The 55,998-nt window shown below is 56.2% G+C and carries 55 protein-coding genes and 1 pseudogene (1 of these 56 only partly in view); 34 read left to right on the top strand and 22 right to left on the bottom strand.

Translation table 11 applies throughout. The annotated features are described in order from the left end of the window. The 10 genes from RSK20926_RS18535 to RSK20926_RS18490 form a co-directional block, all read left to right on the top strand. On the top strand, positions 1 to 671 hold the 3' portion of the coding sequence (locus RSK20926_RS18535; protein WP_008209089.1) for a phosphate/phosphite/phosphonate ABC transporter substrate-binding protein. The gene continues 79 nt to the left of window position 1, outside the view; 671 of the gene's 750 nt are visible here — the last part of the coding sequence; its start codon lies off the left edge, out of view; it ends in the stop codon at positions 669 to 671. Between the two features lie 135 nt (positions 672 to 806). Next, positions 807 to 1,586 carry an ABC transporter ATP-binding protein gene (locus RSK20926_RS18530; RefSeq protein WP_008209088.1) on the top strand — a complete coding sequence of 260 codons (780 nt, stop codon included), beginning with the start codon at positions 807 to 809 and terminating at the stop codon, positions 1,584 to 1,586. Positions 1,587 to 1,664: 78 nt separating this feature from the next. Then, positions 1,665 to 2,372, top strand: coding sequence for a transporter substrate-binding domain-containing protein (locus RSK20926_RS18525; RefSeq protein ID WP_008209087.1), 708 nt, complete (start codon positions 1,665 to 1,667; stop codon positions 2,370 to 2,372). A gap of 123 nt (positions 2,373 to 2,495) precedes the next feature. Further along, positions 2,496 to 3,377: an ABC transporter permease gene (locus RSK20926_RS18520; RefSeq protein WP_083805820.1), complete on the top strand. Its 882-nt coding sequence runs from the start codon at positions 2,496 to 2,498 to the stop codon at positions 3,375 to 3,377. Beyond that, a complete protein-coding gene (locus RSK20926_RS18515) occupies positions 3,374 to 4,180 on the top strand; it encodes an ABC transporter permease (RefSeq protein WP_008209083.1) in 807 nt (268 codons plus the stop codon). Before RSK20926_RS18520 ends, RSK20926_RS18515 begins: the two co-directional genes overlap by 4 nt. A gap of 167 nt (positions 4,181 to 4,347) precedes the next feature. Then, positions 4,348 to 5,667 (top strand): glutamine synthetase family protein, encoded by a 1,320-nt coding sequence (locus tag RSK20926_RS18510; RefSeq protein ID WP_008209080.1) that lies wholly within the window; start codon positions 4,348 to 4,350, stop codon positions 5,665 to 5,667. 60 nt (positions 5,668 to 5,727) lie between these two features. Beyond that, the gene (locus RSK20926_RS18505) at positions 5,728 to 6,408 is read left to right on the top strand and encodes a type 1 glutamine amidotransferase (RefSeq protein ID WP_008209078.1); all 681 of its coding nucleotides are present in this window, start codon (positions 5,728 to 5,730) and stop codon (positions 6,406 to 6,408) included. Beyond that, a complete protein-coding gene (locus RSK20926_RS18500; RefSeq protein WP_008209076.1) occupies positions 6,408 to 7,766 on the top strand; it encodes a glutamine synthetase family protein in 1,359 nt (452 codons plus the stop codon). Before RSK20926_RS18505 ends, RSK20926_RS18500 begins: the two co-directional genes overlap by 1 nt. 116 nt (positions 7,767 to 7,882) lie before the next feature. After that, positions 7,883 to 9,187, top strand: coding sequence for an NAD(P)/FAD-dependent oxidoreductase (locus tag RSK20926_RS18495; protein ID WP_037255781.1), 1,305 nt, complete (start codon positions 7,883 to 7,885; stop codon positions 9,185 to 9,187). A 203-nt stretch (positions 9,188 to 9,390) separates the two neighbouring features. Continuing rightward, positions 9,391 to 10,599: a DegT/DnrJ/EryC1/StrS family aminotransferase gene (locus RSK20926_RS18490; RefSeq protein ID WP_008209070.1), complete on the top strand. Its 1,209-nt coding sequence runs from the start codon at positions 9,391 to 9,393 to the stop codon at positions 10,597 to 10,599. Positions 10,600 to 11,006: 407 nt separating this feature from the next. Here RSK20926_RS18490 and phaR read toward each other — a convergent pair whose 3' ends face one another. Continuing rightward, positions 11,007 to 11,570 carry a polyhydroxyalkanoate synthesis repressor PhaR gene (gene phaR / locus RSK20926_RS18485; RefSeq protein WP_008209069.1) on the bottom strand — a complete coding sequence of 188 codons (564 nt, stop codon included), beginning with the start codon at positions 11,568 to 11,570 and terminating at the stop codon, positions 11,007 to 11,009. A 160-nt stretch (positions 11,571 to 11,730) separates the two neighbouring features. Between phaR and RSK20926_RS18480 the strand changes: the two genes are divergently transcribed. Next, positions 11,731 to 12,603 (top strand): NAD-dependent epimerase/dehydratase family protein, encoded by an 873-nt coding sequence (locus RSK20926_RS18480; protein ID WP_008209067.1) that lies wholly within the window; start codon positions 11,731 to 11,733, stop codon positions 12,601 to 12,603. A 148-nt stretch (positions 12,604 to 12,751) separates the two neighbouring features. Here RSK20926_RS18480 and RSK20926_RS18475 read toward each other — a convergent pair whose 3' ends face one another. Both RSK20926_RS18475 and RSK20926_RS18470 read right to left on the bottom strand, forming a co-directional pair. Then, positions 12,752 to 13,195 (bottom strand): phasin family protein, encoded by a 444-nt coding sequence (locus tag RSK20926_RS18475; protein ID WP_037255742.1) that lies wholly within the window; start codon positions 13,193 to 13,195, stop codon positions 12,752 to 12,754. A 131-nt stretch (positions 13,196 to 13,326) separates the two neighbouring features. Next, positions 13,327 to 15,132, bottom strand: coding sequence for a PHA/PHB synthase family protein (locus RSK20926_RS18470; protein ID WP_008209064.1), 1,806 nt, complete (start codon positions 15,130 to 15,132; stop codon positions 13,327 to 13,329). 141 nt (positions 15,133 to 15,273) lie between these two features. Here RSK20926_RS18470 and phaZ point away from each other — a divergent pair, with 141 nt between their 5' ends. Together phaZ and RSK20926_RS18460 are read left to right on the top strand one after the other, a co-directional pair. Next, positions 15,274 to 16,560: a polyhydroxyalkanoate depolymerase gene (gene phaZ / locus RSK20926_RS18465; RefSeq protein ID WP_037255741.1), complete on the top strand. Its 1,287-nt coding sequence runs from the start codon at positions 15,274 to 15,276 to the stop codon at positions 16,558 to 16,560. Positions 16,561 to 16,563: 3 nt separating this feature from the next. Then, on the top strand, positions 16,564 to 17,136 hold the full coding sequence (locus RSK20926_RS18460; RefSeq protein WP_008209062.1) for a DUF6151 family protein: 573 nt from the start codon (positions 16,564 to 16,566) through the stop codon (positions 17,134 to 17,136). Positions 17,137 to 17,162: 26 nt separating this feature from the next. Here RSK20926_RS18460 and RSK20926_RS18455 read toward each other — a convergent pair whose 3' ends face one another. The 3 genes from RSK20926_RS18455 to RSK20926_RS18445 all read right to left on the bottom strand — a co-directional run bounded on the left by RSK20926_RS18455 (position 17,163) and on the right by RSK20926_RS18445 (position 19,338). Beyond that, positions 17,163 to 17,927: an alpha/beta fold hydrolase gene (locus tag RSK20926_RS18455; RefSeq protein ID WP_157133178.1), complete on the bottom strand. Its 765-nt coding sequence runs from the start codon at positions 17,925 to 17,927 to the stop codon at positions 17,163 to 17,165. 126 nt (positions 17,928 to 18,053) lie between these two features. Continuing rightward, positions 18,054 to 18,485 (bottom strand): VOC family protein, encoded by a 432-nt coding sequence (locus RSK20926_RS18450; protein ID WP_008209060.1) that lies wholly within the window; start codon positions 18,483 to 18,485, stop codon positions 18,054 to 18,056. Positions 18,486 to 18,576: 91 nt separating this feature from the next. After that, positions 18,577 to 19,338 (bottom strand): alpha/beta hydrolase, encoded by a 762-nt coding sequence (locus RSK20926_RS18445; protein WP_037255779.1) that lies wholly within the window; start codon positions 19,336 to 19,338, stop codon positions 18,577 to 18,579. A 174-nt stretch (positions 19,339 to 19,512) separates the two neighbouring features. Between RSK20926_RS18445 and RSK20926_RS18440 the strand changes: the two genes are divergently transcribed. Together RSK20926_RS18440 and RSK20926_RS18435 are read left to right on the top strand one after the other, a co-directional pair. After that, positions 19,513 to 20,511, top strand: a complete 999-nt coding sequence (locus RSK20926_RS18440; protein WP_037255738.1) for an Lnb N-terminal periplasmic domain-containing protein — start codon at positions 19,513 to 19,515, stop codon at positions 20,509 to 20,511. A 99-nt stretch (positions 20,512 to 20,610) separates the two neighbouring features. Continuing rightward, the gene (locus RSK20926_RS18435; RefSeq protein WP_008209055.1) at positions 20,611 to 21,168 is read left to right on the top strand and encodes a hypothetical protein; all 558 of its coding nucleotides are present in this window, start codon (positions 20,611 to 20,613) and stop codon (positions 21,166 to 21,168) included. 271 nt (positions 21,169 to 21,439) lie between these two features. Here the strand turns inward: RSK20926_RS18435 and RSK20926_RS18430 are convergent, their stop codons facing one another. Beyond that, positions 21,440 to 21,682, bottom strand: a complete 243-nt coding sequence (locus tag RSK20926_RS18430) for a hypothetical protein (protein ID WP_008209054.1) — start codon at positions 21,680 to 21,682, stop codon at positions 21,440 to 21,442. Positions 21,683 to 21,975: 293 nt separating this feature from the next. Between RSK20926_RS18430 and thrS the strand changes: the two genes are divergently transcribed. From thrS to RSK20926_RS18405, 5 genes are all read left to right on the top strand, one after another. Further along, positions 21,976 to 23,925, top strand: a complete 1,950-nt coding sequence (gene thrS, locus RSK20926_RS18425) for a threonine--tRNA ligase (protein WP_008209053.1) — start codon at positions 21,976 to 21,978, stop codon at positions 23,923 to 23,925. A gap of 442 nt (positions 23,926 to 24,367) precedes the next feature. After that, a complete protein-coding gene (locus RSK20926_RS18420) occupies positions 24,368 to 24,673 on the top strand; it encodes a BufA1 family periplasmic bufferin-type metallophore (RefSeq protein ID WP_008209051.1) in 306 nt (101 codons plus the stop codon). A gap of 98 nt (positions 24,674 to 24,771) precedes the next feature. Beyond that, positions 24,772 to 25,626 (top strand): MNIO family bufferin maturase, encoded by an 855-nt coding sequence (gene bufB, locus RSK20926_RS18415; protein ID WP_008209050.1) that lies wholly within the window; start codon positions 24,772 to 24,774, stop codon positions 25,624 to 25,626. After that, the gene (locus RSK20926_RS18410) at positions 25,623 to 26,378 is read left to right on the top strand and encodes an HvfC/BufC family peptide modification chaperone (RefSeq protein WP_008209049.1); all 756 of its coding nucleotides are present in this window, start codon (positions 25,623 to 25,625) and stop codon (positions 26,376 to 26,378) included. The genes bufB and RSK20926_RS18410 overlap by 4 nt, the downstream gene beginning before the upstream one ends. Positions 26,379 to 26,382: 4 nt before the next feature. After that, entirely contained in the window at positions 26,383 to 26,919 is a 537-nt protein-coding gene (locus tag RSK20926_RS18405) for a DoxX family protein (protein ID WP_008209048.1), read from the top strand. 148 nt (positions 26,920 to 27,067) lie between these two features. Here the strand turns inward: RSK20926_RS18405 and RSK20926_RS18400 are convergent, their stop codons facing one another. After that, positions 27,068 to 27,436: a hypothetical protein gene (locus RSK20926_RS18400; RefSeq protein ID WP_008209047.1), complete on the bottom strand. Its 369-nt coding sequence runs from the start codon at positions 27,434 to 27,436 to the stop codon at positions 27,068 to 27,070. 40 nt (positions 27,437 to 27,476) lie between these two features. Next, positions 27,477 to 27,794 (bottom strand): ArsC/Spx/MgsR family protein, encoded by a 318-nt coding sequence (locus RSK20926_RS18395; protein WP_008209046.1) that lies wholly within the window; start codon positions 27,792 to 27,794, stop codon positions 27,477 to 27,479. 204 nt (positions 27,795 to 27,998) lie between these two features. Between RSK20926_RS18395 and RSK20926_RS18390 the strand changes: the two genes are divergently transcribed. Next, a complete protein-coding gene (locus tag RSK20926_RS18390) occupies positions 27,999 to 28,205 on the top strand; it encodes a cold-shock protein (protein WP_008209045.1) in 207 nt (68 codons plus the stop codon). Between the two features lie 392 nt (positions 28,206 to 28,597). On the opposite strand, the gene RSK20926_RS18385 is transcribed toward RSK20926_RS18390, so the two are convergent. Beyond that, complete coding sequence (locus RSK20926_RS18385) at positions 28,598 to 29,080, bottom strand: dihydrofolate reductase (RefSeq protein ID WP_008209042.1); 483 nt, start codon at positions 29,078 to 29,080, stop codon at positions 28,598 to 28,600. A gap of 192 nt (positions 29,081 to 29,272) precedes the next feature. Next, complete coding sequence (locus tag RSK20926_RS18380) at positions 29,273 to 30,052, bottom strand: DeoR/GlpR family DNA-binding transcription regulator (RefSeq protein ID WP_037255778.1); 780 nt, start codon at positions 30,050 to 30,052, stop codon at positions 29,273 to 29,275. Between the two features lie 218 nt (positions 30,053 to 30,270). Here RSK20926_RS18380 and RSK20926_RS18375 point away from each other — a divergent pair, with 218 nt between their 5' ends. From RSK20926_RS18375 to RSK20926_RS18350, 6 genes are all read left to right on the top strand, one after another. After that, positions 30,271 to 31,218 carry an ABC transporter substrate-binding protein gene (locus RSK20926_RS18375; protein WP_008209040.1) on the top strand — a complete coding sequence of 316 codons (948 nt, stop codon included), beginning with the start codon at positions 30,271 to 30,273 and terminating at the stop codon, positions 31,216 to 31,218. A 100-nt stretch (positions 31,219 to 31,318) separates the two neighbouring features. Next, the gene (locus tag RSK20926_RS18370; protein ID WP_008209039.1) at positions 31,319 to 32,341 is read left to right on the top strand and encodes a quaternary amine ABC transporter ATP-binding protein; all 1,023 of its coding nucleotides are present in this window, start codon (positions 31,319 to 31,321) and stop codon (positions 32,339 to 32,341) included. Beyond that, positions 32,338 to 34,332, top strand: a complete 1,995-nt coding sequence (locus tag RSK20926_RS18365; protein ID WP_037255736.1) for an ABC transporter permease — start codon at positions 32,338 to 32,340, stop codon at positions 34,330 to 34,332. Before RSK20926_RS18370 ends, RSK20926_RS18365 begins: the two co-directional genes overlap by 4 nt. Positions 34,333 to 34,334: 2 nt before the next feature. After that, a complete protein-coding gene (locus tag RSK20926_RS18360; protein WP_008209037.1) occupies positions 34,335 to 35,216 on the top strand; it encodes a phosphotransferase in 882 nt (293 codons plus the stop codon). Positions 35,217 to 35,224: 8 nt separating this feature from the next. Continuing rightward, a complete protein-coding gene (locus tag RSK20926_RS18355; protein ID WP_008209036.1) occupies positions 35,225 to 37,672 on the top strand; it encodes a GcvT family protein in 2,448 nt (815 codons plus the stop codon). Positions 37,673 to 37,774: 102 nt separating this feature from the next. After that, on the top strand, positions 37,775 to 38,590 hold the full coding sequence (locus RSK20926_RS18350; protein WP_008209035.1) for an inositol monophosphatase family protein: 816 nt from the start codon (positions 37,775 to 37,777) through the stop codon (positions 38,588 to 38,590). A 23-nt stretch (positions 38,591 to 38,613) separates the two neighbouring features. On the opposite strand, the gene RSK20926_RS18345 is transcribed toward RSK20926_RS18350, so the two are convergent. Continuing rightward, positions 38,614 to 39,510 (bottom strand): thymidylate synthase, encoded by an 897-nt coding sequence (locus RSK20926_RS18345; protein ID WP_037255734.1) that lies wholly within the window; start codon positions 39,508 to 39,510, stop codon positions 38,614 to 38,616. A 348-nt stretch (positions 39,511 to 39,858) separates the two neighbouring features. Between RSK20926_RS18345 and RSK20926_RS18340 the strand changes: the two genes are divergently transcribed. Next, complete coding sequence (locus RSK20926_RS18340) at positions 39,859 to 40,287, top strand: VOC family protein (protein WP_037255773.1); 429 nt, start codon at positions 39,859 to 39,861, stop codon at positions 40,285 to 40,287. A 351-nt stretch (positions 40,288 to 40,638) separates the two neighbouring features. Here the strand turns inward: RSK20926_RS18340 and RSK20926_RS18335 are convergent, their stop codons facing one another. The 3 genes from RSK20926_RS18335 to RSK20926_RS18325 all read right to left on the bottom strand — a co-directional run bounded on the left by RSK20926_RS18335 (position 40,639) and on the right by RSK20926_RS18325 (position 41,920). After that, positions 40,639 to 41,136, bottom strand: coding sequence for a MarR family winged helix-turn-helix transcriptional regulator (locus RSK20926_RS18335; RefSeq protein ID WP_198136598.1), 498 nt, complete (start codon positions 41,134 to 41,136; stop codon positions 40,639 to 40,641). Positions 41,137 to 41,214: 78 nt separating this feature from the next. Beyond that, on the bottom strand, positions 41,215 to 41,469 hold the full coding sequence (locus RSK20926_RS18330) for a succinate dehydrogenase assembly factor 2 (RefSeq protein WP_008209031.1): 255 nt from the start codon (positions 41,467 to 41,469) through the stop codon (positions 41,215 to 41,217). A gap of 34 nt (positions 41,470 to 41,503) precedes the next feature. Beyond that, complete coding sequence (locus RSK20926_RS18325; RefSeq protein WP_008209029.1) at positions 41,504 to 41,920, bottom strand: helix-turn-helix domain-containing protein; 417 nt, start codon at positions 41,918 to 41,920, stop codon at positions 41,504 to 41,506. A gap of 99 nt (positions 41,921 to 42,019) precedes the next feature. Here RSK20926_RS18325 and RSK20926_RS18320 point away from each other — a divergent pair, with 99 nt between their 5' ends. Together RSK20926_RS18320 and RSK20926_RS18315 are read left to right on the top strand one after the other, a co-directional pair. Then, entirely contained in the window at positions 42,020 to 43,222 is a 1,203-nt protein-coding gene (locus tag RSK20926_RS18320) for a pyridoxal phosphate-dependent aminotransferase (protein WP_008209027.1), read from the top strand. A gap of 17 nt (positions 43,223 to 43,239) precedes the next feature. Continuing rightward, positions 43,240 to 43,656, top strand: a complete 417-nt coding sequence (locus RSK20926_RS18315; RefSeq protein WP_008209026.1) for a hypothetical protein — start codon at positions 43,240 to 43,242, stop codon at positions 43,654 to 43,656. Between the two features lie 115 nt (positions 43,657 to 43,771). Here the strand turns inward: RSK20926_RS18315 and RSK20926_RS18310 are convergent, their stop codons facing one another. Continuing rightward, positions 43,772 to 44,071, bottom strand: a complete 300-nt coding sequence (locus tag RSK20926_RS18310; protein ID WP_008209025.1) for a DUF4389 domain-containing protein — start codon at positions 44,069 to 44,071, stop codon at positions 43,772 to 43,774. Between the two features lie 164 nt (positions 44,072 to 44,235). Here RSK20926_RS18310 and RSK20926_RS18305 point away from each other — a divergent pair, with 164 nt between their 5' ends. Together RSK20926_RS18305 and RSK20926_RS18300 are read left to right on the top strand one after the other, a co-directional pair. Then, positions 44,236 to 45,747 carry an alkaline phosphatase D family protein gene (locus RSK20926_RS18305; RefSeq protein ID WP_008209024.1) on the top strand — a complete coding sequence of 504 codons (1,512 nt, stop codon included), beginning with the start codon at positions 44,236 to 44,238 and terminating at the stop codon, positions 45,745 to 45,747. Between the two features lie 59 nt (positions 45,748 to 45,806). Beyond that, positions 45,807 to 46,493 carry a M48 family metallopeptidase gene (locus RSK20926_RS18300; RefSeq protein ID WP_008209023.1) on the top strand — a complete coding sequence of 229 codons (687 nt, stop codon included), beginning with the start codon at positions 45,807 to 45,809 and terminating at the stop codon, positions 46,491 to 46,493. A gap of 21 nt (positions 46,494 to 46,514) precedes the next feature. Here the strand turns inward: RSK20926_RS18300 and RSK20926_RS18295 are convergent, their stop codons facing one another. The 6 genes and pseudogenes from RSK20926_RS18295 to RSK20926_RS22595 all read right to left on the bottom strand — a co-directional run. Then, positions 46,515 to 46,988, bottom strand: a complete 474-nt coding sequence (locus RSK20926_RS18295) for a hypothetical protein (protein WP_008209022.1) — start codon at positions 46,986 to 46,988, stop codon at positions 46,515 to 46,517. A 139-nt stretch (positions 46,989 to 47,127) separates the two neighbouring features. Continuing rightward, a complete protein-coding gene (locus RSK20926_RS18290) occupies positions 47,128 to 47,688 on the bottom strand; it encodes an RSP_2648 family PIN domain-containing protein (protein ID WP_008209021.1) in 561 nt (186 codons plus the stop codon). A 17-nt stretch (positions 47,689 to 47,705) separates the two neighbouring features. After that, positions 47,706 to 48,920: an RSP_2647 family RNA methyltransferase gene (locus tag RSK20926_RS18285; RefSeq protein WP_008209020.1), complete on the bottom strand. Its 1,215-nt coding sequence runs from the start codon at positions 48,918 to 48,920 to the stop codon at positions 47,706 to 47,708. Positions 48,921 to 49,076: 156 nt separating this feature from the next. Further along, a complete protein-coding gene (locus tag RSK20926_RS18280) occupies positions 49,077 to 49,349 on the bottom strand; it encodes a hypothetical protein (RefSeq protein ID WP_008209019.1) in 273 nt (90 codons plus the stop codon). Then, positions 49,333 to 52,131: a glutamine-synthetase adenylyltransferase gene (locus tag RSK20926_RS18275; RefSeq protein WP_008209018.1), complete on the bottom strand. Its 2,799-nt coding sequence runs from the start codon at positions 52,129 to 52,131 to the stop codon at positions 49,333 to 49,335. Before RSK20926_RS18275 ends, RSK20926_RS18280 begins: the two co-directional genes overlap by 17 nt. A 413-nt stretch (positions 52,132 to 52,544) precedes the next feature. Next, a pseudogene (locus RSK20926_RS22595) lies at positions 52,545 to 53,136 on the bottom strand (hypothetical protein); the annotation flags it as partial. Positions 53,137 to 53,904: 768 nt separating this feature from the next. Between RSK20926_RS22595 and RSK20926_RS18265 the strand changes: the two are divergent. Both RSK20926_RS18265 and RSK20926_RS18260 read left to right on the top strand, forming a co-directional pair. After that, a complete protein-coding gene (locus RSK20926_RS18265; RefSeq protein WP_232281928.1) occupies positions 53,905 to 54,657 on the top strand; it encodes an EAL domain-containing protein in 753 nt (250 codons plus the stop codon). A 489-nt stretch (positions 54,658 to 55,146) separates the two neighbouring features. Further along, positions 55,147 to 55,806, top strand: a complete 660-nt coding sequence (locus RSK20926_RS18260; RefSeq protein ID WP_008209013.1) for a VPLPA-CTERM sorting domain-containing protein — start codon at positions 55,147 to 55,149, stop codon at positions 55,804 to 55,806. Positions 55,807 to 55,998: the final 192 nt, after the last annotated feature.

The following is a 55,998-nucleotide window of genomic DNA, read 5'->3' as shown; positions in this document are numbered from 1 at the left end:
AGAAACTGGACCGCGATATTGACCCATGGAAGGCCTGGCAATCGCCGGATCTGCTGTTGGCGCAAACCTGTGGCTGCCCTTTCCGAACACGGCTTTATGGCGAGGTGAATCTCATCGGAACACCTGATTATGGGCTGGAAGGATGCCCTCCGGGGTATTACCGCAGCGTTTTCATTGCACGCAATGAGGGGAGCAAACCTCGTCTCAGAGATTTCGACCGCAGGTGTTTTGCCTACAATGAAGGGCTGTCCCAATCGGGATGGGCGGCGCCACTGATCCATATGCAGGACCGCGATATTCTTCCCGGGTCTCTGCTGGAAACCGGCGGGCATCGCAAATCGGCCCAGGCAGTACTGGAGGGCGAAGCGGATTTCGCAGCTCTGGATGCGCTAACATGGGAGTTGATCCGCGAGCATGATGATTTTGCCGATCAACTCTGTGAGGTGGATTGGACCTCTGCGACACCGGGGCTGCCCTATATCACCGCAATAACAAATGATCCCGGCCCACTGTTTCAGATTATCAAATCTGCCATCCAGGATCTAGAAAGCGACAGCCGAGCGCGGCTGCATCTTAAGGATCTGGCGTTGATTCCCGCCCCGGACTATCTCGCGGTTCCGACCCCTCCCGGTCCGGTTCTCACCGAGATGAAGATCAAAGCACGTCGTTAGACAAGAACGCGGTCCAATCGCAGCTTCCCTTGCGCAATTCGGAGGAAATCCTTCCATTTCCTCCGGTTTACGCATTGCATTCGATCAAATTTTTGGTCCAATTAGTGCAAATTTCCTAAACTGGGCGAAGCAACTTTGACCAATCCGGCACCTGTACTCGAGATCCGCGGCCTGCATAAATCCTATGGCGAGCTGGAAGTTATCAAAGGTGTTGACATCACCGCCCACCGTGGAGATGTGGTATCGCTCATCGGCTCTTCTGGTTCGGGCAAATCCACCCTGCTGCGTTGCTGCAACCTTTTGGAAGATAGCCAACAGGGCGAAATCCTGTTCAAAGGCGAGCCCATCACTTGGAGCGGCCAGGGACTGGCGCGGCGCCCGGCAGATGCCAAACAGGTTCTGCGTATTCGTACCAACCTGTCGATGGTCTTCCAGCAGTTCAACCTCTGGTCCCATATGACGATCCTGCAGAATGTGATGGAAGCACCGGTAACGGTGCTGGGGCGGGACAAGGCCGAAGTCGAAGAAAAGGCCCGCCACTACCTGGACAAAGTCGGTATTGGCGACAAATGCGATGTCTATCCAGCCCAGCTCTCGGGTGGCCAGCAACAAAGGGCGGCAATTGCCCGCGCTCTGTGCATGGAGCCCGAAGCACTGCTGTTTGATGAGCCCACCTCGGCGCTTGATCCAGAGTTGGAGCAAGAAGTCATCAAGGTTATCCAGGACCTCGCCAAAGAGGGGCGCACCATGATGATTGTGACCCATGACATGAACCTCGCGGCAGACGTCTCTGACACGGTCGTCTTCCTGCATCAGGGGCTGATTGAAGAGCAGGGCCCACCCGATGAGGTCTTTGGCAATACCCAATCAGAGCGGCTGCGCGGCTTTCTGGCCTCGACCCGCAGAGATTCCTGATCCACGCTCTGGCGTGTCAGGCCCGGAGAACCCGGGAAAACGGAACTAAACAAGTAACCATAAAATGGGAGTAAAACGATGAAATCACTTATCATGACCACCGCCGCTCTGGCGCTGACCGCAGGCATGGGTTTTGCAGAAACTGTCCGTCTGGGCACCGAGGGCGCCTACCCTCCCTACAACTTCCTCAACGACAACGGTGAGGTTGATGGATTTGAGCGCGAGCTGGGCGACGAGCTGTGCAAGCGTGCCGAGCTGACCTGTGAGTGGGTCACCAATGATTGGGATTCGATCATCCCCAACCTGACCTCCGGCAACTACGATGCCATCATCGCCGGCATGTCGATCACCGAAGAGCGCAAAGAAGTTGTGAGCTTCACCCAGGGCTATACCCAGCCTTCGCCTTCCGCTTTCGCGGCTCTTTCTGCTGACATCGACGTCAAAAGCGCTGTTGTTGCGGCACAGGCTTCGACCATCCAGTCCGCACATGTTGCAGAATCCGGCGCAACCTTGGTGGAGTTCCCAACACCTGACGAAACCATTGCTGCTGTGAAATCCGGCGAAGCAGATGCGGTTCTGTCTGACAAAGACTTCCTGAACCCAATCGTTGCTGAAACCGATCTGGTCTTCCTGGGCGATGTATTCCTGGGCGGCGGTATCGGCATGGCCTTCCGTCAGTCCGATGATGAGCTGCGCAGCAAATTCGACGCCGCAATTGCTTCGATGAAAGCAGATGGCTCGCTGAACGCGCTTCTGGACAAGTGGGAAATCGAAGGCAAGTTCTAAGACATTCCTCCTGTTTGAAACACGTGAGGGGGGCTTTATGCCCCCCTTTGCAAACCCCGGATACCTGCACAAAGCCGTGACCTAGACCGGTAATGCAGTGACCCAGATCTGACGAGGCGTGCCATCTTTTCCTTCTGCTCCGATCCCGCCAGCCTGGAAGGGCTCCAGTGGCTTAGCTGCTATCTGACCACTGGTAAGCACCTATCTTTCTACATGTCCTTCGGCACTGTTCTGCTGCTCCTTGCTGTTGCTGCCCCTTCGGCCCTGTTGTTTGGCTTTGGTGGCGCTATGGCTGCGCGCGCGCGCTTTGCCCCGCTCAGCTGGATTGGACGCGGCTATATCGCCATTGTGCGTGGGGTGCCGGACATTGCCTTTTTCATGTTTTTTGTCATCGCCCTGGATCAGGGGATCGAATATCTGCGCCATAAGGTAAAATGCCCGGATTGGGACCAGCCCATTCGACAGGGCAATGACTTTCTGGTCTGTGACATCGCCAAGATGCCACTTGGCGATTCTCCGCAATGGATCCATGAGACCTATGGTTTCACCATTGCTGTCGTGACCTTTGCCATCGTCTTTGGTGCCTTTGCGGCCAATGTACTCTTTGGTGCGATGAACGCGGTGCCGCGCGCCCAGATCGAAACTGCCGAGGCCTATGGCATGACCCATCGCCAGGCATTCTGGCGCATCCTGGTGCCACAGATGTGGACCTTTGCGTTGCCGGGCCTCTCCAACCTCTGGATGGTGCTGATCAAAGCAACCCCGCTTCTCTTCCTGCTGGGGGTTGAGGATATCGTCTATTGGGCGCGCGAGCTGGGCGCATCAAAGACGGCCAGATTCACCGATTACCCTCATGGGGACTGGATGATGTGGTATTTCCTGGGGCTTTTGGTTTTCTATCTGCTCTTCACCAAAGTGTCCGAAGTCGCCTTGGACCGTATCACCAACCGCCTCTCCCATGGCCAAGCCACCCTTGCCGGTGAAGCGCAAAGGAAAGCCGCATGAGCTGTCTTCAGACCCTTCAAGACTATGGGCTGCGCTCGCTTGGCTTTGGCGAACGGCTTCTGCCCCGTAGTGACTTCACCCTGTGTGATCAATTCACCCTGATCGGCTCGGGCATGCTATGGAACATCTACTTTGGCACCCTGGCGGTGCTGGGTGGTTTTGTCCTGGCCAATGCAATCGCCCTGGCCAAGAACTCTCCGCGTGCGGCCCTGCGCAAACCGGCAGAATGGTTTATCTTCCTGTTCCGGGGCTCACCACTCTTTATCCAGTTCTTCTTTGCCTATTTCCTGTTTTTGCAGCTCAAGCAGGTTTCACCCGTCTTCAATGCCTTTTCTTCCGCATGGCTTGGGGCGCTGATTGTTCTCTTCCTGAACACTGCAGCCTATTCGGCAGAGATCTTCTATGGCGCGCTGCGCTCGATCCCCAAAGGAGATATCGAAGCGGCAGATGCCTATGGGCTGACCGGCTGGTCACGCTTTCGCCGGATCATGTGGCCTACGATGATGCGGCTGGCTTGGCCCTCTTATACCAATGAGGCGATCTTCCTTTTCCATGCCACCACACTGGTCTTCTTCTCTGGCTTTCCCACCTGGCGCCAGCAGGGCGATGCGCTTTACTATGCGCGTTACTTTGCGGATAAGACCTTTAACCCCTTTATTCCCTATCCGATCCTGGCCTTCTATTTCATCCTGTTGACCCTGGTGATCATTGCGATTTTCGGCGTGGTCAACAAACGCCTGAACCGGCATCTGCCCCAGACGCAGCGCCGCAAGCTGAAACTGAAGATGAATCTGATCCGATAGGCTTCACCAGACCTGATCAAAGAACGGGCCCTTTCGAGGGCCCGTTTTTTTGTGGTTTTACTGAGGCTTCTCACCCGAGGATCTAGAAACAGCAAACTTTTGATCAAATTCTCTTGGCGGATCGGTTTTCCTGCAGTACAACTGCATCAAGATCAAAGGAGCCTATTATGGATCTGTCCAAGCTTAAGACCATCCGCATTGCAGCCGCTGACCTCAATGGGCAGATGCGCGGCAAGCGCATGCCTGCAGATCTGGCAGACAAACTCGATGATGGCGCCGCACGCATGCCCATTTCCACCCTGAATGTGGACATCTGGGGACGCGACATCGAAGACAGCCCGCTGGTGTTTGAAACTGGCGATGCGGATGGGGTGATGAAACCCTCCGGGCGTGGCGCGGTACCGATGCCCTGGTTAGAGAGCCCCTCCGCTTTGATCCCGATGGTCATGGAACATGAGGATGGAGCCCCTTTCCTGGGCGACCCCCGACAGGTGCTCTCCCATGTGCTGGCGCGCTACAAGGCGCGGGGCTGGACAGTTCTGGCCGCCACCGAGATGGAATTTAACCTGGTCGACGACAGCGGTGAGACCCCTGCCGCCCCGGCGCATCCCCATACCGGCCGCCAGTTGGACCAGCAATCGGTGCTCTCAGTTGCGGAACTCGACGCCTTTGATGCCTTCTTCACCGATCTCTACGACGGGGCCGAGGCCATGGGCATCCCGGCGCAATCGGCGATCTCAGAGGCAGGCCTCGGCCAATTCGAGATCAACCTGAACCATCAGGACGCCCTGCGCGCTGCTGATGATGCCTGGCTGTTCAAAACCCTGGTCAAGGGCATGGCCCGCAAACACGGTCTAGCGGCCACTTTCATGGCCAAACCCTATGCGGATGAGGCCGGCAATGGCATGCATATACATTTCTCGGTTCTGGATGAGGCGGGCAACAACATCTTTGACGATGGGTCTGAAACCGGCAGCCCGCTGCTGGCGCAGGCCGTCGCAGGCTGCCTGGCAGCCATGCCCGCCAGCACCCTGATCTTTGCCCCCCATGGCAATTCCTACGAACGGTTGGTGCCCGGTGCTCATGCGCCCACTGGTGCCGCCTGGGGCTATGAGAACCGCACCGCCGCAATCCGCATTCCCGGCGGCAGCCCCAAGGCCCGCCGGATCGAGCACCGCACCGCAGGCGGTGACATCAACCCCTATTTGATGCTCTCGGTGGTACTAGGCGCGGCAATCCTGGGCATCGAAGAAGAGATGGTTCCGCCGCCGCCCTCCTCCGGCAATGTCTATGAAATCGAAGGCCTGCCACAGCTGGCCGCCGGCTGGCAGGAAGCCATCGACCTGTTTGAAAGCGATCCGCTGATGGCGAAAATCCTGCCGTCGATGCTGATCCGGAACCTGGTTATGACCAAGCGCCAGGAACGCGCCTGTTTTGCAGACATGCCGCAAGAGAAGCATTGGCTCAGTTGGCTCGAGGCCGTATGAAGCGGCCTTGTCCAGGGGCCAGGCCCCGGCTACTCTGAATTTGATCAAATCTGGTGAAATATGAAAATCGGCATCCTGCAAACCGGCCACTCCCCCGAAGATCTCTTTGGTCCCTTTGGGGATTATGACGGCATGTTCCGTGACATGCTGGCAGGCCATGGGTTTGAGTTTCAAACCTGGGCCGTGGTGGATGGGATCTTTCCCGAAAGTGCCACCGAGGCGGATGGCTGGATCATCACTGGCTCCAAACATGGCGCCTATGAGCCGCATGCCTGGATCCCGCCGCTGGAGGACCTGGTGCGAGAGATCAATGCCGCAAAGCGGCCCCTGGCCGGGATCTGCTTTGGCCACCAGATCATCGCCCAGGCCCTGGGCGGCAAAGTCGAGAAGTATTCCGGCGGCTGGGCCGTGGGTCAGGTCACCTATGAGCAGGACGGGAAAGCCCTGACCCTGAATGCCTGGCACCAGGACCAAGTCGTAGAGCGCCCCGAGGGCGCCCGTATCCTGGGCGGCAATGAGTTCTGTGAAAACGGCATTCTGGCCTATGGTGATCACATCATCTCCTGGCAGCCGCATCCCGAATTCCCCAACGGCTTTGTTGGCGGGCTGATCGAAAAGCGCGGGCGCGGCGTCGTGCCCGATGCCCTCTTGGAAGACGCCGCCACCAAGCTTGAGACCCCGAACGACAACCTTCAAATTGCAACCTTCCTCGCAGAGTTTATGAAGAAAGAGAGGACCTAATGTCAGCCTGGCTCGACGACCTTCCCGAAGCAGCAAGAACCTATCTGGAGGGCCGTCGTCTCGACGAAGTTGAATGCGTTATCTCGGACCTCCCCGGCATCGCCCGGGGAAAAGCGGTGCCGGCTTCGAAATTCGCCAAACAGGACTATTTCCACCTGCCTGACAGCATCTTCTACCAGACCATCACCGGAGACTGGGCCGAAGCTGCGGATGAGGACGGCTGGATTGAAAAGGACATGACGCTGAAGCCGGATATGGCGACAGCAACCGCAGCGCCCTGGACCGCCGACTGGACGCTGCAGGTGATCCATGACGCCTATGACCGCCATGGGGCACCGGTGCCTTTCTCACCCCGTAACGTGCTGAAACGGGTGGTGCAGCTTTATCACGACAAAGGCTGGCAGCCCGTAGTGGCCCCGGAGATGGAATTCTTCCTGGTGGCCCGCAACACTGATCCCGCGCAGGAGATCAAGCCGATGATGGGCCGCTCCGGCCGTCCGGCCGCGGCGCGCCAGGCCTATTCGATGACCGCTGTGGACGAATTCGGCCCCGTCATCGACGACATCTATGATTTTGCCGAGCATCAGGGCTTTGAGATCGACGGTATCACCCAGGAGGGCGGCGCCGGCCAGCTGGAGATCAACCTCCTGCATGGGGATCCGGTCAAGCTGGCGGATGAGGTCTTTTACTTCAAACGCCTGATCCGCGAAGCGGCGCTGCGCCACGACTGCTTTGCCACTTTCATGGCCAAGCCGATCGAGAATGAGCCCGGATCTGCCATGCATATCCATCACTCGATCCTCGATATGGAAACCGGAGAGAATATCTTCTCCGGACCCCAGGGCGGTGAGACGGATGCCTTTTTCCACTTTATCGGAGGGCTGCAGAACCACTTGCCGGCAGGGATTGCGGTGATGGCGCCCTATGTGAATTCCTACCGCCGCTACGTGAAGGATCACGCTGCCCCGATCAATCTGGAATGGGCGCGCGACAACCGCACCACCGGCATCCGTGTGCCGCTCTCCGGGCCTTCGGCACGGCGGGTTGAGAACCGCCTTGCAGGCATGGACTGCAACCCCTACCTCGGCATCGCGGTCTCACTGGCCTGCGGTTATCTTGGCCTGATCAACGAAGAACGTCCGCACAAGCAGTTCAAGGGCGATGCTTATGAAGGCGACGGCGATATTCCCCAGGTCATGGGCCAGGCCCTGGACCTCTTTGAGGAAGCCAAGGCGCTGCATGAGGTGCTGGGGCCCGAGTTCGCCCGGGTATATTCCATTGTGAAGCGCGCTGAATACGAAGAGTTCCTGCAAGTGATCTCCCCCTGGGAGCGCGAGCACCTCTTGATGAACGTCTAAGGCAGCGCCCAAACTCCGGCGCATCGCCCTGGGGCCTGCGCCGGTGCAATTAGGTATTTTTGGCAAAATGAAGCGGAAGGCCGCGGCATTCTGCACAAGCGAGGTGCGTTATGGGAATGAATCTGCTCTATTCCAATGACCGCAAAGGCGAATATCCCGCCAGCTGGTATGCGGCGACGGCACAGCCGCTGGATCGCTTTCCGGCACTGACGGAAGATGTCAAAGCGGATGTCTGCGTTGTGGGCGCCGGCTATACTGGCCTGTCGGCGGCGCTGCATCTGGCGAAGGCCGGACTGAATGTGGTGCTGCTGGAGGCGCAACGCGTCGGATTTGGCGCCTCGGGCCGTAATGGCGGCCAGCTGGGCACTGGCCAGCGCATGGAACAGGACGGGCTGGAAAAGCTGGTCGGTCAGGAGGACGCCCGCAAGCTGTGGGATCTGTCAGAAGACGCCAAGACCCTGGTGAAATCGCTGATCGCGAAACATGGCATCGATTGTCATCTGAAATCCGGCGTCGCCCATGCCTGTTTTTCCAAGCGGGAAATGGCCGAAGAGCACGCTTATGCGGAGCATCTGCAAACGCGTTACGGCTATGATGAGATCACCCCTCTGGATCTTGATGGGCTGCAGGCAATCTGCCCTTCTCCGGCCTATAAAGGCGGTTCATTGGATATGGGGGCAGCCCATCTGCACCCGCTTGCCTATGCCCTGGGCCTGGCCCGGGCGGCAAAAAGCGCCGGTGTGCGGATCCATGAAGGCTCTGAGGTTCTGGAGCTCCAGGAGGGCAGTACAGCCAGGCTGCGCTGTGCAGGCGGCACGGTGACGGCGGATCATGTGGTGCTGGCCTGCAATGGCTACCTTGGCGGTTTGAACCGGCAGGTCGCGGCGCGGGTTATGCCGATCAACAACTTCATTGCCGCAACCGAACCTCTGGGCGAAGACACCGCCCGGGTGCTGGCCCGCGATATTGCAGTGGCGGACACCAAATTTGTCATCAACTATTTCCGCCTGTCCCATGACAAGCGGCTGCTCTTTGGCGGCGGCGAGAGCTATGGCTACCGCTTCCCCAGCGATATCGAGGCCACGGTGCGCAAGCCGATGCTGGAGATATTTCCGCATCTGCGCCAGGTGAAATTTGACTATGCCTGGGGCGGCACCCTGGCGATCACCATGAAGCGCATGCCCTATCTGACCCGGCTGACACCGAATATCCTGTCGGCCTCCGGCTATTCCGGCCATGGGGTGGGCACCGCCACCCATGCGGGCCAGTTGATGGCACAGGCCATCCAGGGGCAGGCAGAAGGCTTTGACACCCTGTCGCGTGTCCCTGCCCCCGGTTTTCCCGGCGGACCCGCCATGCGCGCGCCGCTCCTGGCGCTAGCCATGACCTGGTTTGCATTGCGCGATCGATTGGGCATCTAATCCGCACCAAGAAGAAAACGACATAAGGCCTGTCCTGATCACCATCAGGGCAGGCCTTTGCCTTTGCAGGGTTTTCCGGCAGAGGTCCTACGTAACAGCTTGGTGAAATTTCGCCCCGCGCGAGAAACTTTTAGACGGCAAGTCTTGGAACTTCACACCATCTGTTTTATATTTATGAAATCCATTATTCAGGAATTTGAAATATGCAACAGCCGCCAAATGTCCATGACGCCGAAGCGATCCCCGAAGCCGCCCGCGCTGAAATCGATGCTTTGCTGCAGTCCGGCGATCTGTTCCGCTATACGGCGCCAGAGAACGCACCAGTGACGCTGCTGGAGCAGGAATTTGCAGAACTTTTGGGCAGCAAGTATGCATTGGCCGTGTCCTCCTGCTCTGCTGCTTTGTTCCTGTCGCTGAAGGCGCTTGACCTGCCCCGTGACGCCCGGGTGCTGATCCCCGGCTTCACCTTTGCCGCTGTCCCGTCTTCTGTGGTTCATGCCGATTGCGTGCCTGTGCTCTGCGAAGTTGGTGAGAATTACCGCATCGACATCGCAGATTTCACAGCCCGTCTGGACCAGGACATCCAAGCCGTGATCATCTCGCATATGCGTGGCCATACCTCTGATATGGATGCGATCATGGCGCTCTGTGAGGCGCGCGGTATTCCAGTGATCGAGGACGCGGCCCATTCCCTGGGCACCACTTGGAACGGGCGGAACATCGGCACTATCGGGCGGGTGGGCTGCTTCTCTTTCCAGTCCTACAAGATGGTCAATGCTGGCGAAGGCGGGATCCTGATCACCGATGATGCGGACCTGGCGGCACGTGCGGTGATTATGTCTGGCGCCTATGAACACAACTGGCAAAAGCACATCACCTGCGATGGCGAGGGTCGCGGCGCACTCAGCGCGGCTTTTACCAAATGGCAAAATCAGCTGCCGCTCTACAATTTGCGCCTAAGCAATCTGTCCGCCGCTGTTATCCGCCCACAACTTCCGGAATTGGCACGTCGGGTCAAAGACGGCCTGCGCAATCACGACTATGTCGCAGACCTGTTGAATGCCTCTCCAAACTTCCACGTTCCAGCCCCTCTGGCCCCGGAAAAGCGTGCACCGGATTCGATCCAATTCAACCTTGTGGGCATGGATGCAGCTCAGATCCGCGCTTTCTCAGAAGCCAGCGCTGCCGCCGGGGTAAAGGTCCAGATCTTTGGCCTCTCCACTGACAATGCCCGCGCTTTCTGGAACTGGCGATTTCTACAGGATCTGCCCGAATTACCTCAGACCCGCGCCATGTTGATGCAGGCCTGTGATGTGCGTCTGCCCGTTCGCCTCAGCCAAAACGAACTGGATGTGATCGCCGAGATCTTATTGACAGCAGTCGATACCTCAATGGGTCGAGAAGCTGCCTAGGATTTGACAAAGCGCGGCCAGAGCAATTTGGCCTCGCTTCTTTTGAGCCTTTGCTCCCCTATCCTTGTGAGACCGACCGCGCCGCGCATTCGCGCGGCGCCGGGCCCAACCGGAGAACACCCTCCTTTGGAGGTTGTGATCTGGGCGGGAGATCCCCCGCCCTAGTAGATCAAGCATCCAAAAGATCAGAGACCACTCACCCGGCGTTGCTCAGCACTGGGGTTTAACCCGTGCTTTCGCAAGCAGATCGGTTTGCTTTGAAGCACGCATCACCGGGCCAATTCACCACCTAACTTGGCGCCAGGACCAGGCACAGATGGTGAGGCAGCGAGCAAAGACACCAAGCCACCCAGGACAATGCGCGGCAAGAAGGTCCAAGCGCTGAACAGCGGAGCACAAGGCCCGGTTTACTTCAACTTGGAAAGCTTCTCTTGCAGATCGGCCAACTGCTGCTTGATCGCGTCCAGGTCTTCGCCATCATCAGATTTCTGCGCCGGTTCTTCGGCAGCTGCGCCAGTACCGCTCCAGCCGCTGGATAGGCCACCCGTCATTGCCTTCAGGAATGCTTCCTGTTGTGCTTTCATGGCCTCAAACCCAGGCATCTGCGCCAATGGGTTCATGGCAGACATGTTTTCAACCATCTGCGATTGGCTTTCACGCAGCATGTCAAAGGAGGCCTGCAGGAATTGCGGCATAACACCACCACCTGGCATGGTGTAGCTGCGCACCAGATCATTCAGAACATTGACCGGCAGCACATTCTCACCACGGCTTTCATGCTCCGCGATGATCTGCAGAAGATATTGCCGCGTCAGGTCGTCGCCTGACTTCAGATCAACGATCTGAACCTCGCGCCCCTCCCGGATAAACCCCGCGATATCCTCTAGCGTGACGTAGTCGCTGGTCTCTGTATTATAGAGCCGCCGACTGGCGTAACGCTTGATCAACAGGGCTTTTTCCTGTTCCGCCATGTCTTCCCTCCCCCGGGCATGATGCATTGCAGAAACCCTATGCGAGCGCAGAAGAAAAAGAAAGCCTGCAACCTACGTTGGGAAATTTTTGCAAAACACCTTGACCTAAACCCAACTTCAGCTTTTATCACCGGATCCTGCAACAAGATGGAGAAGCAGGATGAAAGTCATGATCCTTGGCGGCACAGGCTCTATCGGCAGCGCCGTGACACAGGAGTTGGTCAAACAGGGGCACGAGGTTCTAGGTCTTTGCCGCTCCGCCGCCTCTGCCAAAAAACTGAACAGCTTTGGCGCCCGGCCGATCTTCGGCGATCTACGCCATCCAGAGAGGTGGAGTAAAGTTGCCGCAGCACAGGATGCGGTCATACAACTTGCGACCGATTTCTCCGGCGATATGGGCAAAGTGGATGCCGCAGCGATGCAGGCACTCATCAGCGCCGCAAGCGCGCGAAGCACACCTTTGCGGCTGATCTATACAGGGGGCTGCTGGCTATATGGAGAGACACATAGCCGGGTTGCGACTGAAACGATGCCAAAGCGCCCAATCAGCGCCTTTGCCTGGATGCAAGAAAGCGCCCAGGCACTCCAGAAAGCCTCCAATATCTCTTGCACAGTTCTTCACCCTGCGATGGTTTACCACGAAGACGGCGGCGGGGCATTCTCGCGCTATGTAGAAGCGGCCTGTGGCGACGCCCCTATCGAAGTCTGGGGGAGTTTGAAAACGCGCTGGCCTCTGGTGCATCGCCAGGATCTCGCCCGAGCCTATCGATTGCTCCTCGAGGCGCCGGATCTTTGCGGTGAATTCAATGTGGCCGCTGAGATCGGTGTCCCCCTGAAACAGATAGTGGCAGAGATCAGTCGCCGAAAGAACCACGACGGTAGTTACCTCTTGCGCAGCCGCAAGCATGTCATGTTCAAATATGGCGCTTGGGCAGAGGGACCGACCCTGGATCAACAGATGAGTGCCGAGAAGATCAAAGCAGAATGCGGATGGCAGCCGCAGTATCACCGCTTTGAGCAGGCAGAATTCTGACCCGTCCTCTAAGACCGGTCGCTGCCAAGAAAACGAGGGCTCCAAACGAAAAAAAGGACAGGCCTGAGGAGGCTTGTCCTTTGAAACACCGGGGCGACGGGACAGTCAGGGAGGAGAGACCCCATCGCCACCAATGTGTTTAATCCGCTTACTTCGCAGCCGCTTTCTTGGCAGCGGTGGTCACTTCGTTAGTGGCCTTTTTTACTGCGGCGCTTGCTTCTTCGCCCATGTCCTTACCGGCGGCCATCAGCAGTTCGACGGTGTCCATCTGAACCTTCTTAGCAACTTCGGCAAAGGCGGCCATGTTTTCGGCTGCAACTTCGGCAGAGGTGCTGGCAAAATCGGTCGCCGCTTTGGCGTAATCAGCCGGCTCGGTTTTCGCCTTGGAGACTTCGCTCATTTTGGTCAGCGCGTCTTTGGTCCATTTGGTGGAGATTTCCGAAGACTGCTCAGCAGCGCCCAGAACAACAGCGCTCAGCTTTTCATTCAGCTCGGCGGTGTTTTTGAACGCAGTTTCCATCGCGGAAGTGTCCACAGGAAAAGCACCCATGAAATCTTTCATCAGTGCGGTAAAATCTTGGGTCTTAGCCATCTTACTGGTTCCTCTTATGCCGCGTCGGGACCACCCCGCCTCTCTAGCATGAGGAGAATATGCATTCTGCACCGCAGCATTTCAAGATTTTTTTTGCTGCAATGCAGAAAAGTTCCGTAAAATGTCTGAAATCAACCCCTTGCCCGCAGCTTCACATAGCTTCCTGGTGCCGGTTCCAGGCTTGGGTGCTTCGAATCTCCTGGCTTTCGCGCCGCAACCTGCTTACCAGAGCGCTTCTTGAGCCATGCCTCCCAGCGCGGCCACCATGACCCCTCATGGAAGCTTGCCCCTGCCATCCAGCCCTCCGCATCCGACTTCAGATCCGTATTGGTATAGTGGCCATATTTATTGCGGCTGGGCGGATTGACGATACCGGCGATATGGCCCGATTGAGAGACTATAAAGGTCTTGCTGCGACCGCCCATCTGCTGAACACCGCGATAGCAATCCTTCCAGCGCGCGATATGGTCCGTCTCGCAGGTGATCGCCATCAGCGGAATATCCACATCCTTGAGCTTTAGCGTCTCACCAAAGAGCTCAAACCCGCCATCGGCAAACTGATTGCCTTGACACAAGCCCCGCAGATATTGCTCTGCCATTTTGCCTGGCAGATTGGCCCCGTCCCCATTCCAATAGAGCAGATCGAAGGCCGGCGGCGTCTCTCCCATCATATAACTGCGGATGGCAGGGCCATAGATCAGGTCATTGGCCCGCAGGAAAGAAAAGGTCCGCGCCATAATGTAAGAGGGCAGGATGCCGTCCTCGCCGATTTCTTCGATAATGGCGTCCACAAAGTCATTCTGCAGGAAAGGCGTGAAATCCCCCTGATCAGAGAAATCGGTCAGCGCCGTAAAGAGCGTGGCGGATTTCACCGATTTATCGCCACGCTTTTTCATCAACGCCAGGGTCAGGCTGAGCGTGGTTCCAGCAATGCAATAGCCAATCGCATTGACCTGTTTCACCTTGCAGATCGATTTGGCTTTCTCGATCGCTGTCAGGAAACCCTCCTCGATATAGTCTTCCATGCTGGTATCAGCATAGTCGCTATTCGGGTTGATCCAGGACACCACAAAGAGAGTGTAGCCCTGCTCTGTCACCCATTTGATCAAGCTGTTCTGCTCCTTGAGGTCGAGGATATAGAATTTGTTGATCCAGGGCGGGAAGAGAACAATCGGGGTCTCATGCACGGTTTCGGTGGTGGGGTGATATTGGATCAGCTCCATCATCCGGTTGCGGTAGACCACCTCACCTGGTGTAGTGGCGATGTTCCCGCCAATTTCAAATGCGCTTTCATCCGCCAGGCGGACAACCAATTCGCCGTCATTGGCCTGCAGATCCGCAACCAGATTCTCCAACCCATCAATCAATGACTGGCCTTCTGTCTCCAAAGCTTTTTCCAGAGCATCCGGGTTGGTCGGCAGAAAATTTGTCGGGGCCATCATGTTGATGATCTGGTCCGAGAAATGGCTCAAACGCCGGCGGTCAATGGCATCCAGATCTTCCACTTCCTCCACCGCGGCGCGGATGGTTTCTGCATTGGTGAGATATTGCTGTTTCACGTAGTTGAAATAGGGATTTTTCTCCCACAGAGGGTTGGCAAAGCGGCGGTCGCTGGGCTTGCCTACAGGCGCGCCATCATCCTCTTGAGTTGCCATTTTTTGCTGTGCTTCGGCAAAATTCAGAACGGATTTTCCCCAGAACTCAACCTGTTGCTCCATCAATTTGGCAGGATTTTGCATCATTGCCGCCCAATAGGACGTTGCTGCACGCGCAAAAAGCTCTTGATTCGGACCATCCAATCCGGGGTGATGACCTTTGCGATTGGCCATGACCTCTACCAGTCTCTTCGAAAGATGGTCAACGCGCTCCATATTTTCCTTAAGTTTTTCAATGCGCTCCGGAGAAATGCCCGGCTCTAATATGTCACTTGTTGTCATCTTAAGGAATCCCTCATACTCTTTCTGCTGTGCAGAATACTGCCTTACCCATGTTAAGCCAAAGCGACGAAAGGTCCGAGACCTAGCAAGAATTCCGTCCCGCCATGAGGGAAATTGGACGAGCAGCCAAAGGAGAACTAAATGCGCTACATGTTGTCATACGACCTAATGGAAACCGCCCGGAACATGAACCAATGGCTGGGCGCCAGCGCATTATCCATGGCCTCCTACCCTAGTCTCGCTGCGATTCCAAACCCCGCTCTCAGCTGGATGGCCGCCTGGGGAGAGGTAACCGAACGCACCTTTCAGCGCATGGTGGTTAAGCCTGACTGGGGTATCCGCACCTTCACTTGCGAAGATGGCAAGGACCATCTGGTTGAGATCCGCACGGTGCAGGAACGCGCCTTTGGCGATTTGATCCATTTCCATGTCGCCGGTCGCGAAGAGCAGCCCCGCAAGGTTCTGCTAGTGGCGCCAATGTCTGGGCACTACGCGACCCTGCTACGGTCCACAGTCAAAAGCCTGCTGGTGAACTGCGAAGTCTATATCACCGATTGGCACAATGCCCGCGACATCCCGGTGTCCGAGGGCAAGTTCGACATCGAGGATTATACGCTTTATCTGGTTGATTTCATGCGTGAGCTTGGCCCCGACACCCATGTTGTTGCGGTCTGTCAACCTGCCCCCCTGACCCTAGCCGCCACCGCCTATCTGGCAGAGCAGGACCCAAAGGCGCAACCCTCCTCCTTGACGCTGATCGGTGGGCCTGTTGATCCGGATGCAACCCCTACCGAAGTTACCGATTTTGGTCGCCGCGTCACCATGGGCCAGCTGGAAGAAACCATGATCCAGCGCGTTGGTTTCAAATACAAAGGCGTAGGCCGCAAGGTCTATCCCGGTCTGCTGCAGCTCTCCTCCTTCATGTCGATGAATGCCGAACGTCATTCAAAGGCCTTCATCGATCAGATCCAGCGCGTCAGCCGTGGCGAAGCATCCGATCATGATGCCCATAACCGGTTTTATGACGAATACCTCGCGGTAATGGATATGACGGCCGAGTTCTATCTCTCTACCGTTGAACGTGTCTTCAAATCGCGTGAGATTGCGCGAAATGAGTTTATCGTTGCTGGCCACAAGGTCGACATTGGCGCGATCACTGATGTAGCGGTAAAAACCGTTGAAGGGGCCAATGATGACATTTCAGCCCCAGGTCAGTGCATTGCGGCGCTTGATCTCTGCACCGGGTTGCCGGAAAGCTTAAAGGCAAGCCACGTAGAACCTGGTGCGGGCCACTACGGCATTTTTGCCGGGCGCAGCTGGCGCAACAACATTCGCCCACTGGTCATCGATTTCATGGATGCCAATAGCCGCAAGGCCCGGCGCAAACCCGCTACCAAATCCGCCAAACCCAAATTGGTCAAGGGCTGATCCATGATTGAACAAGGCCTAGAGTTTTCCTGCAATTGCGGCGAACTGGCCGGGCATATCGCCCCCGAGGCCCAAAAATCGGGGCTTCGGTTGCTCTGTCATTGCCCGGACTGTCGCGCAGCAGAGCTGTATCATGGCCAGCCCGACCCTTCAGAGGGGGTTGATCTGTTTCAACTGGCGCCCGACGGGATCACAATCACCAAAGGCGCTGAGCATCTGCGTCTATTGCGGCTCAGCCCCAAGGGGTTGCATCGCTGGTATGCGGGCTGCTGTGGTACGCCTTTTGCCAATACTCTGGCCAAACCGCAGCTCGCCTTTGCCGGACTGCGCAGCGATCTCTTTGCCGACAAGGCCTCACTGGGCAAGATCAAGGCCCAGGCCAACATTCCCCAGGTGGGCAAGCCACCACGCAGTCAGGGAATGTTTCCCATGGTCTTTGGCATTTTCTCCAGGATGCTCGCAGCCCGTCTCTCGGGGCGCTGGCGGCAAACGCCCTTTTTTGATGCCGCAACTGGTCAACCGGTGGCAGAAGCGAAGGTCCTGAGCAAGGAAGAGCGCGCAACGCTCTACAGCTAAACCCTAGGAAGCCGCTATCGCAGCGGCTAGGCCTCCGTTTTGGCCCAGTTCGCCAGATTGAGTGGCGTCTTGAGCCAGGATTGCAGCGCTCTATTTACTGCCTCCGGCTGTTCGACCGTTGGCAAATGCCCTGCGCCAGGGATGATCTGGAAACTGGCCTGCGACATCAGCCCCGCCAGAAACTCCTGGCGCTTGGCCGGGATGAGTGGATCATATTCACCGCACAACACCAGGGCCGGCACCCTGCAGCGGCGTGCCGTGGCCTGCTGGTCGCGGCGGCGCTGAAGCGCTCGGCTGAGATCCACAAATAGCTCACTTCCAAGATCGAGCCCCATATCCCGAATCAGGCTTAAGACCTCCAGCCGACGTGGCCCAGGGGCAAGCGCTTCTGGAGGGAGGTTTCGCAATAGTGCATCCTCCAGCCGTCCAGTGCGGGCAGAGATAATCATAGGCTCACGCTCAGCCGCTTGGTCCGGCGTTTCCGAAAGCGGGTTTGTAGAAATCAGGCAGATCCTGCTGACACGCTCTGGCGCGCGGCGCAGAATTTCAAGCGCAACGCTGCCCCCTGCCGAAAGCCCTACAAGGGCAAACCGAGTTGGCAACATAGTTAGCAGATGTACCGCGATATCCTCTATTCGGTCCCCGCCAAAAAGAGGTGCGACCAAGACCGGGCTGCGTTGCGACAAGAACTGGAGCTGCGGCGCAAAGATCCGCGCATCACACATCATATTCGGCAAGAGAACCACCGGTTCGCTGCTCCAAATGCCCGACTGATCCATCTCTTGCCTCATGCATTGCCGGTTTCAAAAGGAACCGTTCGTTTTTTCTAGCCTAACCGCCGACTATTCCGACTACAGCTAGGTGCCATTTCCCTCAAGGTCCAGCGAACGTCGAGTGCTGCGCCCCGCAACCAGTTACTAAGACGTGAAACCATTCCACTGGAAGGCCCCCTCCTCCGACAAAGGAGAAAACGGATTATAGCTCACCTCCCAAATATGCCCATCAGGCGCCCGGAAGTAGCCCACGTGGCCACCCCAGAAAACCTCTTCCACATGTTTGAGGATCCCGGCACCGGCTTCCTCGGCCAGAGCAAGAACCTGCTGCGCTTCTTCAACAGATCGCGTGTTGTAGCTCAAGGTCGTTGCACCGGTTCCCAGTGCTTCAACGGGGAGTCCCATGTCTTCGGCAAGTTTTTCAATCGGATAGAGGCCCAGAGTCTGGGAGATGAGGTCAAAAACCACAATTCCATCTGGCGTCTCGACACGATTCCATCCCAAAGCCTCATAGAAGCTGGCGGCCTCATTCAGATTGGGCACCCCAAGGGTGATCAGGCTAACACGTTGTTCCATAGACATAGTTTCGGCTCCAATTGAGGGTCACACCTTAGGGCACAGCTCGGCCTGGCACTCTGATTCACGCAAGCAACTTTCAACCCAGAGTTTATCCCCCTCTGGCTCGGACTTGAAGCAATTCCTCCACAGCTTGTTCGATCAAGCCCAGGCACGGCCCATCAGAGAAGCGGTGATCCGCGTCCTTCACCAAGTTGAGGCGCATATCATTGCAATCTGCGTGATCCAGCAACCGTAGGGCCGTTTGTGTCGACACAGCCGTATCCGCAGTTCCCTGCAGACACCGAACAGGGAAAGGCAGCTTCAGCGCCTCCCGCAGAACCAGGTGTTTGCGCCCATCCTCGATCATCCGCTTGGAGATGCGATAGGGTTCCATGTAATCACTTGGCAACTCGACATAGCCGCGGCTTTCCAACTCCGCCTTTTGCGCATCGCTGAAACTGGCCCAATAGCCATCTTCAGTGAAATCCGGCGCGGCGGCGATGGTCACAAGTCCGCAGAGACGTTCCGGCATCGCCCGCGCCAACAAAAGTGCTTGCCACCCGCCCATTGAAGAACCGACCGGCAGAACTTGACCCTGTGTCAGGGCTTCAACCGCTGCCAGCGTATCCTGATGCCAGTCCCCAATCGCGCCCTCTTCAAAACTCCCAGAGCTTTCCCCATGCCCTGAGTAGTCAAACCGAAGGAAGGCCTGCCCCCGTGCCTTGGCCCAGGCCTCCAGGTGCACCGCCTTGGTTCCCTCCATGTCGGATTTGAGCCCACCCAGGAACACCACAAAAGGGCCTTTGCCCTTGGTCAGGTGATAGGCAATCCTGCGCCCTTGGGTGGTTTCCAGATATTGCGCTTCGGCCATGTCTCTTCCCCCTCTGGTTTTGGTCAGATGTGACATGGGATCCGATACAGCGCAATTGCAGATTTCCCAGGAAACCGGAGAACGCGTTGCCTTCAATGGGTCTGCGGACTTGCCGGACTGCCTTGCTGCGCCTAGTGTGCGCCGCATTCGCTTGATCGCATTTCAGGACGCTTAATGACACGCCATCTCCGCCGCCTTCTTTTGCCATTTCTAGCGCTTGCAATGCTGTTGGCCACGTCCTGGGCATCCCTGGCGCTCTGGTATCGGCTCCCGTTCGAGCCTCCCTTTCCTGGAATTTTTGCAGGCTTTTTCGCCCTATTTGGCAGCTTGACAGTGATTGGCCTGTTTCGACCGCGCAAACTCCGCGCCCTGACTACCTTTTGCTTTGCCATCGCCGCCGTTCTTACCTGGTGGAGCAGTCTCACCCCTCCGGCAGAACGCGATTGGTCACCGGATGTCGCCCGTCAGGTGACTGGCACGGTTGAAGGCTCAACCCTTACCCTGAACAATCTGCGCAATTTCACCTGGCGCAGCACCAGTGACTTTGACCAAAACTGGGAAACCCGGAGCTATGACCTCGACCAATTGGAAAGTGTCGATCTGGTGATGTCCTATTGGTCTGGGCGCTCGATTGCCCATATGCTGATCAGCTTTGGTTTTGCAAATGGCGACTATATTGCCTGGTCCGTCGAGGTTCGCCGCCAACAAGGCGGTGAGTTCTCTCCGATAGCCGATCTTTTCAAGGCCAATACCCTGGCAATCGTTGCCGCCGATGAGCGCGATGTGATTGGCACCCGCACCAACGCACGCGGAGAAGATGTGCAGCTGTTTCGCACCAATACCAGCCCCGAGCGCGCCCGCGAACTGTTGCTGCAATATGTGGTTGCGGCCAACAGCCTTGCGGAACACCCCCGCTGGTACAACTCTTTGACCACCAATTGCACCACGGTTGTCATGACGATGATCCGAACCATCGTCGATGAAGTGCCCTTGGATTGGCGGGTCATGGCCAATGGCTACCTGCCAAGCTATGCCTATGACGCAGGCGTGCTGAACAGTCAGATACCTCTTGAGGAGTTGATCGAAGTCAGCCGAATCACCAAACGCGCACAAAGCAGCGGAATCACAGCAGAATTCTCTGCGATGATCCGCGAAGGCCTACCGTTGCCCTAGCCCACCCCAAACCCAATTCTCTGCAACACTCTACTTGGCAGCCTCGGTTTCAAATCTCAAATAGAAGAAGAGTAAATTAATCCAACTCGTGAGGACTATTTGAACAAAGATGTGGAACATCTGCTAAGAGGGGTCGCAACAAGTCACCCGCGTACCGTCCGCGATGGCTGGCGCAATCTTCTTTCCGCCGGATCAGACGCTATTCCCCCGATCAAGGACAAACTCTCTTCTATATCCTGGAAGGAATATCCGCGCGGACCGCAAGGTCAGTATCTTGCAGTGCTTCTCAGCCTTCTTCACGAGATTGATGCAGAGCACGCAAAGACCGAGATCAAGAGACTGAACTCCTCCCCACTTCACGCCATGCACCGCCGAACCGTTTCTCTGATTGAGGCACGCTATGACAAAAGGCCTGAAAAACATCTGATCGCAGGCATCCCAGTAACGATTTCCCGTAGCATCAAAGGCGAAGACAGGGTGAAAAACCTTCTCAAAAAATGGCTGAAGACGCCGCCGCGGGCCGACTTGCAGCACATCGCCCGGATAGACGTCGTGCCGTTTTCCAACGAGTTGGACTACTTAGGCTACTATATGATTCACAGTTCCGGCATTTGCCTGACTTGGCCTTCTCCCGCAGGAGGAAGGTTTCAGGATTAGCTGAAGATCCTCAAAACCCAGCACACGCTCTATCACGAGATTGGCCACCATGCCCGCGGCCATCTCGAGAGCGGGCAAGATGCCGGGCAAGAGAAGGAAGCGAACAGATATGCGAGCCGGTTGATACGGCGGGCGCGGCCTATTCTGACAGTCATGGCCTTTGTCTTTCTCTGGCCATTCAAACCTCTGCTGAAAGCGCTCTCAAACTGGCGGCGATTCAGAGAAAGGCAGCTCTGAACGAAGTCCTCGACCGGCCAGAGCCCCTGTCCGGCTAGAAGGCCGCCGCACCTTCGAGATCCCCATGGTCGCCCATGCGCCGCAAAAGATCCTCGATCCGGCTAAGTGTCTCACCAAGGATCTGGGCTTTCTCACCACTCGGCGCGCCTTCGAGGCATGAGCAGTGTTCATAGGACAGATGCCGATGCGCCAGAAGTCTCTGGGTCTCGCACAGGGCTGTTTCGATCAGATGCATATCATCTTGCGTCAGATCGATATCAGAGCTTGGGCAGGTCATTGGAACACTCCTCCGGGTATGTCCGTTACTTCGTAAGTTTCAGCCAAACTGCCGCAAATCGCGATTCAGTTCAATATTTTTCTTATATTTTTCAAATACTTACCAGTATACCCGCGCGTACATTTGCATGCATCCGCACACATTTGCACACAAAGTTTCATTTCTCTTGGAAATTCAGCTGCCTGGATACCCGTCTTGACTTCCCCTCACTGAGATCGCAAAAGGCCAGAACCAAACATATACCCGCAACCGGGCGTTCTGTGGGCGCCAAACCGACGAGGAGCAGCCAGACCATGGCCCAAATCTCTCTCACTTTCCCCGATGGCAATGCACGCGAGTTCGACGCAGGCGTAACCCCTGCTGAAGTTGCCTCTTCCATTTCGACCTCCCTTGGCAAAAAGGCGATCTCAGCCACCGTGAACGGGGCCCATTGGGACCTGCAGTGGCCGATCGATACCGATGCCTCAATCGCGATCCACACCATGAAGGATGAGGCGCAGGCCAATGAGCTGATCCGCCACGACCTGGCTCATGTGATGGCACGCGCAGTGCAGGAAATCTGGCCTGATACCAAGGTCACCATTGGCCCTGTCATTGAAAACGGCTGGTACTACGACTTCGATCGCGCGGAACCCTTCACCCCGGAAGACTTGGGCGCCATCGAGAAGAAGATGAAGGAAATCATCAACAAGCGTGATGAAGTCCGCACCGAAGTCTGGGACCGCCCCCGCGCGATCCTGCATTACAGCGACAACAATGAGCCCTATAAGGTCGAACTGATCGAGAGCATCCCCGGCGATGAGCCGCTGCGGATGTACTGGCACGGCGACTGGCAGGATCTCTGCCGCGGCCCGCACCTGCAGCACACCGGCCAGCTTCCGGGCGATGCCTTCAAGCTGATGTCGATTGCCGGCGCATATTGGCGCGGCGACAGCGATCGCGCCATGCTGCAGCGGATCTACGGTGTTGCCTTCACCGGCAAGGAAAAACTCAAAGCCCACCTGCATATGCTGGAAGAAGCGGCCAAGCGCGACCACCGCAAGCTGGGCCGCGAGATGAACCTCTACCACATGCAGGAAGAGGCGCCGGGCCAGGTGTTCTGGCATCCCAATGGCTGGAAGATCTACACCACCCTGCAGGACTATATGCGCCGCATGCAGGAGCGTGATGGCTATGTCGAGGTGAACACCCCACAGGTTGTTGACCGCAAACTCTGGGAGGCCTCGGGCCACTGGGACAAATACCAGGAAAACATGTTCATCGTCGAAGTCGACGAGGACCATGCCCGTGAAAAGGCAATCAACGCGCTGAAGCCGATGAATTGTCCCTGCCACGTACAGGTGTTCAACCAGGGCCTTAAATCCTATCGCGATCTACCTTTGCGCATGGCCGAATTCGGCTCCTGTGCCCGCTACGAACCTTCGGGCGCGCTGCACGGCATCATGCGGGTGCGCGGCTTTACCCAGGATGACGGTCATATCTTCTGTTCCGAGGATCAGATCGAATCTGAGACCGCAAAATTCATCGCCTTCCTGTCCAAAGTCTATGCCGACCTCGGTTTCCACAACTGGACCATCAAGCTTTCGACCCGTCCGGAAAAGCGGATCGGCAGCGATGAAAGCTGGGATCTGGTGGAAAAGGCACTGGGAGATGCCTGCAAGGCTGCCGGCTATGAATACGAGGTCCTGGAAGGCGAAGGTGCTTTTTACGGCCCCAAGCTGGAGTTCACTCTGACCGATGCGATCGGCCGGAACTGGCAATGTGGCACACTTCAGGTTGACCCCAACCTGCCAGAGCGACTGGAGGCCAATTTCATCGGCCAGGATGGCAACAAACACCGTCCTTTCATGTTGCACCGTGCCTGCCTGGGCTCATTTGAGCGTTTTATCGGCATTCTGATCGAAGAGCACGCGGGCAAACTGCCCTTCTGGCTGGCCCCGCGTCAGGTTGTGGTCGCGTCAATCACCTCGGATGCAGATGACTATGTGAACGAAGTGGTGGAAACGCTCCGTGCCGCAGGCGTCCGAGCCGAAGCAGACATTCGCAATGAGAAGATCAACTACAAGGTCCGCGAACACTCTGTGGGCAAGGTTCCGGTGATCCTCGCTGTTGGACACCGCGAAGTGGAAGAACGTACTGTCTCCGTCCGCCGACTTGGCGAAAAGCAGACCAAAGTGGAAGGCCTGGATGAGACCGTTGCCAAACTGACCCAGGAAGCAACCCCTCCGGATCTGCTGACCTAAAAACGGCATTTTTCTAGACCCTTCAAAGCCCCCTTTCGCAGGGGGCTTTCCTTTTGTCATAGCAGACATTTCCCCAAGCGATCAGAACCGTACTGCACCGCGTGTCTTGCATCCGCTATCCAGAAGCGGCGCTAGGTAGCAAATTCCGAAATGCCAGAGGGGCAATTACAAATGTTACAAGTTGACCAAACCCGCCTGGTTGGTGGGGATCGACCTGTAATATTTCCCCCCTTTTTGATGCTCAAACCCCAATTCCAGCAAGGGCTTTGGTTTCAGATCACAGACAGTTTTGTTCATTTTCAATGAGTTAGAACAGCAAAACCCATCACAGCACCTGACGCAGATGTGAGACACGGGCTCGTGACTTAAAATTCGTGTCACGCCGGGTTAGGTTTTTTGTGTCATCAGGACACCGCAAGATAACCCAAAAGGATTTCAAGAGATGTCGAAAACCGCAAAATCCCTCGCCGTTGCCGGTGCCGTCGCAGCCGCTCTGACCGCCGCTTCCACAATTCCTGCCGCAGCCGGCACCAAAGAAAAATGCTATGGTGTCTCCCTTGCTGGTCAGAATGACTGCGCCGCCGGTCCTGGCACCACCTGCGCAGGCACCTCTACCGTTGATTATCAGGGCAACGCCTGGACCCTGGTGGATGCAGGTACCTGTGCAGATATCGACCTGCCCGCATTGGCAGACGGCACAGAGCGCAAGGGCTCCCTTGAGCCTCAAGAGCGCGACCTGCCCGCATAAGGCAACAGCCTAAAAGAACATGCGAGAGGGCGGGATCTGAACCGCCCTCTTAAAGCGACTGCCCAACCCCTCCCGCCTTTTGGAAATAGAGGTTTGCCATGCTCGACACTGCTGCCTTGAAACATCTGCCTGCAGCGCCGGGGGTTGGCTATAAGCCGCAGCATTTTGCCCAGATCACCGCAGAGCCTGGCAGTGTCAATTGGCTGGAAATTCACGCTGAAAACTATATGGGCGATGGCGGCCGCCCGCTGGCGCAACTGCGTCATCTGGCCGAGCGCTTTGCCATGTCCGTGCATGGTGTTGGCCTGTCGATTGGCGGCGAAGGCCCCTTGGATACGGATCACCTGGCGCGGCTGAAGACCCTTGTAGGCTGGCTCAACCCTGCGAGTTTTTCTGAACATCTGGCCTGGTCGACCCACGATAGCCATTTCTACAACGACCTTCTGCCGCTTCCCTATACCGACACGGCCCTGACGCGGGTATGTGACCACATCGACCAATTGCAGGAAGCAATTGGCCGCAAGATGCTGCTGGAAAACCCCTCCAGTTACCTGGCCTTTGCGGAAAGCACCTGGTCCGAGCCTGAATTTCTGGCCGAGATTTCCCGCCGCACCGGCTGTGGCCTCTTGCTGGATGTAAACAATGTTTTTGTCTCGGCCACCAATCTGGACTTCTCCCCACAGGGTTACATCGATGCCTTTGCACTGGAAAAGGTCGGCGAAATTCACCTGGGCGGTCATGACAAAGACGAGGATGACCACGGGCGCCCCCTGCTGATCGACAGCCACGGGCGGGAAGTCGTGGATCCAGTCTGGGCTCTACTCGACTATACCCTGGCGCAATCCGGCGCCAAGCCGATCCTCATCGAATGGGACAATGATGTCCCTGACTGGCCCATTCTGGAAGCAGAAGCCGCGCGGGCAGCCTCCGCACTGGAGCGCATTGCAGCATGACTGTGACCCAGGCAGAATTCGCCCGCGCTATGATGGATGCCGGAGAGCCCATTCCTCTGGGCCTTACCGATCATCAGGAAAACTCAGCCGGGCGACGCTTCAACGTCTACCGCAACAATGTCGCGGTGTCGCTGACCGAGGCCATGCACGGTGCTTTTCCGGTTATCTCCAAACTTTTGGGCCAGAAAAACATGGATGGGCTTGCAGGGCTATTCCTGCGTCAGCATCCTCCATCCTCGCCCTTGATGATGTTCTATGGTGAGGAGTTCCCTGCGTTTCTGGAAGGCCTAGAACAGCTAAAACACCTGGGTTACCTTGCAGATGTCGCCCGGTTGGAGCTGGCCCTGCGCCATTCTTACCATGCGGCGGATGCAGAGCCAATTGAGGCAGATCTGCTGGCCGCGCTGTCGGCCGAAGACTTGATGCAGAGCCGCCTGTCGCTGGCGCCCGCACTTCAAGTGATAAAATCGTCATGGCCCATTCATGCGCTTTGGCTTTTCAACACCCGGGAAAATGCGCCCAAGCCTTCGGCGCTAGCGCAGGACGTGCTGATAACACGCCCCGAATTCGATCCCATTCCCCAGGTCCTGCCCCCGTCGGGTGCAGTCTGGATCAGCGCCCTGATGGGGGGCGCCACCATTGGTGAGGCTTTGGAACAAGCCAGCGCCAACACTGAAAACTTTGACCTGGGAGCCACGCTCACCCTGCTCTTGCAGGGGGGCGCAATAACAGGCCTGGAAAACAAAGGGTAAGACCATGCACGCACTTGTCTCCACATATACTTCACTCCTCGGCAAGGCCGACAGGCTCTCGGGCTTTGCGGTTCCGACCCTGGCCCGCCTGGTTTTTGCAGCGGTGTTGCTGGTCTACTATTGGAACTCTGCGGGTCTAAAGATCGACGGCTCGATCTTCTCTCCATCAGCCGGCGCCTTTGGACAGATCTTCCCCCATGCGGCAGAAGCGGTTCTCTATGATGTCTCCCAGCTCAACATTTTCCAGCGCTTGGTGATCTTCGCAGGCACCGTCGCGGAATATGTCTTGCCAGCGCTGATCCTTCTGGGCCTTATGACCCGTCTTGCCGCTCTGGGCACTATCGGGTTCATCTGGGTTCAAACCATCGTGGATGTCACCGGACATGGGGTGAAACTGGGCAGCCTCTTCAACAACGCCATCGAACTGGTCGATCAGCGGGTCATGTGGACATTCCTGTTGCTGGTTCTGGTTTTCAAAGGTGCCGGGGCTATTTCGGTGGATGCGGTTGTAAAGCGCATGGTTGCCCCAGCTGAGGATTGATCCCCTCAAAGCTGAAGAGAGCGAACCTCACCGCTGTTTAATGTTTAATCACGAGGAAACGCCCTGCTAGCAGTGGCGTTTCTTTTTTCGGCTGGTTGCACTGGTCTACTGGTCCTAGGCAATCAGGTGGATCTGGGCAATCAGAAAACTAGAAATGAGCCTTTGCCTCATCCGGCTTGCCCGCGGCCAATGCCAGAAGCCCGGCAAGCACCGCAAAGCTAAGCGGGAAAACGGTAAAGAGGCCAAAGCCAAATGCCTGATACATTGCCGCAGCCGAAGCCAGGAGCAAAATCCCTCCCCAAAGCGCACGCGCTCTGGCCATGGCGCCTCCGGCAATGGCCATGAGCGGTGACAGAACAGCCAGAATGCGCAGCTCACCTACGTTCTCTGCCTGTTCGGCCAGGCCCTCGATCTCTCCAAAATTTTCCACGGCTACAGTGTATCCATAGCCAAAGAAACCCACCACCATTCCAAAGATCCCAGCGATAATTCCCAGAACCAGTGCCGCATTGCGCATTTTGTCTCTCCCAAACTACGGCATTGACATAGTCAGAGGCTCAGCTCACTCCAAGTGCAGCTCGAGTATTCTGATCCCAGCCTAGCAATAATTCCCCCTCATGCTGGATTAGTGGCCGCTTCATCAAAGTTGGATGCGCCGCCAAAAGCTCCAGTGGTGGGGATTGACGTTCCTCCTCGCTCAACCCACGCCAGGTCGTTGACCGAGTATTCAAGAGCTTCGCGCCAAATTTGCTATGAGCCTGGAACAGAAGATCCGGCGGGACCCCCTCTTGCTTTACATCCACAAGGCGAAAGTCAGGCAGTTGCTTCAAGGCCTTGCGGCAGCTATCACAGTTTTTCAAACCGTAAAGGATCATAAAATCTTTCTTTCCTAGGTGTGCTTAGCACATTATTTTTCGCTACTCTTGCCACATGCTCTTGATTTTTTCTCCGTGCATGCAACAGTTGAACTCAGGCAGAGCACGACCCCCTCTCAATCAGAACGTGTACGAACTGCAGGACGGGGGGCCGCCCTTCGGGGCTGCCTTGTACAATTTACAAGTTAGAAGGAGACACGGGAGATGCCAAGCGGCACCGTGAAATGGTTCAATACCACCAAGGGCTTCGGCTTTATCGAGCCGGATGAGGGTGGCAAAGATGTTTTTGTTCATATCTCACAAGTAGAGCGCTCCGGCCTTTCAGGCCTCGCAGACAATATGAAGGTCGACTATGAGCTGACCGAAGGCCGCGATGGTCGAAAAATGGCTGGAGAACTGAAAGCGCACTGAATTTCAGACTATGCCTTTTGCCGTCTCCGCCAGACCAACGACGTTTTTCGTCCTGTCGGGTGCGGCCAGTCCCCCGCTCCTCACTGATGCAATGCCGGGCAAAGCAGACTAGTTCTGAGTAGTCGACAGCTAGCTCAACAGGCTCTGGCCTTCCAAGTTGGTCACATCCGGCAAGTCCAACCCCGACCAGCCTGGCTTCATTCCCCGTTCAGTATAGACCCGCAAATTCAGCCAACTTGCGGCATGTTGATTCCGCGCCCCTTCCCAAAGGGCCATTCCGGAGGCCAATCCGGGGGTCGGGCCTGGGATTTTTCAGGATTTTGACGCTTTCTTAGCCTCTTGTTTCAGGTCGCTTGCTTGCAGGTGCTTGCCGTTTGCCAGTTTTGCTTGGCTTAGATCCCTTTGCGAACATACTCGACCATACGACATGCCGGATTTTCAGTACGCAAAGTGGTCTCTCCGATGCAATGCCAATCCGTAGTGGAGAATTCGGGGAAATAGGTATCTGCTCCTTCCACTTCGGTCTCCACTTCTGTGATCAACAGGCGTTCGGCCAATGGCAGCATGGCGCGGTAGATTCCTGACCCGCCGATACCATAGAGACGCCGATAGCCATGGGCATAGGCCAGCTCAATGGCCTCCTCCACAGATGCGCAAACCAGATCCATCAGATCGCTCTGTGAAGATACAGTGATGTTCAAACGGTTTTTCAAAGGCTTGAACGGCAGGCTATCCCAGGTATTGCGTCCCATGATCACCGCCCCACCTAGGGTCTCGCGCTTAAAGGCCTCCATATCTTCGGGGGCACGCCAAGGGATTGTATTGTCTTTGCCGATGGCTCCGTTCCGGTCGCGGGCGGCGATCAAAGTAATCATCTCTGCTCCTGCCTATGATTTGGCCTATGAACTGGCTGCTGATCTCAGATCGGCTTTTTGCGGAAAACCGAAACAAGTGCAAGCGCACTGCAGATCCACACGGTTTCGCAGCACTCCAGCTTTGGTCATGCAGTTTCACAACTCGTTTGCGTCACGCGTTGCATTCATACGCATGGCCCAGGACCTCGTGATCTAGCCTTGCCCCGCAATAACGATTTCAATCTCATGCTTATCTAGCATCGCATTGATTTCCACAGGCGGGACGCAATCGGTAACGAAAACATCTATCGCTGACATCTTATCCAGCGAGACCGGCGCGCGTTTGTTGAACTTACCACTATCTGCCACCACGATACTGACCTGCGCATTCTCAGCAGCGACCCGGGCAATGTTTGCCTCTTCCAGATCATGCAGCATAAAGCCCATCTCGCTGTTTACGGCGCCGACGGAAAACACAGCCATCTGAACATTCAAGCGCCGAACCAGATCTAGGGCCTCAGCACCAAAAGCACCGCCGTCATGGGCACGCAACTCCCCGCCTGCCATAAAGACGCGATTGTTATTCCGCATCGACAGGGTATGGGCGACAAAAATAGAATTGGTCACAACAAAGAGATTGCTGTGGTTCCTGAGGGCCTGCGCCACATAGGCCGTTGTCGATCCGATATCCAGAAAGACCGAGTCACCATCACTGATGGTTTCCGCGACAGCCTGGGCCAGAATTCCCTTGGCATCAGCCTGCTCCGACAGGCGGTTTTCAAAGGGCGGCTCTATGACCTCTTCGTTGAGATGCACGCCGCCATGTACTTTCCGAACCACGTTTCGTTCTTCCAGAGTTTTGACATTGCGCCGGATTGTCTCGTTGGAGACGCTCAACTGCTCCGCCAAAGCGCTGACGCGACAGGATCCCCCTGCCCGCTGGAGCTCTCGCAGGATTTCTTCTTCACGCTGGTTCGTTGTTTTTTGGTTCATCTTCAATTTCGAACGGCCATCCACAAGCTCACAGATCACCGCAGCCAAAACCCCACATTTCACAACACTATTACAGCCACGATAGAGAGGAAACCGGCAAATTCAATGCAAAACGTGGCTTAATGTGGCTTTTTGTTGACGAATCCGGATTACAAAGCCAAAGTAGATGCAAGCGACGGCAAGAATCGCACAAAATGCCACACAATAGGGAATTCCACATGCGACAGAACTTGAATGTACTGGCAGCCTTGACTTTGGCCACCGCCGTTTCCACCTCCTCCGCCTGGGCTGCGGAGTCTTCAGACCCAATCCGATTGACGCTTCATGATTGGTCCGGACAGTTGATCAACACAAAGATCATGGGCAGCATCCTTCAAGAGGCTGGCTACAAGGTCGAATATGTCCAGGCCGACTACATCGCCCAATTCGCAGGGCTCAAAACCGGCGATCTTCACCTCGCGATGGAGATCTGGGAGACCACGGGACGCGAAGCCCTGGATGAGGCCACCGCTTCCGGAAAGGTTGTGAACGCAGGCGAAACCGGCCTGATGGCAATCGAGGAATGGTGGTTTCCAGCCTATATGAAGGACCACTGTCCGGGTCTACCAGATTGGCAAGCTCTCAAAGAGTGTTCCGAAGAGTTTTCCACCGCTGAGACCTCACCCTATGGGCGCTATGTAGGCGGTCCGGTTACTTGGGGCGGCTTTGATGAAGAGCGTGTTGAGGCTCTGGAACTCGATTTTGAAGTTGTCCATGCGGGCACCGATGCAGCTCTTTTTGCCGAACTGGAATCTGCCTACCAACGCAAAGACCCTATTGTCCTATGGGTCTATGTCCCCCATTGGGCCCCCGCAAAATATGAGGGCGAATTTGTTGAATTCCCGCCCTACTCTGCCGAATGCTATGCTGACCCTTCTGTCGGAGTGAACCCGGACATGGCCTATGATTGCGGCAAACCGCGTGGCCCAATCTGGAAGGCTGCCTGGGCAGGCCTGCCTGAGACATGGCCGGGAGCCTATGAGATCATTCAGGACTATCGCATCAGCAACGAAGAGATGAGCGCCATGGTCGGCAAGGCCGATTTGGAGGGCGTTGAAATCGATACGGTGGTGTCGACCTGGATGAGTGAGAACAAGGACCGCTGGTCCGGCTGGATCAACAACTGATCCGGAACAGCCAGGGCTGTCATCGCTCTCACCGCAGCCCTGGCTCTTTTTCACCAATTCTTCCCTTCGCAGCCCAGCGCATGCACCGCCGGAGCCCTTCATGCCCCTCAAGACCAAACTCTCCTGCCGCAATGTCTGGAAACTCTATGGCGCCAATGCCGAGCGGTTTTTGGACAGAGATATGCCCCCCAGCGGTGAAGACCTTCGGAAAGCTGGCATCATTGGTGCTGTGCGCAACGCCAGTATTGATATCGCCGAAGGTGAGATCTTTATCATCATGGGGCTGTCCGGCTCTGGCAAATCTACTCTGGTGCGCTGCCTTTCCCGGTTGATCGAGCCTACGGCCGGTCAGGTGCTCTTTGATGGTACGGATCTGCTCTGCGCGAATGAAGCTGAGCTCATCGAGATCCGGCGCCACAAGATGGGCATGGTGTTTCAGCACTTTGCGCTGCTTCCGCATTTGACAGTTCTGCAGAATGTCATGTTCCCCCTCACGATCCAGGGTGTTGCCAAATCACAGGCCGCGGAAAGCGCCCTGGAGGTGGTGGAGCTGGTCGGCTTGAAAGGGCGAGAGGCTTATTACCCCAGAGAACTGTCTGGGGGTCAGCAACAACGCGTAGGCATCGCGCGCTCCCTTGTGACCGAACCTGATCTTTGGTTCCTGGATGAGCCTTTCTCCGCGCTGGATCCGCTGATCCGCCGTGAGATGCAGGATGAATTTCTGCGCCTACAAGCAAGGTTGCATAAGACGATTGTCTTCATCACCCATGATTTTGAGGAGGCCGTGCGCCTGGCCGATCGTATCGCGATCATGAAAGATGGTGAGATCATTCAGGTCGCCACCCCCGAGGAACTGGTTCTCAACCCGGCATCAGATTACGTTGCAGAGTTTACCCGGCACATTCCACGTTCCAAGGTGTTGAGTGTTGGCGGCATCATGAGTGCCGAGCTGACTGGTGAGGGTGACCCGATACCCCAGGTCACGCGTATCTCTGCGGTCGCAGAAGAGATCATCTCCGCAGATTCCCCACGCCCTGTTTGCGATGGCGATGGCCGGATCATCGGCAGCATCGGGCGCAACGCCGTTGCACATGTGTTATTTGGTTCCGGGGAAGCGTCATGAGATCTATAGCGCGCTTTCAAACAGCCATGGCCTGGGGGTTGATCCTTGCAACCCTGCTGCTGGGTTGGTTTGGCCGCGATCTGGCCAAAGCCCTGGATGCCCGCTGGCTGGTAAAGTTCCCCTCAGCTTGGGTTATTCACTTCAAGACCAAAATCTCTGCAGCAATGAAGTGGCTGGTGGAAGAAGCGGCAATAGGACCCGTCGCCTTTACCGATATCACCCGCGCCTTGGCCTGGTTGATAGAACAGCCCTATGAGCTGGTGCTTGCCTTTCTCGCCCATGGTTTTTTCCTCGATTCCGGCGCTGATCCGCTGGTCATCTTGCCTGCAATCAGCTGGATCGCCGTCACTGCAGGGGTAATCGCCCTGGGGCATTATTGCCGTGACTGGGGACTCGCCCTGCTGGTTGGTGCCTGCTGTATCTATCTTGCGGTCTTTGGGCAGTGGGAAAGCGCCATGGTCACGCTTGCCTCCGTGCTGATCGCTGTGCCCATCGGGGCCGGTGGCGGTCTGATGGCCGGGATCTGGGCCTATCGCCACCCTCTGGGAGAGCGCATCCTTTCTCCGATCCTGGATCTGATGCAGACGATCCCGATTTTCGCCTATCTGGTTCCGATCCTGTTCATGTTTGGTTTTGGCCCTGTCTCTGCTCTGGTCGCAACCATCATCTATGCCACGCCGCCTATGATCCGCATTACCATCCTTGCGCTCAAAGCCGTGGATCCCGAGATCCTGGATTTTGGGCGCATGGCTGGGACCACCGAGCGGCAACTGATGTGGCGCGTGCTGGTCCCCTCTGCCAGTCAAAGCCTTATGGTGGGGGTCAATCAGGTCATCATGTTGACCCTGAACATGGTGATCATCGCGTCAATGATTGGAGCCGGAGGGCTGGGGTTTGATGTCCTCGCCGCGCTGCGTCGTCTCGATATTGGTGCAGGTTTTGAAGCGGGCATTGCCATCGTCGTGCTGGCCATCGCCGTTGATCGGCTGAGCCAGGCCTTTGCAGAACGTATGGGACAGATCCAACATGTCCAACCCGGCTCTTGGCTGGCCCGACATAAACGAACCGCATTGGTGACTACCCTCCTGGCTGTCACATGGGTGTTGGGTCAGTTCTCTCCGCTTTTGCTCACCTATCCAGAGAGCCAGACCATCACCACTGGTGTTTTTTGGAATGACACGGTCAAATATCTGAATGTGAACTATTTTGATCTGTTCGAAGCGGTGAAAGTCTTTTTCCTGCATTGGTTCCTCTTGCCAATCAAAAAGGTCCTGTTGGGGCTACCCTGGCCTTGGGCGATCGCCATGCTGTCTCTTCTGGGCTGGCGCATCGGTGGGGCAAAACTCGCTTTGCTTTGCGCCGCACTCTCAACCCTGATCCTGATCAGCGGGCTCTGGAGCAAGGCCATGATTACGGTCTATCTCTGCGGTGCATCGGTGATCCTGGCGACGTTGATCGGTGTTCCCCTTGGTGTCTTGGCTGCACTCAACCGCCGGGCCGGAGCGGTGGTAAACCTGTTGATCGACACGCTGCAAACGCTGCCCAGCTTTGTTTACCTGATCCCGGTGGTGATGCTGTTTCGGGTTGGGGATTTCACCGCAATGATCGCAATCGTGCTTTATGCACTTGCGCCCGCTGTGCGCTACGCCGCCCATGGGGTGCGCAATATCAATGAGGAGTTGATCGAAGCAGGCCTAGTTTCGGGCTGTACCAAGTGGCAGCTCCTGCGCCTTGTGCGCCTGCCTCTGGCCCTGCCCGAAATCCTCCTGGGTATCAATCAGACCATCATGCTGGCGCTCTCGATGCTAGTGATCACTGCCTTGGTCGGCACCCGCGACCTAGGGCAAGAGGTCTATATCGCCCTGACCAAGGCCGATACCGGCCGAGGGTTGGTCGCAGGCCTTGCCATCGCCTTTGTCGCCATCATTGCTGACCGGTTGATCAAGGCCGGTGCGCGGGGCGCCCGCTTACGTTTCGGATTGGAGAGCTGACCATGACACAAACAGATCTAGTGAACCGCATTCGCGCGCTTCCCATCTGGCAGGGGGAAATCGAAGCAACCCCTCTGGATGGTGGCATTACCAATGTGAACTATCTGGTCCAGGATCAGTCGGCAAAATATGTGGTCCGGGTTGGGGATGATATACCACTGCATCAGGTCATGCGCTTCAACGAGCTTGCGGCGGGTCGTGCAGCTCATGCGGCGGGTCTTTCCCCTGCGGTTGTCCATGCCGAAGGCGATCTGACAATCCTCGAATACATCGAGAGCAGAACCCTGACCGAAGCGGATATCCGCAACCCAGAGATCCTGCCACGAGTTCTGAATTTAGTTAAATCCTGTCACCGTGATGTGCCCCGCCATCTGCGCGGCCCCGCGCTGGTCTTCTGGGTTTTTCACGTGATCCGAGACTATGCCGCAACCCTTGGTGATCTTGGTAGCCCCTATGCCATGGAAGCCGCGGAACTGGCCGAGATCGGCAACAGGCTAGAGCAAGAGGCAGGTCCTTTTGACATGGTCTTTGGCCATAATGATCTGCTGTGCGGCAATTTTCTGGATGATGGCACACGTCTTTGGCTGATTGATTTTGACTATGCGGGCTTTAACTCCCCCCTCTTTGATCTCGGCGGGTTGGCATCAAACAATGGCCTGACGCAGGCGCAGGAGCACTGGCTACTGGAAGAGTACTTCGAAGCCGCGGTGAGTGACGATCTGCTACATCGCTACGCAGCGATGAAATGCGCCTCCCTTCTGCGGGAGACCATGTGGAGCATGGTTTCCGAGCAGACATCAGAAATCGATTTCGACTACGCGGCCTATACCGCCAGCAATCTCACGCGCTTTCGCGCGGCTCTCGACGACTTTCAAAACTCCTGAGGACTGACATGACCGAACTCCCCTCAACTGCCAAGGCAGTCATCATCGGCGGTGGCATCATCGGCTGCTCAACAGCCTACCACCTGGCAAAGCTCGGCTGGACAGATACCGTTCTGCTGGAGCGCAAGAAACTGACCTCGGGCACCACCTTCCATGCGGCGGGACTGGTGGGACAGTTGCGGTCCAATGCCAATATCACCCAACTCCTGGGCTATTCCGTCGACCTCTACAACAAGATCGAGGAGGAAACGGGCCTTGGCACGGGTTGGAAGATGAACGGCGGGCTGCGTCTGGCCTGCAATGAGGAACGCTGGACCGAAGTCAAAAGACAAGCCACAACCGCCCATTCCTTTGGGCTGGAGATGGAACTTCTGACCCCTAAGGAAGCGCAGGAGCTCTGGCCCTTGATGGATATCAGTGATGTCATCGGCGCAGCCTATATGCCTACGGATGGCCAGGCAAATCCCTCGGACATCACCCAAGCCCTGGCCAAAGGGGCCCGCATGGCCGGAGCCAAGATCTTTGAAGACACCAAGGTCACGGATATCGAGATCGAAGAAGGCAAGATCCGCGCCGTAATCACTGAAAACGGTCGTATAGAATGCGAAAAGGTCATCTGCTGTGCCGGGCAATGGACCCGGACCTTTGCCAAACGCTTTGGAGTCAATGTGCCGCTGGTGCCGATGGAGCACCAATATATGGTCACAGAACCCTTCGAGGGGGTGCCGTCAAACTTGCCTACCTTACGCGATCCGGATCGCTTGACCTATTACAAGGAAGAAGTGGGCGGTCTGGTTATGGGCGGCTATGAGCCGAACCCGATCCCCTGGGCGACCAAAGGTATCCCGCAGGGGTTCCACTACACCCTGCTGGACAGCAATTTCGACCATTTTGAACAGTTGATGGAACTGGCCCTGGGGCGCGTTCCTGCGCTGGAACACGCGGGGATCAAAACCCTCACCAATGGACCCGAAAGCTTTACCCCGGATGGCAATTTCATCATTGGCGAGGCGCCAGAGCTGGATAACTTCTATGTCGGCGCAGGTTTCAATGCCTTTGGCATTGCAGCAGGTGGCGGGGCTGGTATGGCCCTCGCAGAATGGGTCAAAAAAGGAGAGCCTCCCTTTGATCTCTGGTCCGCCGACATCCGCCGTTTTGGGCGCCCGCATTTTGATACCGATTGGGTACGCACCCGCACGGTTGAGGCCTATGGCAAACACTATACAATGGCCTGGCCCCATGAAGAACACGACAGCGGGCGCCCCTGCCGGAAATCCCCACTTTATAGCACCCTGAAAAACCAGGGCGCCTGCTTTGGCGAAAAGCTGGGATGGGAGCGTCCCAACTGGTTTGCGGATAGCACCCAGGGAGAAGACCCCAAGGATATCTACAGTTTTGGGCGTCAAAACTGGTTTGCGGCCGTGGGTCGGGAACACAGGGCCGCGCGGGAAGCCGCAGTCCTCTTTGACCAGACCTCTTTTGCAAAGTTTTCCCTCAAAGGCCCCGACGCGCAAGCTGTCCTCAACTGGATTTGTGCCAACGATGTCGCAAAACCCATCGGCTCACTCATCTATACGCAGATGCTAAATGACAAGGGGGGCATTGAATGCGACCTGACCGTTGGTCGGGTGGCGCACGATGAATTCTACATTGTCACCGGGACCGGCTATGCAACCCATGATTTTGACTGGATCCGACGCAATATCCCCGCTGGTTTAAACTGCCAGTTGTTCGACATTACGTCATCCAATGCAGTGCTGTCCCTGATGGGTCCCAAAGCCCGTGAGATCCTCTCTGTTGTGACCCGTGATGACGTCAGCAATGAAGGTTTTGAATTTGGCACCATTCGCACCATTGGGATCGCGGGATGCCCGGTTCAGGCCCTGCGCGTCACATATGTGGGTGAGCTCGGCTGGGAGCTGCATTTGCCAGTAGAATATGCGCAGACCGTCTATGATGCACTGATGCATGCGGGCCGCCCGCTTGGTCTGGTCAACGCGGGTTATCGCGCGATAGAAAGCCTGCGATTGGAAAAAGGCTATCGTGCCTGGGGCGCAGAGATTGGCCCTGATCACTCCCCTTTCGAAGCCGGATTAGGCTGGGCCGTCAAACTGAAGCAGGCGACCCCATTCAAAGGCCGCGCAGCCGCTGAGCTCCACAAAACTAACGGTGTGAAAAAGATGATGGCTGGTTTCACCGTCGAGCCAGAGGTCGTACTTTTGGGCCGTGAAACCATCTACCGCAATGGTAAGCGCGTTGGCTGGCTTACCTCCGGTGGCTTTGGCTATACAATCAATAAATCCATCGGCTACGGCTATATCCGCGATCCCGAGGGTGTCGATGCAGACTATGTGTTGCAAGGCGAATATGAGCTGGAGGTGGCAACCAAACGGGTTCCCTGCCAGGTCCATCTAAAGCCCCTCTATGATCCCTCGATGAGCCGCGTAAAGGCCTAACGCGTTCTAGCCAAAACGCACCGGAATGCGGCGTTTCCCCCTAAAGATTGCCGCATTCCCTGCCCCCAGCCAACCCTATTGAAACCCAGTGAAAGCCCTCACATGTCTAAGCCCCCATCACCGCCTGCTAATCAGCTCGGACATCCTCTACCCGTAGCAACCGCGCTAGAGGATTGCCGAGCTTGGGCGGAAGCTGCCTCTGCCACCGCGCTGGGTTTCTTTCGCACGGGTACTGATGTTGATTTCAAGGAGGACCTCAGCCCGGTGACCCTGGCAGACCGCTCTGTTGAGCTGGAGTTAAAATTGGCCATTTCCGAAAAATACCCGACCCATGGGATCTTTGGCGAAGAAACCGGGATCAAGGGCGACACAGGTGAAGACCTCTGGGTTCTTGATCCAATTGACGGGACCCGCTCTTTTATTTCCGGTCATCCCCTTTTTGGAATGTTGCTCGCCTATCTGCACAAAGGGGAGCTGCTGGCCGGTTGCATCAATATGCCAGCCCTGAAGGAGGTTTACTGCGGTGGCAAAGGTGTTCCGGCCACGCTCAATGGCACCCCAATTCAATCCTCAACCAAACGCTCTTTGGACGAGGCCATCCTTTACATCAATGAGGGAGAGAAGCTCTTCTCTGATCACCCACAGCTCTTTTCCAAGCTGATGGTTGCGGGCCAAACACGCCGGTTTGGATATGATTGCTACCCTCATGCGCTACTGGCCTCCGGGCAGGTTGATGCGGTGATCGACTATGATCTGAAGCCTTATGATTTCTTGGCGGTTTCAGCGGTGGTAGAGGCCGCTGGCGGCATCGTCACCGACTGGCAGGGCGCCCCCCTGACCTTGGCGTCAGAAGGGGCGATTATCTCTGCTGCAACGCCAGAATTGCATCAGGAACTGCTAGGGTGCATCCAACCCTAAACAATGGGTGGATGCCTTGCTTGTCAGACCGCGACCTCTGCGGCAATAGGTGGATGAGGGTCATACCCTTCCACCGAAAAATCGGATATTTTGTAGCTATCAATATTCTCGGGATGGCGGGTCAGTGAAATCTGGGGCAAGGGGCGCGGTTCACGCGCCATTTGCTCGCGCGCCTGATCAAGATGATTGAGGTAGAGATGGACATCGCCCCCAACCCAGACCAATTCACCCGGCCGCAGACCCGCTTGCTGCGCCAGCATCAATTGCAAGGCGCTTGCCCCAACACAGTTGAAGGGCATTCCCAATAGCAAATCAACCGAACGCTGAAAGAGAAGGCAGTTCAGCCGCCCATCAGAGGTGACATGATATTGATAGACCATATGACACGGCGGCAGCGCCATCTCACTTAGCTCAGCCACATTCCAGCCATGAAAAAGCATACGCCGACTGGCAGGGGTTTCGCGCAGCGACTTAATTAGGCCGGTGATCTGGTCATGCTCCTGGCCATCGGCCCCCATCCAACGGCGCCACTGCTTGCCGTACACAGGACCCAGTTCCCCCCAACGCGTCGCAAAGGCATCGTCTTCCAGAATGCGCTGTTCGAAATCTTCCTGGCTAATCTCTTCACCGGTCTCGCTGCGATAAGTGGCAAGCGGCCAATCCGACCAGATCCGCACATTGTCGCGCAAAAGCGGTTGAATATTAGTGCCCCCGGTCAGGAACCAAAGCATCTCCTTGATTGCGGTTTTCCAATAGACACGTTTGGTGGTCAGGATTGGAGCAGTACCATCAGAGAGGTCAAATCGCAGCATCGCGCCAAAGAGCGAACGCGTTCCAACTCCTGTCCGGTCCACCCTTTTGTCACCCTTTTCAAGGACCTGTTCCATCAGATCCAGGTATTGGTACTCAGGGTGCCGCATGGTTATGCCTCCAGTTTTTGCCGACCCGGGGACTGCCCCGCAGCCAAGCCTTATCATAGTGAAGAAATCACCTCCGGTCATAGCCCTTCAGGCGATGAAGCGAAAAGAAGAAAGTGCCAAAACTGCACATCTTAGCTGACTTGCTGGATCGTGTTTTCGACAGGCGCTTAGCTTTCCACTTGCGAGCCCCAGCCAGTCGGCCATGATCGGTACCTCAAAAGAGGCACTGCGAATCAAATGAGGACCAAGTAGCCTGAAGATTGGGACCAAATGCCACGCCTTTACTTCCGTTGCTGTCGGCCCCAGAAATAACCCCTAGCAGGGCAAGCACAACCGAGGATGTTTCCCATGGCATTGACCTATTTGCACACCATGATCCGCGTAAAGGATTTGGAAAAATCCATGGCTTTCTTCGAGCTTCTTGGCCTCCAGGAGACCCGACGCTACGAAAACCAACAGGGCCGCTTCACGCTGATATTCATGGCCCCTCCCGGTCAGGAAGAGGCTCCGATCGAATTGACCTATAACTGGGATGGGGATGACGAGTTGCCGAGCGACAGTCGCCATTTCGGGCATCTGGCCTATGGGGTCGACAACATTTACGAGACTTGCCAGCATCTTATGGACAATGGCATCACGATAAACCGCCCCCCCCGTGACGGTCGCATGGCCTTCATCCGTTCACCTGACAACATTTCTGTTGAGCTGCTGCAAAATGGTGAGGCACTGGACGCTGCCGCCCCTTGGGACACAATGGAAAATACCGGTCACTGGTAGGAAGCACTCATTGACTGGCGCATTTCACCGGCCAATAACCGCTTTCTCCTGCAGATGAGAAACTGGTCAATCCAGTCACTGTGACTACTGCATCTGTGACCAATTCCGACCTTGGACCCGCACGGGTTTCCCACCTAAGATGGCGCGCTTGGCCAAGGAAAGTTGCAATTCCAAAGGCAGAAACGAAAACGCACTGCGGCTTCTTTGGTGAAGCGTCGCAGTGCGATCGATAGCAAACTCGATTTCTTCAAGTTATTCCTAGGCCGATTTTTCAGCGCCAAATTTTAACAGGTGGAGAAGCATTTCTTGCAATCTCTTTCGCCGCGGGACCTTTTTGGCCCCAAAGCAGTATCAATAGATGTAACGGATCTGATCAGACCAGTACCTTTCCACACGGCGCAGCGCCGTTGTGATTTCATCGATGCCCTCTTCATTGATGACATCTTTGCCGACAAGCCCCTCGGCATGGCGGGAAAACAGGCCAGACACGATGTCGCGGATTTCGCGACCACGCTGTGTCAGACGCACCCGAACCGACCGACGGTCGATCTCGCAGCGCTGGTGGTGCATATAGCCCAGATCCACGAGTTTCTTCAGGTTGTAGCTGACGTTGCTGCCTTGATAGTATCCCCGACTTTTGAGTTCGCCAGCGGTGACTTCATTGTCCCCGATGTTGAACAGCAATAGGGCCTGGACGGCATTTATCTCGAGCACGCCAACGCGCTCGAACTCATCCTTGATGACATCCAGCAACAGCCTGTGGAGTCTTTCCACCAGCGCCAGGGCCTCAAGGTAGCCAGTCATGAACCCTTTGCGGTCCTGCTGGCCGATTGGCATTTCCATACTCATTCGCATCTCCGACTCGAATTTGCTGAGTGAGAGAATGCAGAAAATTCCCGAAAAATCTGTTAAGCCCGCTTTTTAAGCTTATTGATGCGTCTCCGCTATCTCCGACAAGAGCTTAGAATAAAGGCCCGGAGCAGGTATTTGGCCCGTAACCCACTGGTAGAGATCCTGATCATTTTCATGCAAAAGCTGATCATAAAGCTCCAGTTTGTCGGATTCCATCGCTTCCAGATTCGCATCCGCATAGGCTGAAAGCAGGATATCCATCTCCTTGATACCGCGACGCATGGAGCGCATTTTCAACCGCTTGATCTGGTTTTCCCGTGTCTCGGTCATCTCGCAAATTTCCTTTTGGCCAGCAGAGATTCGCTTATTGGCCTGCGGTCTGCAGCAGGGCCCGCAGTTTTTTCTCCAGTCGCCCAGCGCGTTCAGCGTTGTTGCGCATCTCACTACGCAATTCCCGCAACTCTTTCAGTACCGCTCCAAAATCACTCAGTTCGATGACCTGATCTGCAGGTTCTGACATGCCTTCGCCTTCGCCGGTCAAAAGCCATGACATCGAAACATTCAGCAGTCCAGACAGAGTTGAAAGCTTATTTGCGCGGGGCTCTGACAGGTCTTGCTCCCAGCCGGTGAGGGTTGATTTCTTGATCCCCATGCGTCGGGACAACTCTGCCTGGGTCATTCCCGCGGCCTCACGCGCCGCTGCGACACGGTCGCCAAAAGTTGCCGCGTCTGGGCCAAACCAATCCGTTGTTTCTTCAATAATTGTTGCTTCGTCTGACATCTGGTGCCCTCCTCTGAGTTCATGACTGTTGGAGCTTGATCGTCAATTGCTCGCACCCTATGACAGTTTACGGCAACATACAAACAGGGACCCCCCGTCATGTCATTTCTCTCCGAAACGCTTGATCGTGTGAAACCTTCACCAACGATCGCCATCACCGCAAAAGCGGCCGAGCTCAAGGCCGCGGGGCGTGATGTGATTGGCCTCAGTGCGGGGGAACCCGATTTTGACACGCCGCAAAACATAAAGGATGCAGCAGTTGCCGCCATTGCGGCAGGCAAAACCAAATATACCGCTCCCGATGGTATACCTGAGTTGAAACAGGCCGTCTGTGCCAAAATGAAGCGCGACCACGGGTTAGAATATGCCCCTGCGCAGGTCTCGGTTGGTACCGGTGGCAAGCAAACGCTTTACAATGCGCTAATGGCAACGCTGAACCCGGGCGATGAAGTGGTCATTCCAGCCCCCTATTGGGTCAGCTACCCGGATATGGTTCTCTTGGCAGGCGGCACACCGGTGATTGCCGAAACCTCGCTACAGACCAATTTCAAACTAACCGCAGATCAGCTGGAAGCGGCGATCACACCAAAGACTAAGTGGTTCATCTTCAACTCCCCTTCGAACCCAACCGGCGCAGGCTATAGCGCGGGAGAGCTGAAGGAACTAACCGACGTGCTGCTGCGCCACCCCCATGTCTGGGTGATGACCGATGATATGTATGAACACCTGGCCTATGATGGCTTTGAGTTCTGCACCCCAGCCCAAATCGAACCCGCGCTCTATGAGCGCACCCTTACCTGCAATGGCGTCTCCAAGGCCTATGCGATGACCGGCTGGCGGATCGGATATGCCGCAGGCCCGGAAAAGCTGATCGCAGCAATGCGCAAAGTGCAGTCTCAATCAACCTCCAACCCTTGCTCTGTGAGCCAATGGGCCGCAGTTGAGGCGCTGAACGGCACCCAGGCCTTCCTCGCGCCCAACAACGAGAAGTTTGTGCGCCGCCGCAACCTGGTTGTAGAGAAACTCAACGCCATCGAAGGTATTTCCTGTCCAATTCCGGAGGGGGCTTTTTACGTCTACCCATCCATTGCCGGGCTGATTGGAAAAACAACCGCCGCTGGCAAGGTGATCAATAGCGATGAGGATTTTGCCACTGCCCTTCTGGAGGAGGCTGATGTCGCTGTCGTCTTTGGAGCGGCCTTTGGCCTCTCTCCTAACTTCCGGGTCAGCTATGCGACCTCCGATGAGGCCCTCACCGAAGCCTGTGACCGTATCGCCAAATTCTGCGCAACTCTCAGCTAGATCAGAAAGAACCCGTTATGGCTGTCTCACTGCCTGACTATTACTTCCGTGTTCGCGAAAACGGTGCCTTTGTCTTTCGGGTGGATACCGAAAACCGCCAGCGTCGGATCGACATGGAACAGATCGCTGCGGTGAATATCCGCAATGGTGAGATCAAGCCTCACGGAGGGCGCGCTCTGTCTGATACAGATATGGCAGAGATCAAATCCTGGATGGCAGAGCGTCGCGCGCTACTGGCAGAACGCGATATTGACGACATCAAGCGCACCATCGACCATTTGAACCTGACTGCCCATTGGGCCCAGACCAAGGCAACGGAGGATCAGCTGGAAGCGGTGACCGACGATCTCTTGCTGACAATGCACGACCTGCGTAGCGTGCTGGTGCGCAAAAAGGCTGACCGCCTCATGAAGGAACAAAAAGACAAATCCTAAGGCCAGAGTTTTAGGGTCAGAGTTCTTGCCCTTGCAAATTCCGGGACAAATCTCTGCGCCTCCGGGGACCACCGCCGGGCCGCAGGCGGCAATTCAACCTTTGTCGCCGGTTGGATTAGTCCAGCTCACTCCAGGGCCAGGGTTTCACCTGACTGGCAGCGGTTTGGTAGCGCGCGGCTTTTGCCAGCCAGATCCCTAGATCTGTGCCAAACTCTGCAAGCCGCTCATTCGGAGCCTTATGCACCAACATGACGATGAATTGCAAAACGGTGACGGTCGCCAGGACAGTCTGCGCCAGCGAAATCATCACCGCGATCAAGATCATGTGGATCAAGCGAGAGGCCAGGCCTTCCTGCGCCTCGGGTTCAAACTGCTCCCCATGAAGCCTGCCTTCAATTTTGTCTGGATCCGCCATCGAAAACCCTATCACTCAAATCTGTTGCACCGCTTTATAGCGTATATTCGCATTTTGACTTGGGGGAAATCCTCTGACTAACCGCCCGATTTCCTCCTGCGAGAACCTCATGTTACCGCAAAGCCTTGCGGTAGCGCCATGGGCAACCTAACTCTCTGGACGACATGACAGGCATATCTCCCGTTTCCGCACCTCAAACACCCATTAAACCAGATCAAACAGCCTGTCTGTTTGGCCCGGTCTTGATCTTGAATAGTGTTGAGAACGAGAGGCTATCTCTCTCAGCACTCTTTCTGTCTCTTAAGTCGGAGAGCGATCCAAACGCCCCTGCCCCGATTGAAACTCCCGATGGCAGTTTCTCGCCTAGCCCCATTGCAGAGTATTCTCAGCACATTTTGTGGCGCGCTTGTTTTCCTCTGCCGGCCGACCGGGCCTCCTACTATCAATGGAACGGTACCCGCTATGATATCACCAGCGATTTCGGCAGGGGTTTTGGCAGGGATTTCAACGGTGACCTCCGTATCGCCTATGTCTCCTGCAACGGGGAAGAGCACGGAGATCTGGATCGTGCCGGCCCAGAGCGGAACAAAATGTGGGCACGCCTATGCAAGGATCATCAAAAGGCCCCCTTTTCCCTGATTCTGCATGGCGGCGATCAAGTCTATGCCGATGAGGTCACGGACGGGCATCCACTCAGCCAGGATTGGCCAGAGAAACTGCCGCGCGACCCATCACAGGCAGATCAGGCCACCCTTCGCCAACATCTGCGCGAAGGCTTTCTGCAACGGTATCTTGCGATCTACCGCGCGCCAGAATTTGCTTGGATTGCCGCCCGCGTCCCCTCAATGATGCAATGGGATGACCACGACATCTGCGATGGCTGGGGGTCGCTGCGGCGCTCGCGCACCTATTCCCCTACAGGACAGATCCTGTTCCAAGTGGCACACGAGGCTGCCCTGCTCTTTCAGCATGGTTGCGGTACGAAAAAGCTGAGCGACCGGTTTTCCGATCCCGATGGGGGACATCTGGGGTGGAAAGTCGAGTTGCCGGGCTTGCGCATTCTGGCCCCAGATCTGCGGTCCGAGCGCACCCGGCGCGAGATCATGGGGGAATTGGGATGGCAAATGATGGAGGCAGAGGCCGCCAAACCTAGTCCCGGTCGCACCCTGTTGATGTCTTCGGTTCCGCTCTTGGGGCCGCGCCTGTCGTTGCTGGAAATGGCCATGGTGCTGACGCCACGCATGCAGAAATACGAGGATGATCTGCGCGATCAATGGCAAAGCCGCGCGCATCGTGGGTCCTGGAAACGCATGCTTGGTCTGGTGAAACAGATTGCTGCCCCGAAGGATCAACAGATTACCGCCCTGTCCGGAGAAATACACCTCGCCACGCGGGGGGAAATGACCCTAGAACGCGGTGAGCTTCTGCACCAGCTCGTTGCCTCGGGTATTGCCCATCGTGCGCCTCCCAGGGCCTGGGCCAAGATTTTGGGCACTCTTGCGGCACTGGGGGAGTCCCCCCTGCCCGGTCATCCCATCCGGATCCGGCGCATTCCCGGACAGATCTGGCGCTATGCTGCTGAGCGGAACTATCTGGTGCTGCATCGTAGGGCGAACGAATGGAGCGCCAATTGGGAGTTTGAGCGGTCAGGCACCTCTCCGGATCTGAAACTCTGACACTGCTTTTTGATCCATCTCCCCTTGCCAGTAACACCAGATCTGCCCATATCTTCCCCATGTTGCGTTTCACTCCAATCCTGCTGGCCGTGATCTATGGTCTGGTGATGTATAGAATTTCTGTCTGGCGCACCCATCGTGAGCTGGACCAGCGCTCAACCGAACTGGCCGATGCCAAGCTTAAGCGACTGACAGACCAAATGGCGGCCTCACTTGGGGTTGAGCGTATCCCGGTCTTTATCTACGAAGTTGACCCTGTAAATGGCCTGGCTGCTCCGGATGGGCGGATCTTCATCACCAGAGGGTTCTATCGCAAGTACCAGAACGATGAGGTCAGTGATGCAGAACTCGCCTCTGTGATTGCGCATGAACTTGGCCATGTGGCATTGGGGCATGCTAAAAAGCGCGTGATCGACTTTTCAGGGCAGAATGCGCTGCGCACCGCTTTGATGATGGTTCTGGGGCGCTACGTGCCCTTTATTGGGCCCTGGATTGCTGGTCTTTTGACCAATCTTCTGGCCGCACGTCTCTCTCGCGGGGATGAGTATGAAGCCGATGAATATGCCGCCGCCCTGTTGACCAAATCCGGGATTGGGCTAGAGCCGCAAAAAAGCCTATTTCGCAAACTTGAAGCATTGACCCAGGCACGGTCTGGCATGGCTCCTGCCTGGTTGATGTCACATCCAAAGACAGAGGAACGGATCGAGGCCCTGGAACGCCTCGAGGCCAAATGGACAAAGGCTTAGCCGCGCTGCATGTGAAATCGCTTACTGGACCACGTAATCGGCTTTGAAACTCTCCAGCGTTCCACCTTCCATCAGGTGCTGGAGGAAGAACTCACGCTGGTGAGTATCCCCTCGGTTCAGAAACTCTTCTTCTTCGGGTGTCAGCTCACGTCGCTGATAACCGCGTTGTTCCAGGCATTTGTCTACCGCGCGGCGCTCGCCGTTCTTTCGAACTTCTTTTTCGCGCGCAGCAATTACTAGGGGTCCCAGCACCAAGCCACCCCAAATCGGGCTGGCAGCGTAATTCACCACGACGGCCTTGCGCCCGGCTTCTGGCGCGCGGCGCGCGCAACTGCTGAGATCATCACGCGCCTCTTGGACCGATTTTCCCGGCTGCATTGGAACAGCACGCGGTTTGGGTACGCTGCAGGCAGAAACCGCAACAGAGAGCACCAGAGCCAGCGACAGTGGAAAGCGACGCGAGGGAATACGTGTGGCAGGCGTGGTTTTGGACATGATGCGACATTTCCTAGCAAATTGCAGAGTGAAAAACCGTTCCTGCTTAGGAACTTACCCATCCCTGATTCCTATCAGCCAGTGAGAGCCAGGCCAAGACCCCGGCTCCACTCTGGTTCAGTTCATTTCGGGGTGTGTTTTAGCCGCCAGGCTCGCTTTTACCGGAAAGCGCCTTTGCCAATCGTGGAAGACGCGCTTTCTTGAGTAGGGGGCGCATCTCCCAGCCCCCGCCAGACAAGCGGTTTGCCTCGGCAAGCACAGACTGTCCCAGGGTCTCCATCCCGGCCTGATCCGCCAACCAGAACTCATAAAGCAACTGGTCAGGGCCAAGGCGGTCCAAACCTTCTTCACCCAGGCTTCTTTTGGGAAAATCCTTGTTGTTGACTGTGACGATAGCATCCGCATACCCCGTTATTGCAGCGGCCAACACATGGACATCTGCCGGGTCCGGAAGCCAAAGCCGCGCTTCAATGGCGCTGGCAGGAATAACCTCTGCCTTTGGCCAGGCCGCGCGCAGCAAAGCGGCTTCCGCCTGCGCTTGCGCTTCGCCCTCTGGCCCCAGCTTCTTGGCCGCGCGCGTCCACTCCTCAATGATCCGGGCCGACCAAAGCGGGGTGAAATGACCCAGGCGCGCGGCGCCTAGGAGCATTTCCCGCATGACCGTCGGGTAAATGACACAGGTATCCAACAAGAGCTTCATCGCGGGGTCTGACTTTCTCAATCCAACCGGAAGAAAACTGCCTTCAGGTATCCGCTTTCAGCCAGCTGCGGCAATTGCGGGTGATCCGCACCCGCATACCCCGTATGGATGAGCTGCCCCCGGCGACCGGCACGGCCGATGCCGCGAGCGGAAGCATTGCGAAACTTGGCTAGATCCGCAGCGTGAGAACAGGAGCAAAGTCCCAGATATCCGCCGGGTTTCACAAGGGGTGCCGCCAGTTTCGCAATGCGCTCGTAGGCGCGTAGCCCGGCCTCAAGTGCGGGTTTTGAAGGGGCAAAAGCAGGTGGATCACAGATAACCACATCAAAGCGCTTGCCTTCTTCGGCCAGCGCAGTGAGCTGTTCAAACGCATCGCCTTGACGGGCAGTAAAGCTATCGCCAAAGCCAGAGGCGGTCGCCCCCTGCCCAGCTAGTTCCAAGGCAGCAGCAGAGCCATCAACACAGGTTACCTGTGCAGCGCCCGCCGCTCGCATCGCCAGGCCAAAACCACCGACATGGGAAAAGACATCCAGAACCTCGCCGTCTTCGGGCACCAGTCGGGCCGCAAAAGCGTGGTTGTCGCGCTGGTCATAAAACAGCCCTGTCTTCTGCCCGCCGGTCAAATCCGCCATATAGGTGGCACCGTTCATCAGAACCGGCACTGGCGCTGTGGGGGCCTCCCCCAGCAGGACCTGGTTCTCATCATCCAAGCCCTCCAGGCCACGGGTGCGGCCAGAGGCATTCTTCAGGATCACTGAACAACCGGTTACCTCTGCCAAAGCCGCGCTGAGCGCATCGAGATTTGTTTCAGCCCAGGCGGCATTGGGTTGAACAACACAGGTGTCACCAAAACGGTCGATGATCACCCCGGGCAGCCCATCCGCCTCTGCATGCACCAAACGATAGAAGGGATTGGCATAAAGTCGTTCACGCATCTCCAGCGCACGCCGCAACCGGGCTGCGAACCAGGCTTGATCGATCACCGCCTCTGGGTCGCGATCAAGCATCCGGCAGATAATCTTGCTTTCTGGAGTGATCGCAACCAACCCCAGCGGCTGTTGCACCTCATCCAGCAAGACAGCCAGCGAACCTGCCGTGAGTTTGCGGGTGCGCCGGTCTGTCACCAGCTCATTGGCATAGACCCAGGGGTAGCCATGGCGAAGGGCGCGGGCATTGGCCTTTGGTTTCAGTTTTACGCGGGGGCGCTCTGGCGCGGAAGCTGCATCTGTCATGGTCCCCTCTTAGCCCCTGACAGAAAAATTAAAAAGAGCGCAACCGCGTGATATGCGCTCTGGTTCAGTTTTCCAGCCTCGACGGAATACTATGCAAACCACTCCCCCGGACAGAGAAGCCACTTCAGACAGGTTCTGAGCTATGACGCAGCTTTTTTAGTCGCGAGGGCGCGACCGCCAGCCTCCCCGTCGTTTGGGCTGCTTCATTTCCTCTAACCCTTGGTGCAGAACCCCAGTCATTGGATGATCCTTGGGTTCATCCTGGTAATGCCCCATCAAGGCCTCAATTGCTTCGCGGTTCTCGATTCCTGCAGGCAGGCTCAACGCCCAATCCAGAAAAATGCTCCGGCATTGGCTCTCAGTTATCCCTTCGATCCGATAGGCTTCGCGGATCAAGTTCTTGTGGTCCAGCTCACTCAGGCTGCGCATCCTCTGTCTCCTCCTCGAGAATAGCCGCAATGATTTCAGCACAGCGTTCATAGGCCTGTTCCAGCGCCTCCTGAAGCGCGGGCACAGTTTCAAATCCTGCACTCCGACTAAGGAAAACCGCCCCGCCTTCGCCAAGCTCCTGCTCCTCCAGATTGGATCCGGTGATAAGACGTACTGCACTCTGTACGGACCAGTATAGAGCGTAGGATTCTTGCAGGTATCCTGCATCAGCGTCATTCATCCAGCCACAAGCGACGGCCTTGTCCAGCCCCTCCTGCACCGACCGCGTGGATGCCCCCGCCAAGAGCGCGCCAGCTTGGGAGATCAGCTCAATATCCATCATCCGCCCGGCGCCCGTCTTGGCATCCCAGATGCCAAAGGGGGACTTTGCGGCGGCCAGTTTCTCTCGCATCTCCGCCACTTCACCCAAGATCTGCTCCCGAGGGCGGCTTTGCTTTATCAACTCGCGGCGGAACAGCTCAAACTCCCGCATCAAATCCGGGGCTCCGGCCAGGATCCGTGCGCGGGTCAGGGCCAGATGTTCCCAGACCCAGGCTTCGTTCTGCTGATATTGGGTAAAGCTGGCCCAGCTGGTCGCAACCGGTCCCTTGTTCCCCGAGGGTCTAAGCCGCATGTCCACCTCATAAAGCCGCCCCTGCGACATCGGAGCAGAAAGCGCGGTGATCAAAGCCTGGGTAAGCCGAGAGTAGTAGGTGCGGGTTGCCAGGGGCCTGCGCCCCTCAGACATCTCTGCCTCTCCTGGCTCATAAAGCACAATAATATCCAGATCAGATTGCGCATGGATCTGCCCTGCTCCAAGAGAGCCCATGGCGACAACCGCTGGACCCGAACCCGGAGGCGCGCCATGCTTTACCGAAAATTGCGCGACCACGCGCGGCAAAAGTGCCGAAATCACCGCCTCTGCGAGATCCGCATATTGTGCGCCTGCTGTACGGCCATCGATCAAACCGCGCAGGTGATGCACGCCGATGCGAAAATGCCATTCCTTGCACCAGCGCCGAGCGGTATCTAGCTGTCCTTCATAATCCTCTTCCTGGGCGAGCAACCGCTCCAACTGCTCTTGCAGCCTGCCTTTCCCGGGCCAGGGTTCAAAAAAACTACCACCGATTACTGCGTCAAAAACGCCGGAATTGCGAGACAGGAAGGTCGCCAAAGCATGCGAGGTCCCGACGATATCAACTAGGAGTTCCAAAAGCTGCGTGTTCGACTCAAACAGTGAAAAGAGCTGCACACCAGCAGGCAGTCCCGCCAGGAAACCATCCAGCGCCTGTAGCGCTTCTGCCGGTTTGGCGGTGCGCGCAAGTCGCGCCAGCAATTCAGGTTTCAGACGCTCAAAGATACGGGCGCCGCGCGGAGAACGCAGGGCTGGGTAGGTTGGCCAGCGCCCAATGACAGCTTGATCCAACTCAGGCAGGTCTTCTTGTTTGGACCGAGGCGATGCATCCGGTGCAAAAAAGCCTTCAGTCATCTCATGCACATCAACGAGGCGACTACGGATCTGGGCCTGTAGTTCAGCAGGGTCCTGATCCATTAAACATGCCACTCGGGCAATGCCTTCTGCACTGTTTGGCATCTTGTGGGTTTGCGCATCATGCACCATCTGGATGCGATGCTCGACTTCTCGGTGGGCCCTATAGTGGTCTTGCAGCTTGGTTGCGACTTCGTCGGGCAGCCAATTGCGTGCAGCCAGCGCCTGCAACCCTTCGACGGTCCCTCGCAACCGGAGGCTTTCATCGCGCCCACCCGCAATAAGCTGCCGTGTCTGGGTAAAGAACTCAATCTCGCGGATCCCGCCACGTCCGAGTTTCATATCATGCCCAGGCACTGTGATTGGACCGCCCGTTCCCTTGTTCTCGCGTATTCGCAAACGCATATCATGGGCGTCCTGGATAGCGGCAAAGTCCAGATGGCGCCGCCAGACAAAGGGACGAAGGGTTTTCAGAAACCGACCACCTGCGTCAAGGTCTCCGGCACAGGGCCTGGCCTTGATGAAAGCCGCCCGTTCCCAAGTCCGTCCCAGGCTTTCATAATAGCGCTCCGCAGCCTCCATCGCGAGGCAAACTGGCGTTACCGCCGGGTCCGGCCGCAGGCGCAGATCTGTTCGAAAGACATAGCCGTCTTCGGTCCGATCACTCAGGGTGGCACACATGTTTCGCGTCGCACGTACCATGCCTTGCCGCGCCTCGAAGAAGTCGCTGGGGTCGAACCGCGTTTCATCGAAGAGGCAGATCATATCGATGTCCGAACTATAGTTCAGCTCATGCGCTCCCATTTTCCCCATTGCCAGAATGGTTAGCCCGCCGGCGGTTTCAGCATCCGCATCAACCAGTCCCGGCAGTTTGCCGCGACGGATTAATGTTGCAATTTCTGCCTTTATCGCCACATCCGCAGCAAGGGCGCCGAAGTCTGTCAGCGCAGCAGTCACGTCCTCAAGCGACCAACCACCCGAGAGGTCACACAGGGCAGTTAGCAAGGCAACTCGCCGTTTTGCCTGTCGCAAGCCGGGTTTCAACTGATCTGGTGCTAAATTCCGGCAATCGGAAAAAACGCCATTCAAGGCCGCCTTTGGGGCCAGCAGTGCCTCAGCCACCCATGGGCATTCTTTTGCGAGGAGCTCTTTCAGATAGGGGCTTGATCCTGCCGCCCCGGCGACCAAACTACGCAGATCACCATCCAAATCAGGAATTGCATCACTTGCTTCGCGGCCCAGTTCGGCATCATAAGGACGCGGCAAACGGGTGATATTCAATTGATCTTTCATGTGCAAAGACTGTGCCGCACAGCAGCGAAGGTCAATCCGAGAACTGCAAACATCCGCGTTGAAACCCAGATTTCTCCGCCCGTTTCCAACAGTCAGCAGTAAAATAAGTGACGCAGGGTAAGGAATACCTGCCTATCAAAGTAGCTAGTAGATTTATACATTGAAAAAGCTGCCTTGTTCTGCCTCTGCTCAGTTTTTTTGACGAGTGATCTAGTTAACTACTGCAAACTATGAATTTTTCCTATTAGAGTTCCCCTACTGGTAAGGGGTTGCAGTTATGAAAGTAAATCAGGGGTCGGTACTTGGCAGCAGTTCTCAGACAAAAGCTATTGTCAAAACTCTGCCTCGCCACCTTCGCCTCGTGGGAAAGGCTATCTTTGGATAGGCGGGTTTCCTGTTTCCTCCCTCAAAACCTATAGCAGTTTTTTGCTCACCCAGCCGAAGTGCCTTTCTACAGATCGATCCATCCGCTGAGCGATGCACACGGCTATGTTGCTCAACTCTAGGTCTAAGCGGCCTTGCTCTTTCTCCGGACAAACTTGTTCTACGACTTCTGTGACAGGTATGCCAAAAGCGGTGTAGCGGTTCAGTACCGCGATGCGGAGCTGGATTGCTGCGACCTGCCGCTCAATGTTCCGAGCCATGAGGCTTTGGCCCATCAGCTTCACGCGTTGCATCCAATCGTCGGGAAAAGGCTCCCCCAGATCGTTTTCTGACCCTCCTCCTTTTCTCGACACGGCCTCTGCGGTGAGACCCGCACCATCGTTGCCATAGTGCTCATCCCAGGTATTTCGTTGCATTTTCCGCTTCGTTTTAGGTGATGGTCCCGGCGCTGGCAGGTTTTCAGGGCCTGGTGTTCTTTCGCGTTGGCAGGACGGCCTGGGCATCACGAGTTGCAATCGCGTCGTGGCATTTGCAGGTGTCAAAGACGCCGTCTGTAGTGACCCTGCCGATGTCCCGAGGGTATGGGATCTGAGCAAGCAATTCCGCCGGCATTGGTGCGTCCATTGCCCGGCAGGCGACTTCTAGAAGAAACCTGCCGAGAGGGGGCGACAATGCTGATCGTCACTTCGTCCGCTTTTGTCGTTCGGCGGTGGGGGCGCGCGTCATCTCTGGACTAAACCAGATTGAAGGCGATTCGTGGCGCTTCAACGCATCACTGTAAGCCGACCAGTTCTTGGTTTTATACTTCCCAGGGCCCTGCTGCGCATGACATCCCGCTACCATGCTGGATTTACGAGATGAATTTCCCCAGGCGATTTGCGCGACAATGCCGTTTGACGCTGCAAATGTCTGCTTGCAGAGAGTGGGAGTCTGGGACAAAGGCTGCTTGGGGCTGTAGGCGGAAAACGCGATTTTAGCGCAGGAAGAAGGCGGCATTTTTCTTGGAGCTTGGTTACAATTAAATAACTTAGAAAAGCTAGGAGTAGCGAAAAACGCCACACACCTTTTGGGAGATTCTTCTTGCCCACCCTCAACCAAGACTCTTCAGACAAGAATCTAGCAACCCAATTGGAGACTATTGCTGGAGATTTCCTTTCTACAGACAAACCCAAACCTGTTGGAAAGACGCTTGCTGCAACCCCTATTGGCTCAGAAGTAAGCCAGCGGGTCTTTGGCGATGATCCGCATCACAAGGCGAACACAGAGTTGAATGAGCCCTTCCGCCCGCCGGGGTCCACTTCAAAGCCCGGCCCCAGTAAACGATCTAAAGTAGGTAAAAAACCTAGCAGTCCGCTCCGCGAGACCGCTGCAAAGCATGAGCACTCCACGTTGCAAATGGTTGCTGATGCGGTGCAACACAATCAAACCTTGCTGGCCTATCAGCCTGTCACCCAGGCAATGGCACCGCGAGGGATTGCTTTCTACGAAGGATTTATAAGGGTGCTGGACCCGGCCGGACGGGTAATCCCCGCTCGCGACTTCATGCATGTCGTTGAAGAAAAGGAAATAGGCCGCGAAATCGACTGTCACGCCCTACAGCACGGTTTGCAGGCACTGAAGAAGTTTCCACAGGTTCGCCTCTCCCTGAATATGTCAGCGCGCTCCATAGGTTACCACCGTTGGGAGCAGCTTCTGGACCGTTCCTTGAAACAAGACCCAACTCTGGGGGAACGTTTGGTGCTGGAAATTAATGAAGCCTCCGCCATGGCGGCGCCAGAGTTGGTATCCGATTTTTTGGGCCGGATGCAGAAACACGGAATAGCTTTTGCACTCGACAATTTTGGCGCTAGTACTACCGTCATTGGCCATTTTCGGCAGCTGCTGTTCGATGCGGCCAAAATTGACGGCCAATTTGTGCGTGGCATTCATGCCAACCGTGACAACCAAGCAGTTGTGCGAGCACTAATCGGAATAGCCAAGCAATTTGACATGTTCACCGTCGCCGAAATGGTGGAAAGCAGGGAAGACGCAGAGTTCCTGGTTAGCAATGGTGTTGATTGCCTGCAGGGTTACCTTTTCGGTGGACCGTCAGAGGCGCTACCTTGGACTGAAGACATGAAGCAAGGTAAAAAGGTAAATTGACCACAATTTCAGATGGTTTGAGAGCTAACTTTGTGAGCGTTTTCACTCGAGCATCAGTGATGCAGCGGGTCCGAGTATCCTAGCTGCGTCAAGAATGCTAAGTCCTCCCTCTGCTTTCCGACCCGGGTCGGGTGGCGGCAAAGGGAAAGTTTGCGCGCGGTCAATTTCTGCGAACCCCAAATGCCTGTAAACGGGAAAACACCTCTGGCGATGCTCAGATACAGCAATGTGAATAGTACGCCCGGTCCCTGTAACCGCTTGGGGTTTGGAAACCGCCACCGGCTGTTTTAGCGGCGCTCCGGTGAAGGGCTCTTTAACTCTGCCTCTTGGTGGACTGCTGGCACCGGTTCCCAAATCCCAGTTCCCAAAGGGGTTCTGAAGATCGCCTTCGAAGACACCAGATGAGCCATTTCCTGATTTCTTGACTCCAAAATAACCTTTATGCTAAACTGGCTAACCATATTTATATATTTTGTCTGGGGGGATAGAATGAAATCCTTTTTCTACGCCGCGATAGTTTCCGCCTTTTCTATATTGCCTGCTGGTGCAACAACCATCATCGATACGACAAGCGCTCCAGGGGCAAGCAATTTCAACTGCTTGGGAACGGCTTCTGGTTGCGGTCAAACCTTCGGTCAGAGCTTCACAGTCGGTAGTGACAACACGCTCGACAGTTTTGCCTTTACTTTGACACCAGTCCAAGGGGGGACTCTGGACACTGTTTTGCGAATTTTTGAGTGGAATGGAAGCGACCGCGTTGGGAGTGAAATTTTCTCCAGCGCAGCCACAACCTTGACTCATACTGTGGATACACTGGTGAATTGGACCGTGGGCGTTGCCCTGAATTCTGGTACTCAGTACATGGCGTATTTGGATACAAGCGGCATCGGAAACTCCACCACCCAGAGATCCGGCTTCAGAGTAACCACATCCGACAGCATCTATACTGGCGGCACTTTTGGTTGGGAACGCACTGCTGATGACAACAATTGGCGAAGCCTAAACACCCGCGACGCGAGATTTGTTGCTGCGTTCAGCTCCGCTGTCGCACCTGTTCCTGTGCCTGCTTCGCTGCCATTGCTCGCGGTTGCGCTCGGTGGTTTTGGGCTTCTGCGTCGGCGCAAGAAACAAGCATCATCAGCCCTGTGATTTTAGATTGCAAATGTGACCGAGACCTCAGCACTGACTGAGGCCTTTTTCTATTTGGAAAGAACATTAAACGTTCGCTCTAACAACGGTCTTGTAGCCTTTAGTGGAATTATTTCAAAAGCCGTGTCCCACGTGGACAGGAAACGGCCTTGAAGAATTTACTGGTCGGCGGGGAAGGGTGAGAGCCCTTCC

The sequence above is a fragment of the Roseobacter sp. SK209-2-6 genome (assembly GCF_000169455.1).
Lineage (GTDB): Bacteria > Pseudomonadota > Alphaproteobacteria > Rhodobacterales > Rhodobacteraceae > Pseudophaeobacter.
This window is presented reverse-complemented; position numbering and strand designations above follow the sequence as displayed.

Coding starts and splice junctions, on each gene's coding strand:
- RSK20926_RS18525 (WP_008209087.1), top strand. CDS start 1,665: ATGAAATCACTTATCATGACCACCGCCGCTCTGGCGCTGACCGCAGGC.
- RSK20926_RS18515 (WP_008209083.1), top strand. CDS start 3,374: ATGAGCTGTCTTCAGACCCTTCAAGACTATGGGCTGCGCTCGCTTGGC.
- RSK20926_RS18510 (WP_008209080.1), top strand. CDS start 4,348: ATGGATCTGTCCAAGCTTAAGACCATCCGCATTGCAGCCGCTGACCTC.
- RSK20926_RS18505 (WP_008209078.1), top strand. CDS start 5,728: ATGAAAATCGGCATCCTGCAAACCGGCCACTCCCCCGAAGATCTCTTT.
- RSK20926_RS18500 (WP_008209076.1), top strand. CDS start 6,408: ATGTCAGCCTGGCTCGACGACCTTCCCGAAGCAGCAAGAACCTATCTG.
- RSK20926_RS18495 (WP_037255781.1), top strand. CDS start 7,883: ATGAATCTGCTCTATTCCAATGACCGCAAAGGCGAATATCCCGCCAGC.
- RSK20926_RS18490 (WP_008209070.1), top strand. CDS start 9,391: ATGCAACAGCCGCCAAATGTCCATGACGCCGAAGCGATCCCCGAAGCC.
- phaR (WP_008209069.1), bottom strand. CDS start 11,570: ATGGCGGAACAGGAAAAAGCCCTGTTGATCAAGCGTTACGCCAGTCGG.
- RSK20926_RS18480 (WP_008209067.1), top strand. CDS start 11,731: ATGAAAGTCATGATCCTTGGCGGCACAGGCTCTATCGGCAGCGCCGTG.
- RSK20926_RS18475 (WP_037255742.1), bottom strand. CDS start 13,195: ATGGCTAAGACCCAAGATTTTACCGCACTGATGAAAGATTTCATGGGT.
- RSK20926_RS18470 (WP_008209064.1), bottom strand. CDS start 15,132: ATGACAACAAGTGACATATTAGAGCCGGGCATTTCTCCGGAGCGCATT.
- phaZ (WP_037255741.1), top strand. CDS start 15,274: ATGCGCTACATGTTGTCATACGACCTAATGGAAACCGCCCGGAACATG.
- RSK20926_RS18460 (WP_008209062.1), top strand. CDS start 16,564: ATGATTGAACAAGGCCTAGAGTTTTCCTGCAATTGCGGCGAACTGGCC.
- RSK20926_RS18455 (WP_157133178.1), bottom strand. CDS start 17,927: ATGAGGCAAGAGATGGATCAGTCGGGCATTTGGAGCAGCGAACCGGTG.
- RSK20926_RS18450 (WP_008209060.1), bottom strand. CDS start 18,485: ATGGAACAACGTGTTAGCCTGATCACCCTTGGGGTGCCCAATCTGAAT.
- RSK20926_RS18445 (WP_037255779.1), bottom strand. CDS start 19,338: ATGGCCGAAGCGCAATATCTGGAAACCACCCAAGGGCGCAGGATTGCC.
- RSK20926_RS18440 (WP_037255738.1), top strand. CDS start 19,513: ATGACACGCCATCTCCGCCGCCTTCTTTTGCCATTTCTAGCGCTTGCA.
- RSK20926_RS18430 (WP_008209054.1), bottom strand. CDS start 21,682: ATGACCTGCCCAAGCTCTGATATCGATCTGACGCAAGATGATATGCAT.
- thrS (WP_008209053.1), top strand. CDS start 21,976: ATGGCCCAAATCTCTCTCACTTTCCCCGATGGCAATGCACGCGAGTTC.
- RSK20926_RS18420 (WP_008209051.1), top strand. CDS start 24,368: ATGTCGAAAACCGCAAAATCCCTCGCCGTTGCCGGTGCCGTCGCAGCC.
- bufB (WP_008209050.1), top strand. CDS start 24,772: ATGCTCGACACTGCTGCCTTGAAACATCTGCCTGCAGCGCCGGGGGTT.
- RSK20926_RS18410 (WP_008209049.1), top strand. CDS start 25,623: ATGACTGTGACCCAGGCAGAATTCGCCCGCGCTATGATGGATGCCGGA.
- RSK20926_RS18405 (WP_008209048.1), top strand. CDS start 26,383: ATGCACGCACTTGTCTCCACATATACTTCACTCCTCGGCAAGGCCGAC.
- RSK20926_RS18400 (WP_008209047.1), bottom strand. CDS start 27,436: ATGCGCAATGCGGCACTGGTTCTGGGAATTATCGCTGGGATCTTTGGA.
- RSK20926_RS18395 (WP_008209046.1), bottom strand. CDS start 27,794: ATGATCCTTTACGGTTTGAAAAACTGTGATAGCTGCCGCAAGGCCTTG.
- RSK20926_RS18390 (WP_008209045.1), top strand. CDS start 27,999: ATGCCAAGCGGCACCGTGAAATGGTTCAATACCACCAAGGGCTTCGGC.
- RSK20926_RS18385 (WP_008209042.1), bottom strand. CDS start 29,080: ATGATTACTTTGATCGCCGCCCGCGACCGGAACGGAGCCATCGGCAAA.
- RSK20926_RS18380 (WP_037255778.1), bottom strand. CDS start 30,052: ATGAACCAAAAAACAACGAACCAGCGTGAAGAAGAAATCCTGCGAGAG.
- RSK20926_RS18375 (WP_008209040.1), top strand. CDS start 30,271: ATGCGACAGAACTTGAATGTACTGGCAGCCTTGACTTTGGCCACCGCC.
- RSK20926_RS18370 (WP_008209039.1), top strand. CDS start 31,319: ATGCCCCTCAAGACCAAACTCTCCTGCCGCAATGTCTGGAAACTCTAT.
- RSK20926_RS18365 (WP_037255736.1), top strand. CDS start 32,338: ATGAGATCTATAGCGCGCTTTCAAACAGCCATGGCCTGGGGGTTGATC.
- RSK20926_RS18360 (WP_008209037.1), top strand. CDS start 34,335: ATGACACAAACAGATCTAGTGAACCGCATTCGCGCGCTTCCCATCTGG.
- RSK20926_RS18355 (WP_008209036.1), top strand. CDS start 35,225: ATGACCGAACTCCCCTCAACTGCCAAGGCAGTCATCATCGGCGGTGGC.
- RSK20926_RS18350 (WP_008209035.1), top strand. CDS start 37,775: ATGTCTAAGCCCCCATCACCGCCTGCTAATCAGCTCGGACATCCTCTA.
- RSK20926_RS18345 (WP_037255734.1), bottom strand. CDS start 39,510: ATGCGGCACCCTGAGTACCAATACCTGGATCTGATGGAACAGGTCCTT.
- RSK20926_RS18340 (WP_037255773.1), top strand. CDS start 39,859: ATGGCATTGACCTATTTGCACACCATGATCCGCGTAAAGGATTTGGAA.
- RSK20926_RS18335 (WP_198136598.1), bottom strand. CDS start 41,136: ATGAGTATGGAAATGCCAATCGGCCAGCAGGACCGCAAAGGGTTCATG.
- RSK20926_RS18330 (WP_008209031.1), bottom strand. CDS start 41,469: ATGACCGAGACACGGGAAAACCAGATCAAGCGGTTGAAAATGCGCTCC.
- RSK20926_RS18325 (WP_008209029.1), bottom strand. CDS start 41,920: ATGTCAGACGAAGCAACAATTATTGAAGAAACAACGGATTGGTTTGGC.
- RSK20926_RS18320 (WP_008209027.1), top strand. CDS start 42,020: ATGTCATTTCTCTCCGAAACGCTTGATCGTGTGAAACCTTCACCAACG.
- RSK20926_RS18315 (WP_008209026.1), top strand. CDS start 43,240: ATGGCTGTCTCACTGCCTGACTATTACTTCCGTGTTCGCGAAAACGGT.
- RSK20926_RS18310 (WP_008209025.1), bottom strand. CDS start 44,071: ATGGCGGATCCAGACAAAATTGAAGGCAGGCTTCATGGGGAGCAGTTT.
- RSK20926_RS18305 (WP_008209024.1), top strand. CDS start 44,236: ATGACAGGCATATCTCCCGTTTCCGCACCTCAAACACCCATTAAACCA.
- RSK20926_RS18300 (WP_008209023.1), top strand. CDS start 45,807: ATGTTGCGTTTCACTCCAATCCTGCTGGCCGTGATCTATGGTCTGGTG.
- RSK20926_RS18295 (WP_008209022.1), bottom strand. CDS start 46,988: ATGTCCAAAACCACGCCTGCCACACGTATTCCCTCGCGTCGCTTTCCA.
- RSK20926_RS18290 (WP_008209021.1), bottom strand. CDS start 47,688: ATGAAGCTCTTGTTGGATACCTGTGTCATTTACCCGACGGTCATGCGG.
- RSK20926_RS18285 (WP_008209020.1), bottom strand. CDS start 48,920: ATGACAGATGCAGCTTCCGCGCCAGAGCGCCCCCGCGTAAAACTGAAA.
- RSK20926_RS18280 (WP_008209019.1), bottom strand. CDS start 49,349: ATGCGCAGCCTGAGTGAGCTGGACCACAAGAACTTGATCCGCGAAGCC.
- RSK20926_RS18275 (WP_008209018.1), bottom strand. CDS start 52,131: ATGAAAGATCAATTGAATATCACCCGTTTGCCGCGTCCTTATGATGCC.
- RSK20926_RS18260 (WP_008209013.1), top strand. CDS start 55,147: ATGAAATCCTTTTTCTACGCCGCGATAGTTTCCGCCTTTTCTATATTG.